General features: G+C 65.7%; 44 protein-coding genes and 1 riboswitch (2 of these 45 running past the window's edge). Of the genes, 13 read left to right on the top strand and 31 right to left on the bottom strand.

Annotated elements, in window-relative coordinates; genetic code table 11:
- The 5 genes from GMST_RS14505 to GMST_RS14485 all read right to left on the bottom strand — a co-directional run.
- Window positions 1–504, bottom strand: partial view of an acyl-CoA carboxylase subunit beta gene (locus GMST_RS14505; protein WP_183355406.1) — the beginning only. It extends 1,041 nt beyond the left edge of the window; only the first 504 of its 1,545 coding nucleotides appear in the window; its start codon is at window positions 502–504; its stop codon lies beyond the left edge, outside the window.
- A 30-nt stretch (window positions 505–534) separates the two neighbouring features.
- The gene (locus GMST_RS14500) at window positions 535–2,037 is read right to left on the bottom strand and encodes a methylmalonyl-CoA carboxytransferase subunit 5S (RefSeq protein WP_183355405.1); all 1,503 of its coding nucleotides are present in this window, start codon (window positions 2,035–2,037) and stop codon (window positions 535–537) included.
- Between the two features lie 577 nt (window positions 2,038–2,614).
- The gene (locus GMST_RS14495; protein ID WP_246399655.1) at window positions 2,615–3,448 is read right to left on the bottom strand and encodes a ChaN family lipoprotein; all 834 of its coding nucleotides are present in this window, start codon (window positions 3,446–3,448) and stop codon (window positions 2,615–2,617) included.
- Between the two features lie 93 nt (window positions 3,449–3,541).
- Window positions 3,542–4,408 carry a rod shape-determining protein gene (locus tag GMST_RS14490; protein ID WP_183355403.1) on the bottom strand — a complete coding sequence of 289 codons (867 nt, stop codon included), beginning with the start codon at window positions 4,406–4,408 and terminating at the stop codon, window positions 3,542–3,544.
- 97 nt (window positions 4,409–4,505) lie between these two features.
- Window positions 4,506–5,480: a quinone oxidoreductase family protein gene (locus tag GMST_RS14485; RefSeq protein WP_183355402.1), complete on the bottom strand. Its 975-nt coding sequence runs from the start codon at window positions 5,478–5,480 to the stop codon at window positions 4,506–4,508.
- A 456-nt stretch (window positions 5,481–5,936) separates the two neighbouring features.
- On the opposite strand from GMST_RS14485, the gene GMST_RS14480 reads away from it, so the two are divergent.
- The gene (locus GMST_RS14480; protein ID WP_183355401.1) at window positions 5,937–6,299 is read left to right on the top strand and encodes a CZB domain-containing protein; all 363 of its coding nucleotides are present in this window, start codon (window positions 5,937–5,939) and stop codon (window positions 6,297–6,299) included.
- 62 nt (window positions 6,300–6,361) lie between these two features.
- Here the strand turns inward: GMST_RS14480 and GMST_RS14475 are convergent, their stop codons facing one another.
- Genes GMST_RS14475 through GMST_RS14465 form a run of 3 tightly spaced genes read right to left on the bottom strand, consistent with a single transcriptional unit; the run spans window position 6,362 to window position 10,768 of the window.
- Window positions 6,362–7,522, bottom strand: a complete 1,161-nt coding sequence (locus GMST_RS14475) for a lipocalin-like domain-containing protein (protein ID WP_183355400.1) — start codon at window positions 7,520–7,522, stop codon at window positions 6,362–6,364.
- Window position 7,523: 1 nt separating this feature from the next.
- Window positions 7,524–10,064 (bottom strand): ABC transporter permease, encoded by a 2,541-nt coding sequence (locus GMST_RS14470; protein ID WP_183355399.1) that lies wholly within the window; start codon window positions 10,062–10,064, stop codon window positions 7,524–7,526.
- A complete protein-coding gene (locus tag GMST_RS14465; RefSeq protein ID WP_183355398.1) occupies window positions 10,061–10,768 on the bottom strand; it encodes an ABC transporter ATP-binding protein in 708 nt (235 codons plus the stop codon). The genes GMST_RS14470 and GMST_RS14465 overlap by 4 nt, the downstream gene beginning before the upstream one ends.
- A 374-nt stretch (window positions 10,769–11,142) precedes the next feature.
- Here GMST_RS14465 and GMST_RS14460 point away from each other — a divergent pair, with 374 nt between their 5' ends.
- Both GMST_RS14460 and GMST_RS14455 read left to right on the top strand, forming a co-directional pair.
- The gene (locus GMST_RS14460; protein ID WP_183355397.1) at window positions 11,143–13,434 is read left to right on the top strand and encodes an Lcl domain-containing protein; all 2,292 of its coding nucleotides are present in this window, start codon (window positions 11,143–11,145) and stop codon (window positions 13,432–13,434) included.
- Window positions 13,435–13,457: 23 nt separating this feature from the next.
- Window positions 13,458–13,946 carry a hypothetical protein gene (locus GMST_RS14455; protein ID WP_183355396.1) on the top strand — a complete coding sequence of 163 codons (489 nt, stop codon included), beginning with the start codon at window positions 13,458–13,460 and terminating at the stop codon, window positions 13,944–13,946.
- Window positions 13,947–14,030: 84 nt separating this feature from the next.
- Here the strand turns inward: GMST_RS14455 and GMST_RS14450 are convergent, their stop codons facing one another.
- Both GMST_RS14450 and GMST_RS14445 read right to left on the bottom strand, forming a co-directional pair.
- Window positions 14,031–14,810, bottom strand: a complete 780-nt coding sequence (locus tag GMST_RS14450) for a C40 family peptidase (RefSeq protein WP_183355395.1) — start codon at window positions 14,808–14,810, stop codon at window positions 14,031–14,033.
- A 314-nt stretch (window positions 14,811–15,124) separates the two neighbouring features.
- Complete coding sequence (locus GMST_RS14445) at window positions 15,125–15,331, bottom strand: hypothetical protein (RefSeq protein WP_183355394.1); 207 nt, start codon at window positions 15,329–15,331, stop codon at window positions 15,125–15,127.
- 779 nt (window positions 15,332–16,110) lie between these two features.
- Here GMST_RS14445 and GMST_RS14440 point away from each other — a divergent pair.
- The 3 genes from GMST_RS14440 (at window position 16,111) to GMST_RS14430 (ending at window position 19,482) form a co-directional block, all read left to right on the top strand.
- Window positions 16,111–16,707 carry an OmpA family protein gene (locus GMST_RS14440; RefSeq protein WP_183355393.1) on the top strand — a complete coding sequence of 199 codons (597 nt, stop codon included), beginning with the start codon at window positions 16,111–16,113 and terminating at the stop codon, window positions 16,705–16,707.
- A gap of 239 nt (window positions 16,708–16,946) precedes the next feature.
- Window positions 16,947–17,023, top strand: a riboswitch (cyclic di-GMP riboswitch).
- Window positions 17,024–17,104: 81 nt separating this feature from the next.
- On the top strand, window positions 17,105–17,893 hold the full coding sequence (locus GMST_RS14435) for a hypothetical protein (protein ID WP_183355392.1): 789 nt from the start codon (window positions 17,105–17,107) through the stop codon (window positions 17,891–17,893).
- Between the two features lie 62 nt (window positions 17,894–17,955).
- On the top strand, window positions 17,956–19,482 hold the full coding sequence (locus GMST_RS14430; protein ID WP_183355391.1) for a coiled-coil domain-containing protein: 1,527 nt from the start codon (window positions 17,956–17,958) through the stop codon (window positions 19,480–19,482).
- A 105-nt stretch (window positions 19,483–19,587) separates the two neighbouring features.
- On the opposite strand, the gene GMST_RS14425 is transcribed toward GMST_RS14430, so the two are convergent.
- The 5 genes from GMST_RS14425 to GMST_RS14405 form a co-directional block, all read right to left on the bottom strand.
- Complete coding sequence (locus GMST_RS14425; RefSeq protein ID WP_183355390.1) at window positions 19,588–19,794, bottom strand: GSU3473 family protein; 207 nt, start codon at window positions 19,792–19,794, stop codon at window positions 19,588–19,590.
- Between the two features lie 256 nt (window positions 19,795–20,050).
- A complete protein-coding gene (locus GMST_RS14420; RefSeq protein WP_183355389.1) occupies window positions 20,051–22,033 on the bottom strand; it encodes a hypothetical protein in 1,983 nt (660 codons plus the stop codon).
- A 33-nt stretch (window positions 22,034–22,066) separates the two neighbouring features.
- Complete coding sequence (locus GMST_RS14415; RefSeq protein WP_246399652.1) at window positions 22,067–22,753, bottom strand: cytochrome C; 687 nt, start codon at window positions 22,751–22,753, stop codon at window positions 22,067–22,069.
- Window positions 22,754–22,768: 15 nt separating this feature from the next.
- Entirely contained in the window at window positions 22,769–23,983 is a 1,215-nt protein-coding gene (locus GMST_RS14410; protein ID WP_183355388.1) for a hypothetical protein, read from the bottom strand.
- A gap of 548 nt (window positions 23,984–24,531) precedes the next feature.
- A complete protein-coding gene (locus GMST_RS14405; RefSeq protein ID WP_183355387.1) occupies window positions 24,532–26,145 on the bottom strand; it encodes an FAD-dependent oxidoreductase in 1,614 nt (537 codons plus the stop codon).
- 295 nt (window positions 26,146–26,440) lie between these two features.
- On the opposite strand from GMST_RS14405, the gene GMST_RS14400 reads away from it, so the two are divergent.
- The gene (locus GMST_RS14400) at window positions 26,441–28,552 is read left to right on the top strand and encodes a hybrid sensor histidine kinase/response regulator (RefSeq protein ID WP_183355386.1); all 2,112 of its coding nucleotides are present in this window, start codon (window positions 26,441–26,443) and stop codon (window positions 28,550–28,552) included.
- Window positions 28,553–28,688: 136 nt separating this feature from the next.
- On the opposite strand, the gene glpK is transcribed toward GMST_RS14400, so the two are convergent.
- The 11 genes from glpK to GMST_RS14345 form a co-directional block, all read right to left on the bottom strand.
- Complete coding sequence (gene glpK, locus GMST_RS14395) at window positions 28,689–30,182, bottom strand: glycerol kinase GlpK (protein WP_183355385.1); 1,494 nt, start codon at window positions 30,180–30,182, stop codon at window positions 28,689–28,691.
- A gap of 227 nt (window positions 30,183–30,409) precedes the next feature.
- Entirely contained in the window at window positions 30,410–30,616 is a 207-nt protein-coding gene (locus GMST_RS14390) for a GSU3473 family protein (RefSeq protein ID WP_183355384.1), read from the bottom strand.
- Window positions 30,617–30,708: 92 nt separating this feature from the next.
- A complete protein-coding gene (locus GMST_RS14385) occupies window positions 30,709–31,269 on the bottom strand; it encodes a hypothetical protein (protein WP_183355383.1) in 561 nt (186 codons plus the stop codon).
- A 170-nt stretch (window positions 31,270–31,439) separates the two neighbouring features.
- A complete protein-coding gene (locus GMST_RS14380) occupies window positions 31,440–31,916 on the bottom strand; it encodes a hypothetical protein (protein ID WP_183355382.1) in 477 nt (158 codons plus the stop codon).
- Window positions 31,917–32,138: 222 nt separating this feature from the next.
- On the bottom strand, window positions 32,139–34,802 hold the full coding sequence (locus GMST_RS14375) for a cytochrome c3 family protein (RefSeq protein ID WP_183355381.1): 2,664 nt from the start codon (window positions 34,800–34,802) through the stop codon (window positions 32,139–32,141).
- A gap of 117 nt (window positions 34,803–34,919) precedes the next feature.
- Window positions 34,920–36,482: a carboxypeptidase-like regulatory domain-containing protein gene (locus GMST_RS14370; protein ID WP_183355380.1), complete on the bottom strand. Its 1,563-nt coding sequence runs from the start codon at window positions 36,480–36,482 to the stop codon at window positions 34,920–34,922.
- Between the two features lie 104 nt (window positions 36,483–36,586).
- Window positions 36,587–38,428, bottom strand: coding sequence for a CxxxxCH/CxxCH domain c-type cytochrome (locus GMST_RS14365; RefSeq protein ID WP_183355379.1), 1,842 nt, complete (start codon window positions 38,426–38,428; stop codon window positions 36,587–36,589).
- Window positions 38,429–38,442: 14 nt separating this feature from the next.
- Entirely contained in the window at window positions 38,443–38,916 is a 474-nt protein-coding gene (locus tag GMST_RS14360; RefSeq protein ID WP_183355378.1) for a cytochrome C, read from the bottom strand.
- On the bottom strand, window positions 38,913–40,262 hold the full coding sequence (locus tag GMST_RS14355) for a hypothetical protein (protein WP_183355377.1): 1,350 nt from the start codon (window positions 40,260–40,262) through the stop codon (window positions 38,913–38,915). Before GMST_RS14355 ends, GMST_RS14360 begins: the two co-directional genes overlap by 4 nt.
- A gap of 238 nt (window positions 40,263–40,500) precedes the next feature.
- Window positions 40,501–42,621, bottom strand: coding sequence for a hypothetical protein (locus tag GMST_RS14350; protein ID WP_183355376.1), 2,121 nt, complete (start codon window positions 42,619–42,621; stop codon window positions 40,501–40,503).
- Between the two features lie 101 nt (window positions 42,622–42,722).
- Entirely contained in the window at window positions 42,723–44,675 is a 1,953-nt protein-coding gene (locus tag GMST_RS14345; RefSeq protein ID WP_183355375.1) for a fibronectin type III domain-containing protein, read from the bottom strand.
- 1,029 nt (window positions 44,676–45,704) lie between these two features.
- On the opposite strand from GMST_RS14345, the gene proC reads away from it, so the two are divergent.
- Genes proC through GMST_RS14330 form a run of 3 tightly spaced genes read left to right on the top strand, consistent with a single transcriptional unit; the run spans window position 45,705 to window position 47,279 of the window.
- Window positions 45,705–46,508 (top strand): pyrroline-5-carboxylate reductase, encoded by an 804-nt coding sequence (proC, locus tag GMST_RS14340; protein ID WP_183355374.1) that lies wholly within the window; start codon window positions 45,705–45,707, stop codon window positions 46,506–46,508.
- Complete coding sequence (locus GMST_RS14335; protein ID WP_183355373.1) at window positions 46,505–46,789, top strand: acylphosphatase; 285 nt, start codon at window positions 46,505–46,507, stop codon at window positions 46,787–46,789. Before proC ends, GMST_RS14335 begins: the two co-directional genes overlap by 4 nt.
- Window positions 46,782–47,279 (top strand): thioredoxin fold domain-containing protein, encoded by a 498-nt coding sequence (locus GMST_RS14330; protein ID WP_183355372.1) that lies wholly within the window; start codon window positions 46,782–46,784, stop codon window positions 47,277–47,279. Before GMST_RS14335 ends, GMST_RS14330 begins: the two co-directional genes overlap by 8 nt.
- Before the next feature lie 3 nt (window positions 47,280–47,282).
- Here the strand turns inward: GMST_RS14330 and GMST_RS14325 are convergent, their stop codons facing one another.
- The 4 genes from GMST_RS14325 to GMST_RS14310 form a co-directional block, all read right to left on the bottom strand.
- The gene (locus tag GMST_RS14325) at window positions 47,283–47,906 is read right to left on the bottom strand and encodes a response regulator (protein ID WP_246399650.1); all 624 of its coding nucleotides are present in this window, start codon (window positions 47,904–47,906) and stop codon (window positions 47,283–47,285) included.
- On the bottom strand, window positions 47,906–51,511 hold the full coding sequence (locus GMST_RS14320; protein ID WP_183355370.1) for an ATP-binding protein: 3,606 nt from the start codon (window positions 51,509–51,511) through the stop codon (window positions 47,906–47,908). Before GMST_RS14320 ends, GMST_RS14325 begins: the two co-directional genes overlap by 1 nt.
- Before the next feature lie 168 nt (window positions 51,512–51,679).
- On the bottom strand, window positions 51,680–53,011 hold the full coding sequence (locus tag GMST_RS14315) for a radical SAM family protein (protein ID WP_183355369.1): 1,332 nt from the start codon (window positions 53,009–53,011) through the stop codon (window positions 51,680–51,682).
- A gap of 355 nt (window positions 53,012–53,366) precedes the next feature.
- Window positions 53,367–53,909 carry a DUF2939 domain-containing protein gene (locus GMST_RS14310; RefSeq protein ID WP_183355368.1) on the bottom strand — a complete coding sequence of 181 codons (543 nt, stop codon included), beginning with the start codon at window positions 53,907–53,909 and terminating at the stop codon, window positions 53,367–53,369.
- 345 nt (window positions 53,910–54,254) lie between these two features.
- Between GMST_RS14310 and GMST_RS14305 the strand changes: the two genes are divergently transcribed.
- The 3 genes from GMST_RS14305 to GMST_RS14295 all read left to right on the top strand — a co-directional run bounded on the left by GMST_RS14305 (window position 54,255) and on the right by GMST_RS14295 (window position 56,551).
- The gene (locus GMST_RS14305; protein ID WP_183355367.1) at window positions 54,255–54,701 is read left to right on the top strand and encodes a MarR family winged helix-turn-helix transcriptional regulator; all 447 of its coding nucleotides are present in this window, start codon (window positions 54,255–54,257) and stop codon (window positions 54,699–54,701) included.
- Between the two features lie 58 nt (window positions 54,702–54,759).
- Window positions 54,760–55,986 carry a multidrug effflux MFS transporter gene (locus tag GMST_RS14300; protein ID WP_183355366.1) on the top strand — a complete coding sequence of 409 codons (1,227 nt, stop codon included), beginning with the start codon at window positions 54,760–54,762 and terminating at the stop codon, window positions 55,984–55,986.
- Window positions 55,987–56,119: 133 nt separating this feature from the next.
- A complete protein-coding gene (locus tag GMST_RS14295; protein WP_183355365.1) occupies window positions 56,120–56,551 on the top strand; it encodes a nitrate- and nitrite sensing domain-containing protein in 432 nt (143 codons plus the stop codon).
- Here the strand turns inward: GMST_RS14295 and GMST_RS14290 are convergent.
- Window positions 56,460–57,276, bottom strand: the 3' portion of a protein-coding gene (locus GMST_RS14290) for an AraC family transcriptional regulator (protein WP_183355364.1). It continues 131 nt past the right edge of the window; the window shows 817 of its 948 coding nt (coding positions 132–948); its start codon lies off the right edge, out of view; it ends in the stop codon at window positions 56,460–56,462. The genes GMST_RS14295 and GMST_RS14290 overlap by 92 nt on opposite strands.

The raw sequence follows: 57,276 nt of genomic DNA, 5'->3' as shown, positions 1-57,276 counted from the left end.
GGGACCGCAGATGAGCGAGATCTGCGGCACGCTACCCGAAAGCATGACGTTGTGGTTGAAGACCCTGCCGTAGCCCGCCAGGGAGTCGATCCCCTCCTGGATCCTGGCGCCGCCCGAGTCGTTGATGAAGATGAACGGGGTCCCGAGCTTCAAGGCCGACTCCATGGCCTGGACGATCTTGTCGCAGTGCACCTCGCCGGCGGCGCCCCCCGCCACGGTGAAGTCCTGGCTCGCCAGGTGCACCAGGCGCCCCTGGACGCTGCCGGCCCCGGTCACCACCCCTTCCGCCGGCAGGACCTTCCCCGCCATCCCGAAGTTGGTGCAGCGGTGCAGGGCGAAGATGCCGACTTCCTGGAAGCTGTCCCGGTCCAGGAAGGCGTCGATCCGCTCCCGCGCCGTCAGGGAGCCCTGGGCGTGCTGCTGGTCGATCTTGGCGCGCCCGCCGCCCAGCTTCAGTTCACTCTTTCGCTCGTTCAGTTCCTTGATCTTGTCGTCAATGGACATGGTCTGGATTCCTTTGGACGCCGGGATGTCTTACTTGCCGTAAGGCGAAACGGTGACTTTGTGCTGCTGGCCGCTCAAGGTGACCGTGTAGGTGACCGGGCCAGTGATCTTGCCGGCGTGCCCCTGCGGGACCTCGGTCTCCAAGGCGCCGGTCTCGGGGTCGCGCCCGAGGTTGCGGGGCCCTTCGTCGCGGGTGGCGAAGAAGCCCGGGGCGACCTTCGGGAACATCGCGTAGGTGAGCACGTCCTCGTCGCTACCGTTGCACCCTTTAAGCGGCAGCGCCTCGGCCCTGAGCTTGGCCCACTCGGGCTCCAAAAGGTCGGCCGGCCGGCAGTCGATCATCCCCTTGTTGGCGTGGGCGCGCGCCAGCTCGATCACCTCGGGGTTGCGTTCACCCGGTGCCGCGCCGTAGTAGCCGAGCATCAGGTCGGCGAACTCCCCGGTGAGCACCTTGTAGCGCCCCATCAGGATGTTCAGGACCGCCTGGGTCCCGACGATCTGGCTCGTGGGGGTGACCAGCGGCACGTAGCCGGTGTCCTTCCTCACCACCGGGATCTCGTCCAGCACCTCGTGCAGCCGGTCCCCCGCCCCCTGCTGCTTCAGCTGGCTCTCCATGTTGGAAAGCATCCCGCCGGGGATCTGGCTCTTGAAGATCTCGGTCTCCACCCCGGTCACCGCCGAGAGGAACTCGCGGTAGCGCGGCAGGGTGTGGGCGAAGTGTTCCTTCACCTTCAAAACGCGGTCCAGGTCGAGACGGGTCCCGAATCCGGTCCCTTCCAGCATCTCCACGAAGCTCTCGGTCGGGTTGTGGCCGGGCCCAAGGCTCATCGAGCTGACCGCGGTGTCCACGCAGTCGACCCCCGCCTCGACCGCCCTGAAGAGGCTCACCAGGGTTACGCCGGTGGTGGCGTGTACGTGGAGGTGCACCCGGGTCTGTTCCCCACAGGCGTCCTTGATTCCCTTGACCAGGTCGTAGGCGGCCTGCGGCTTGATGAGCGCCGCCATGTCCTTGATGCAGATCGAGTCGCACCCCATCTCCACCAGGCGCTTCGCCTCCTCGACGAAGACCTCCGTGGAGTGGATCGGGCTCACCGTGTAGGAGATGGCCCCCTGGGCGTGCTTGCCGACCCTCTTCACCGCGGCGACCGAGCGCTCCACGTTGCGCAGGTCGTTCAAGGCGTCGAAGATGCGGAACACGTCGATGCCGTTCTCCGCGCACTTCTCGACGAAACGGTCGACCACCTCGTCCTGGTAGTGTCGGTACCCCAAGAGGTTCTGGCCGCGCAGGAGCATCTGCAGCGGCGTCTTGGGCATGAGCTTTTTGAAGGTCCTCAGCCTCTGCCAGGGATCCTCGTTCAAAAACCTGATGCAGGCGTCGTAGGTTGCGCCGCCCCAGCACTCGATGGACCAGTACCCGGCATTGTCCAGGTCCTCGCAGGCCCCGGTCATGTCGTCGATCCCCAGCCGGGTGGCAATGAGACTCTGGTGCGCGTCCCGCAGCGCCAGTTCGGTAACGTCGATGATGCGTTTCACGTCTACCCCCTGTAACTCTGTGAAGGTGAAAGCGATCCAAGTACGAATTCTACGCCACTCGGTCTTTTTGGCAATATGGAATATTCTATTTTTGCGTATACATTGAAGGAATATCGCCAGGCAAACTCACATCATGACCGGTGCTAAGCCAGACTATCAGAGTAAACAGTATCTATATAAAAACGTTCTATACATCTACATTACAGTGCTTCGAACGGAACTACTTCTTTCATATAACTGCGAATAGCCGAAGATGGGGTTCATGCCGGCGCGGACTGTTAAAACGATTGTGGCACTGTTTTAAAATAGTGTCTGCAGTGATTATGCGTGCAGCTACTCCGGCAAAACGGCCCGTCGCGGAGGATAGTTGGGACATGGGGTGTTTGATTTGGGGGAAATGGGGCAGACCTGCCGGGCAGGAACGAGCCGTAGGGTGGGATGATTGCGGACCTGCAGCTTCACGAAAAGGAAGCCGTAAAACAACCGGAGCCGGGAAGTGAAGGTGGGCCTCGCCCGTCGCGGTGGCCATCGGCAACAGGGTCGACTGGCGACCCGCCGCGGCAGCGAGCCGGGCTGGCTACATGTCGAAGAGGTAATCCGCCTCGGCGAACCCTGCGCTGTCGGCGTTGAGTTCCGGCGTTTCCGGGAGGATCACCGTAAAGGAGAGCCGGCTGCCGTTACGGGCCAGCTGCTCGGGAATCGCATACTTGACGGCGTGCCAGACCCCGGTCAGCACGGCGACACGGTGCCCCGGGTGTTCCCTCAGGTAGCGCGCCAGGTTGATGGCCATCCCGCTGTTGCGCACCGTCTGGGCCTCGCAGAAGTAGTTGAACACCTTCTCTTGGAAGTGCTGGGCGAACGCCTTGCGCAACAGGGCTATCTGCGGGTTGCGCAGGTCGCAGCTGGTCCCGACCGGCAGGTAGCTGCGCTCCTTGGGGGTCAGCGATTTGAACCCTGACTGCGACACCTTGCGCACCACCTCGCCGGGCACGTCGAGCGCCACCATCGGGACGCGGTGGTCGCGGGCGAAGAGGAAGATCTCCCGGTAGAGCCCCCAATCGGTCCAGCTCTCCTCGAAAACGGCGCGCATGGACGGTTCGCTGAGCCTCCCCGCGCTCCACTGGTCCAGTTGGCGCTGCTTGGTGGCCGGGATCATCTCCAGCCCGATGGCCAGGCGGGGCCTCCCCTGGTTGAGCGAGCGAAGCAGGTCGAGCTGCAGGTCGTGGTGGTCCTTGTTGGTATGGACCTCGCCCACCAGCACCAGGTCGGTCTTTTCCGCTGCGGCCACCATCTCCGGCATGCTGATACTCTGCCGGTCGCTCATCCGGGTGATGATAGTGTGGGCACCGGCCGCCGAGGCCAGGGCCAGCTGCATGACGACTACGCTGAAGATCCAAACGTTCCTGAACATGGTCATCCCCCTTTCGCGGATGATACCTTGAAGACGTCTCTCACGCATTGTCTCAGGTTACCTAAAACCGCTCCGGCAGACAATCCCCTACCGTTACCACTGGTTCAGCGCGGTCACTACCGGCATCATGAGCCTCGCCCCCTCGACCACCGCCTCGCGCGGATTGGGCACCGTCATGACCCGGATCCCCGTCTCCTCCTCGAAACGCTGGCGCAGGCCCGGGATGAGCGATCCTCCCCCGGTGAGCCAGATGCCGCTTTCGATCAACTCGCACCCCAGCGCATCGGGGAGGTCCTGCAAGAACCCGGTCACCAGGTCCATGATCTGCCGGATTACCGGCTCCACGGCACGCTCGGCAAGGGAAGGACCATCGAGCGAGGAGCGCGTTCCCCGGTGCACCACCCCCCTTTCCCTCAGCAGCAGGTCTATCTCGCCGTCGGTAAGGCCTTCCTTGCCGTCCGCGCGCAGCGCCCGGGCGATCCCGGCACGCATGCCGGCACAGGCCACCCGCAGCGCGCACGACTCCAGCAGTTTTCCGGAGCGGATCACGGCGCAGTCGGTCACCCCCTCACCGACGTCGACCACCATCTGGGCGTAGGGGGAGGCGACGTCCACGCCGGCCCCCACCGCGGCGGCGAGCGGCTCGGGAACCAGCAGCACCGAGGCCGCCCCGGAGCGGAGGATGGCATCCTTCAGCAGCTCGCGCTCGTTTCTGCTCACGTCGCTGGGGGCGCACGCGAGGACCCGCGGCTTCACCATGCCGAAGACGCGCCCCTGCCGCAAGAGCGGATCCAGGATGGCGACCAGCGCCTCGCCGTCCACCACCACGCCGCCGGCGAGCGCGCGCCGCTGCCCCGAAGAGGAAGGTGCCTCGACCACCCGGCGGGCCCCGGTCCCGACTCGGACTGAGGCGGTGCCGACGTCGAGGGCGAGGTTATGTCTCAACACGCTGTCCAACATGGTTCCTCCACAACACGATGCCCCGGCCCGCGCAACGGTCGCGCGAGGCAGGGGCACCTTGACAGAAAAGATGGTCCGGGTCGCGCCGAACCGGCGCTTATTCCGGCAGCAGCACGGTGGAGCCGGTGGTCCGGCGCGCCTCCAGGTCGCGGTGCGCCTGGGCCGCGTCCTTCAGGGAGTAGCGGTTATTGATGTCGATCTTGACCACCCCGGAGCCCACCACCTGGAAGAGCTCCGCCGCCATCGCCTCCAGGTCGGTGCGCTTGGCGGTGTAGGTGTTGAGGGTCGGCCGGGTGATGTAGAGCGAGCCGAGTTGCGCCAGGATGCCGAGGTCGACCGGCGGCACCGGTCCCGAGGCGTTCCCGAAACTGACCAGCAGGCCGTAGGGGCGCAGGCAGCGCAGCGAGGCGTCGAAGGTCTCCTTGCCGACCGAGTCGTAGACCACCGGGACCCCTTCACCCCGGGTCAGCTCCTTCACCCGCTCCACGATATCCTCGGTCCGGTAGTTGATGCAGTGCTCGGCGCCGTGCCTGATGGCAAGGGCGCACTTCTCGTCGGACCCCGCCGTGCCGATCACCCGCGCCCCGAGCGATTTGAGCCATTGGCAGGCGATGAGCCCGACCCCTCCGGCCGCGGCATGGAAGACCACGGTGTCGCCGGCCTTAACCCGGTAGCTCTGCCGGATCAGGTACTGCACGGTGAGCCCCTTGAGGAGCATCGCCGCCGCCTGGTCGAAGCCGATCGCCTCGGGGAGTTGGACCAGCCGGTCCGCCGGCAGCAGGCGCTCCTCGCAGTAGGCCCCCACCTTCCCGACGTAGGCCACCCGGTCCCCCGCCTTCAGCGCGGCCACCCCGGCTCCGACGGCGCTGACCACACCCGCCCCCTCGTTGCCGGCGATGGCCGGGAGCGCCACCTTGTAGAGCCCGTTTCTCTGGTAGATATCGACGAAGTTCACCCCGATGGCGTGCTGGCGGATCTTGACCTCGCCCGGTCCCGGCTCGCCGACCTCGACCGCCTCGTAGCGCAGCACCTCGGGACCCCCAAACTCGTGAAAGCGGATTGCCATGCTCATGCTGGTCTCCTTCTCAAAAGCCCCATGGGCTCATGACGGCTGGTAGTGGTGCCTCAATAATGAGAACTAAGACATCTTACCGCAAAGGCGATGATCGGCAAACGGCTCCCGCCCCCCCCTCGCGCAGGGCCGGCAAAAAAAAACGCCCGATCAGCAAAGCTGCAGGCGGCACAGATATCACGACAAGAACTTCCCGCTCCAACCCTCCTAGTCTTCACAGGTACGGACTCATTACACCGTGCCACACCGTAAGTCAACACTTTATCCCGCACGGGACTTTGCGAGATTTCCCCACCAGCGGTTCTCCCCCGCCGAACAGGCGATTCGGCAAGGTGCTCTTCAATTAATTCTAAAGTAAGGCGTGCGGAAATCCGAAATGATCCCTGCAGCTTCAGGCCTCACAGGCAGAGGCTGCAGCTTTGCGAATTGAGTGCGTGACTACCAGGAGGGATCTCGATGGATGCCAGGGAAATCAACAAGGCGATGGCGGCACACGGCGTGTGGAAGGTGAGGCTCAGGGAGGCGATCGAGAGCGGCCAGAGCGAATACCAGCCGCAGGTGGTGGCGCGGGACCGGGAGTGCGAGTTCGGCAAGTGGCTGCACAGCATCCCGGCCGGCGAGCGTCCGCCGGAGTTCTGGAACAAGGTCCAGGAGCTGCACGTCTGTTTCCACCAGGAAGCCGGGAGGATCCTCTCCCTCGCGCTTAGCGGGGAGCAGGAGGAGGCACTCTCCCTGGTCGGCGACCTGCGCGGCCGCTTCGTCACCACCTCTATCGAACTCACCAACGTGCTGCAGGCCTGGAAACAGGTTTCCACCTGAGGCGCATACCTCTCCCGTCCGGCCCGCCGCTCCCCGCCTCGGGGGCGCCGGCCGGACCGGCTTCAGCGGCCGACACCGGCGCCGCCGGGCTGGTAGCCGGTCATCTCCAGGTACCCGCTGCCCAGCTCCGCGCCCCCTTCCCCTTTCACTGCCACCGCACCTTCCCAATAACGAAAGCTGGTCAAGAGCTCCTGGTCCGACAGCCGCGGCACCACCTCGAGGGCGATCCCCTCTCCCGGCACGCTCAGACGCCAGCCGGCCGGGTAACGCGCCCCGTCGTGCGGGCTTTTCCACCAACCGGTCGGCACGAGCCGCACCTGGTCCCGGGTAAGCGGTTTGGCGCTCCCGTCCGCGGCCACCAGCGTCCCCGCGCTGAAGGGGTCGGCGGAGCCGTCCTTCTTGCGCAGCTGGTAGTACATGAGGTCGCGTCCGTCCTTTAGCTGCAGGGCGAACCAGTCCCACCCCGCCTGGTCGCCGGAGAGCGCGCTGGTGCTCCACTCCCGGTCCAGCCAGCTGGTCCCGGTCACCTGGAAGCGCTCCCCCCCTACGCTCAGGGTCCCCCGGGTGGCCAGGCGCGGGATCGAATAGTAGTACGAGGCGTTGCCCGGCTCGGGCCCCTTGCGGCTTAAGCCCCGCTCCCCGTTCAACACCACCGGCTGCGCGCTGACCAGTTCGAGGTCGAGTGCCCCGCTCCCCTGCGCCGCGCGCAGCCGCACGCTCCAGGGCGCCCCCTTGGTCTCGCGCGCCGACCAGTCCTCCAGGAAGACCTCAAGCGGCACCCCGCCGGCCCCGGCCAACCCGAGCGCCGCGCGGCTGAAGCGCTCCGCGGAAGAGAAGCGCCTGCCGTTCACGTCGGTGAGCGCGAAGTGCGCCATGTAGGCCTGGTTGGTCGCCCAGCGCGAAGATCGCGGAGGCTCCCCCGGCGCCAGCGCCATCCGGAAGAAGGTGAGCTGGTAGCCGAAACGCCGCCCGGCACTGTCGGCCAGATTCCCCGTGAAGTACCACCACTCGGTCTTGTACTCCGGGTGCGGTCCGTGATCGGCGGGGAACCGGAACGCGCGGGGCGCTACGGCGCGCGCGAACCCCGTCTGCGGCACACCCCCAAGCGCCTGGCTCACGCTCATCCCCCCCGGTTCGACAGCGGGCTCCCGGCGCCGCCCCAGGGTCCAGAGCGCCCCGGCTGCCAGCGCGGCAACGAGCAGTATCGTCATAAGCCGCCGCATGTCACTCCTCCTCCTTGAGCGCGAGCGCCGGGCTCAACCGCGCGATCTTAAGCGACGGGTAGATCCCGGCCAGAAACGCCGCGGCGAGCGACAGGAGCACGGCCTGGATCAAAAGCTTCGGGTCGAGGTAGGGTTCCATGGTCCAGCCGAAGGAGCGCAGGTTCACCACGAAGATGAGCACCAGGGCCTGCAGGACCCCCAGGGGGAGCGACAAGAGCCCCGCCGCCAGGCCGATCAGGAGGGTCTCCCCGGTGACGACGCCCCAGACCTGCCCCGGGGTGAGCCCCAAGGCGCGCAAAACGGCGAGTTCGCGGGCCCGCTCCACCTGCATCGCCATGAGCGCCGACAGGATCCCCACGAAGGCGACGATCATGGTGAGGATGCGCAGCACGCCGGTGATGGCGAAGGTCCGGTCGAAGATGGCCACGGTGTTCTGGCGCAGCTCGGCGTTCGACACCAGGCGCACCCGCTCGTTCCCCACCCGGGCGCGGATCTCCTGCGCCAGCCGGTCGCGCGTCACCCCCGGGCCCGCGTAGAACCCCATGCCGTCGACGCCGGGATCCTCCCAGAAGCGCAGGTAGCCCGCGCGGCTCATCATCACGATCCCCTGGTCGGAGCCGTAGTCGTAGAAGACGCCGGCAACCGGGAAACTGCGCGGCCCCAGCCGGGTGGGGAGCGTGACCCGCCCCCCGCGGTGCAGCTTGTGCCGGTAGGAGTAAGGCTCGGAGACGAGGAGCGCGTCCCCCCGGCTGAAGCTCTCCCAGGCCTCCCGGGGGCTCCCCTCCTTGAACCGGTAGCTTAAAAAGGTGCTCTCGGGGACCTGGGCCGCGAAGACCTCCACCGGCCCGGCAGCGGTCGGGAGGGTGACGCGCCGGGTCACGCTGGTGAGCGCCCCGGGGAGACGGCTTAGGCGCTCCACCAGGGCAGGTGGGAGCGGCGGGCGGCGCCGGGCGTCGGCCTCGACGGCGCTGGTCAGGTAGAGGTCGGCCCTGAGCCAGCTCTCCAGCCAGCTCGTAACGGTGAGCCGGAAACTCCCCACCATGATGCCGACCCCGATGGTGGCCGAGACCGCCACCACCAGCGCCGCGGCAGCCACCCCGGTCCGGGAGAGCGAGATGAGGACCCCGCGCGCCGCCATGCGGCCGATCGTCCCGAAGAGCCCGCCCAAGACCGGGCGCAGCGCGCGCGCCAAGAGGACCACACCCGCCGGCACCAAGAGGGCGTACCCCACGATGAGGGCGAAGAGCCCGGCGAAGCTCCCGGCGATCCCCCACGCCTCCACCCGCAACACTAGGAACCCGGCCAAGAGCACCACCCCCGCCGTGACCACCGCGTAGGGCATCAGCCTGCGGCTGCGCGCCTCCAGGAAGGAGCGCCCCAAAACGGCACGCGGCGGAGCGCCGGTCGCCTCGAGCGCCGGGGGGAGCGCCGCGGCGAGCGTCGCCAGGACACCCAAAAGCCCACCCTTCACCAGGGTCTGCGGCATGAGCGGGACGCTGCGCACCTCCACCACGAAGTAGAGGTCGTTGATGGTCCGGGTCACCAGCCGGGTGAGTTCCTGCCCCATCAGGCTCCCCAGGGCGAGCCCCGCCAGGGTCCCGGCAAGCCCCACCACGAGCGCCTCGCTTAAAAGCTGCCAGAGCACCTCGCGCCGGGTCACCCCGACCGCGCGCAACAGGCCGATCAGCCGGCGCCGCCTGATCACCGAGAAAACCATGGTGTTGTAGATGAGGAACATGCCGACCACCAGGGCCAAGAGGCTCAGCGCGGTGAGGTTGAGGCGGAAGGCGCGGGTCATCTGCTCCAGCGAGCCGGCACGGGCCCCCGCCGGGAGCAGGGTGGCCTCCGGGGGGAGCAGGGGGCGCAGTTCGGCCAGTATCCGGCTCCCCGCGTCCCCCTCCGGGAGCACCAGGTCGATGCGGGAGAGGCGCCCCAGCCGGCCGGTCAACTCCTGCGCCGAGGCGATGTCGGTCACCATGAGCGACTCGAGCCCCAGCCGCGTCACCTGGTCCGGCGCCTCCAAAAGGCCCGCCAGGAGCACCTCGGGGCTCTTCCCGGCGAGCTCGATCCGGAAGCGGTCGCCGACCCTGAGGCCGAGCTGCCGCGCGGTGCCGGCGGCGAGAAGGACGCTTTCCGGCCGGGTCATCAGGGTGGCCAGGACGTCGCCGTTTGCGAAACGGGAGCTGAAGCTGCGCAAAGGGGGCTCGGCGAAGGGGTCGAGCCCGACCAGTTGCAGGGTCGTCCCCGAGCGCCCGGCGACCCGCACATCGGCGCTCACTACCGGCGCGCAGTTCCGGAAGTGGCGCCCGACGCGAATGGTCCGGTAGAGTTCCTCGGGAAGCCCCGTCGGCCCCCCCACGATATGGTGCGTCGCCCGCCCCGCCACGGTTTCCGCCGCAATCTTGAAGGCGCGTTGCGCGGTCTGGTTGGCGAGGTCCACCGCGGTCACCACGGCGACGCCGAGCGCCACCCCGAGCACCGTCAGGACGGCCTGCCAGGGGTGGCGCACCAGGTTGCGCAGGCCGGCCCGGAGGAGGATCATACCAGCGCCCCCGGGGCGAGCGCCGCCTCGCTCAGCTGCCCGTCCCTGATGCACAGGAGCCGGTCCGCCAGGCGCGCAACCTCGCTTGAGTGGGTCACCAGGACGAGCGTGCAGGCGGTGGGACGCAGGAGCCGCTCGAAGAGCTCGAGCACCTCGCGACCGGTCTCGGCATCCAGGTTCCCGGTCGGCTCGTCGGCCAGCAAGAGCAGCGGCCGGTGGATCAGGGCCCGCGCGATGGCGACCCGCTGCTGCTCCCCTCCCGAGAGCCGGTCCGGGTAGCTCTGCGCCCGGTCGGCAAGCCCCACCCCTGCCAGGAGCTCCAGCGCCTCCGCGCGCCGCTGCCGGTTCAGCGCCCCCAGAAGCTCCAGCGGCAGCATGAGGTTCTCCGCCACCGTCAAGGTGGGAATCAGGTTGTAGGACTGGAAGATGAAACCGATCTTCTCGCGGCGAAACAGGGTGCGTTCCCGCTCGGAGAGGCGGTTTATCGGCCGCCCCTCGATGATGATCTCGCCGTGCTCCGGCAGGTCGATGCCGCTTACCAGGTTGAGCAGGGTGGATTTCCCCGAGCCGCTCTTACCCAGGAGAAAGAGCCACTCCCCCCGGGAGATCTCCAGCGAGGCTTCCTTCAGTATCTGGCGTTCCCGCTCCCCTTCCCGATAGCTCTTAGAGACGCCGCGCAATTGAACCAGTGCTTCCCGCGTCATCGCTGCTCCCCTTTGTGCTTTCTTCTCAATCCCGGCCCGACGGGCCTCCGCCTGTGGCTGCTTCAGTAATCCCGCTGGCCAGTGAGCTTGGCAGTGTTTCCCGTAAAGGACCGACCAATGATACCACAGCTCTGCGCACCGGTTCAGCTCATCTGCGGGAAAGGGGACCGGTGGCCCCCTCCCGTCAGCGCGCGTACGGTACCCCAAGCGAGCCGCCTGACCACCTGCTGTCCAGAGGTTGCACAACCGCCCCCGCCGCGCACTCCACCCTAATACCAAGGCCCACGAAACTCCAGGGAAAATCCCCCGTCCGTTCTTGGCACGAAGGAAGCATTAACGTGCATTAATTATCAACGAACAGGAGGAGTTCAACCATGACTTGGAAAACGATCTGTGCCGAGGGGCTCGCCGCGGGGCTTGCCGTAGTGTGGGCCCTTGGGGCGGCGCCCGGCTCCGCCATGAACCTCCCCAAGACCGGGCAAAACCTCTGCTACAACGCCGCGGGGAGCGTCATCCCCTGTCCGGGCACCGGCCAGGACGGCGAGCTGCAGGCAGGGACTCCCTGGCCCACGCCGCGCTTTACCGACAACCTGAACGGCACGGTGACCGACAACCTGACCGGCCTCGTCTGGCTCAAGGACGCCAACTGCGTCGAGCTGCAGCCCGCAGCCGGCATCACCTGGAGCGCGGCACTGGGCGCCGCCAACACGCTGCGCAGCGGGCGCTGCGGCCTGAGCGACGCCTCGGCCGCCGGGGAGTGGCGGCTCCCGAACGTGAACGAGCTGGAGAGCCTCATCGACCTCTCCCAGTACTACCACCCGCTCCCCCCGGGCAACCCGTTTCTCAACGTGCAGTGGGGCTACTGGACCTCGACCACCCTGGCCGCCTTCCCGGGGAACGCCGAGTGGGTCGCCTTCGACAACGGCGGGGCGCGCGGCAGCGTGAAGAGCAACTTAAGCTACCTCTGGCCGGTGCGCGGCAGCGGCGTCAACATCGCCCGGACCGGAGAGACCAGCTGCTGGGACGGCAGCGGCGCCGTCATCCCCTGCGCCGGCACGGGCCAGGACGCCGACAAGCGCGCCGGGGTCGCCTGGCCGGTGCCGCGCTTCGTCGACGCGGGGATCGGCACCGTCGCCGACCGGCTCACCGGGCTCATCTGGATGAAAAACGCCGACTGCTTCGGCAGCACCGCCTCGCAGGACGCCGCCCTCAGCGAGGTGAAGACGGTGGCAAGCGGGGTCTGCGGGGTGCAGGACGGCTCCCGTCGCGGGGACTGGCGCCTCCCCAACCGCAAGGAACTGCGCAGCCTGCTCAACTACTCCCAGGCCGACGGCGGCGTCTGGCTCACCAGCCAGGGGTTTGCCAACGCCTACAACGCCTACTACTGGAGTTCCGACTCCTACCCGAACGTGGTCGACCTGAACTGGCTTCCCGCCGGGGCCGACCCGAACCTGGGGGACAAATGGCTGGTCCGCTCCCTGGGGGGGACCGTGCTCTCCAGCTGGGTCGACGCCATCACCCCACCGGAGATCAAGCACCTTATCCCGGTGCGCGACAAGCTGCAGCCCGCGCTGAGCTGGCCCGCTCCGGCCCCGATCGCGGTCGGCACCGCGCTGGGACCGGCGCAGTTAAACGCCTCGGCCAGCGTCCCGGGGAGCTTCAGCTACACGCCGGGCACCGGGAGCCTCCTTTCCGCCGGGGCGAACCAGCAGCTCAGCGTCACCTTCACCCCCAACGACCGGGACAACTACGGCACCGCCACCAGGAGCGTTTCCCTTACCGTCACCGGCGGCGCCCGCATCACCCTGAGCGGCCTCAGCGCGAATTACGACGGCACCCCCAAGGCGGCCAGTGCCAGCACGGTACCTCCCGGCAAACCGGTGCAGATCACCTACAACGGCAGCAGCAGCGCGCCCCGCAACGCCGGCAGCTATGCTGTCCTCGCCAGCATCCTCGACCCGGCGTTTCCCGGCGCCGCGAGCGGGGAGCTGGTGATCGCCCCCGCAGCGCTCAGCGTGACCGCTCTCCCCCAGAGCAAGGGGTTCGGGAGCCTCGACCCGATCCTCGCCTACCAGTACTCCGGGCTGGTCCCCGCGGACAGCGCCCAGGTCTTCAGCGGCGCACTCAGCAGGGCCCGCGGCGAGGCACCGGGCAGCTACGGCATCACCCAGGGGACCCTTTCCGCCGGCGGCAACTACTCGATCAGCTTCGTCGCCGCCCTGTTCACCATCGACCCCGTCTTCAGCGTGACCCCCTCGGCCGGCCCCGGCGGAAGCCTCGTCCCCGGCGCCCCGCAGAGCGTCAGGCTGAACGAGACGGCGAGCTTCGACGTCACCCCGGCCGCCAGCTACCGGACCCTCGCCGCCGCCGGCTGCGGCGGAACGTTCGCGGCGGAGCGCTTCACGACCGCGGCCGTGAGCGCCGACTGCAGCGTCACGGCACAGTTCGGCCTCATCGGGGACCTGAACGGCGACAGCAGGATCGACATCAGCGACGCGATGCGCGCCCTCATGATCGCGGTGCGTGCGGCAACGGCCACGGCCGAGGAGGGGATACGGGGCGACGTGGGGCCGCTTAGTAACGGGCAGCCGCACCAGGACGGCAGGATCGACATCGCCGACGCCCTGCTCATCCTCAAAAAGGCAATCGGGATGCCGGTCTGGTAACCGGGCTTACAAGGAGAACGATCATGAAAAAGACCACCCTGCTGGTTGTTTCCCTGTTCATCCTTTCCATCTGCTCCGGCTGCGGCAGCGCCGGCCCTAGTGCCAGCCAGCCCGCCGCCGGCCCCACCTCGAGGAGCTACCAGCTCTCCCTGCAGGGGAGCGTGAGCCCCGGCCAGGTCACCGGGCTCAGCTTCGACCTGGTGCTTCCCGCCGGGGTGCAGCTCCCCCTCGACAGCCAGGACCAGACGGTGCTCCCCGCGGGGCTGGCACTATCCGCCAGCGCCCCCTCCGGCGCCCTCATGGAGGGGCGGGTCGCCTCGGGGGTGCTCACCGTGGCGCTCGTGAGCGCGTCGGGGCTCGCCAAGGGGGGGTTCGCGACGCTCACCGCCGGCATTCCGGCTGGGGCGAGCGCGCCGTCCGCCTCGGCTTTCGCCGTCACAAACCTGCAGGCCCTCGACCTGAACGGCACCCCGCTCACCGGGGCGGCGGTCACCGTGGTCGATCCCCCCTGATCCTAGAGCCGCACCAGACGCAGAAAAGCCCGCGCATCGCAGAGATACGCGGGCTTTTTTTTACAGCGGTGCCGGCGGGTGCCGCTACACCAGCCGTTTCGCCCCGATGAAGCGCGAGCGGTAGTAATCGCTGTTCAGGTCGGAGACGGTCACCTCCCCTTTGCCGGAAGATGCGTGGATCATCTTCCCCTCGCCCAGGTAGATGCCGACGTGCGAGGGGTAGGAGGCGTAGGTGTGAAAGAAGACCAGGTCCCCTTTCTTAAGCTCGCCGGGGGCCACCTCGCTTCCGAGGTGGATCTGCTCCCGCGCGGTGCGGGGAAGCTCGATCCGGTGCTCGCGGAACACCTGCTGGACGAAGCTCGAGCAGTCGATCCCGGTCGCCCCTTCGCCGCCGAAGCGGTAGGGGATGCCGAGGAAGCGCTCGGCGGTACTCTCGATGGCGGCCGCTACCCCGGTGCCGGCGCCAGCGCTGGCCGGCGCGGCCGCGGCAGGTGCGCCCGTCTCTCCGGTCTGCTGCGGCGGGAGCGCCAAGGGTGGGCGCGGCGACTGCCCCGGCAGGGGGATCTCGGCGCCGGTCCAGCTGGCTGCGGAGGCAAAGAGCCCGGCCAGCGACGGAAGCCCGCTCGCCGGCGGCGCGCTTTCCGCCTCGACCGGACCGGCCAGCGCGAGCGAGCGCTGCATCATCTCGATCCGGAACAGGTCGGCTGCCGCTTGCTGGTTGGCGGGGGAAGAGTGGGGGGTACTGTCGTGCAGGGAGCCGAGCAGCGCGTCGAAGGAGACGGCAGTCTCGTGATGCTTTCTCGCCGTCCCGGGCTCCGGGAGACTGGTCGGCAGTGCGGGTAACTGCAGGGAAGAAATCGACATCGGTGGTTCCTTTGTGCGGCCTGTTGCGCGGGCGGAGCCTGCGGCAGACGGTCGGTCGTTTTTGACGCAACGTCAATTACTTGGCAGCCGCCACCCCTGCCGCGGGCCGCAAACCGTGACGTTATCCGGGCGCACGCGGTGAGGCCTGCGCGCCGTCTGGTGACACTGCAAATGGCCGGCCAACGACTGAAAAGGGAAGAGCGGGAGGGGAGACGGGGGTCGGCAACCAAGCGCAGCGGCGCCGGCAGCGGTGCCAGTGTGGCCCGGCGGCGCTCCGGCAGGAACCCGAACGATCAGGCGGACGTGGGAAGCCTCTAGTCGCCGAAGCCGTCGCTTTCGGAAGGGCCGGCGGCTTCGCGGGAGGTCATGGTGACCGTGCCACGGTACAGGACGTACTGGCGGTGGCAGGAACAGGAATATACCAGGCGCACGCTCCAGTGCTCCTGGACATAGTGCGGGTACTCGTTGCGCATGCCGCACTCGCAGGTGAAACCCTTCTCATCAACCTCGATAGTTGCCATTACGGTCCCCTTCATCGAATAGTGATAGGGCGCCAACCGGTCGCAGGATCCAGGTCGCAGGCGGTCTGCCACTGGCAGCGCCCCGAGTCGATGAGTATCGACTAAGGTTGACAAAGATACCGTATACGATTCTATGCAGGCCCCACCATAAGTCAACAGCATCTGTGACAATTCGCGAGAAAAAGAAAGAGATTTCAGCACCGGGAAGAGCCTGCGCCCCGGCTGTCTGGACCAACTGCCAGCCCCCCCACACTCTCACGGTCATCGCCCAGGATGCGCCCCCTTTACCCTGCAGCACTTTTTTTTACAGAACCGTTGCGGAACGCTCTGATTTGGTGTACATCTTGACGGTCATGCATGGATTCCGAATGATCGTCAGCACGAGAAGGCTCGCAGCCTGGAATGTCATACCGCTTTGCCTGTTCCTGATCTTCCTGGGAATCAAGGTACCTACTGTCAGCAACAAAGCTGGCTCACCCAAGCCCTCACCGCGCGCTGTCGTTGAAACCTCCAGCGAGTCCAGTAAGTTCACCTGGGCCAAGCTGGTTATGCCAGTGGAACTCTGTGAAGTCGTCACCGAGTTGCCAGCGCCGCTGTTCTACGCCCTCCTGTTCCTTTCCACGGTGTACCGGTTCAGGTGCACCGTAGCTCCCCAGGTCAGTGCACGAGCTCCTCCGGTCCGGCCCTGCTAGAGCGTCCTCCGGACTCCACCTTCCCGGCACCGGGGCGCTGGAGAGCTATGCCCGAAACACCATCACTGACCTCAAAGGAGAGCACCCATGAAATTCACCAGATCCATCCTCGTCGGCCTCGCCGCTACCGCCCTTTGCGCCGGCTGCGCCAAGCAGGAAGTTGTCAAACACGACCAGATGATCCCGGCTGCCCCTGCGGCGGCCCAGCCGGCCAGCGCCGCAAAACCGGCAGCTCCGGCTCCGGCAGCCAAAGCACCGGCCGAGGAACGCATCTCGGACACCGCCATCAAGGAAGCCCAGCCGGCCGCGGCCAAGGGAGCCGATGCGATGGGCGAGCAGAGCGCCGTGCAGCACCTCTTGGAGAAGGTCTTCTTCGACTTCGACTCCTCCGCCCTCTCTCAGGCGGCCCGCGCAAGCCTCGCCAAGAACGCCGATGTCCTCAAGAAGCACAACCTGAAGGTCCGCATCGAGGGTAACTGCGACGAGCTCGGCTCCGACGACTACAACCTTTCACTGGGTGAGAGCCGTGCTGCGTCGGCCCTCAAGTACCTGAAGGCGCTCGGGGTTCCTGCGGAGCGGATGTCGATCATCAGCTACGGCAAGGAGAAGCCGGCGGCCCCCGGCCACGACGATGCGGCCCGGGCCCAGAACCGCCGCGACGAGTTCGTGGTACTCGCCAAGTAAGCGAGGAACGAGCGCCCGGGCCAAAGCGGTCCCGGGCGCCCGTTTTTCCCGCCATTTCACACCCCTCCCGCTGCACCGCTCCAGGCAACGCCCTGGGCATCCTTCGCAAGTTCAACGGTTTCCCAATCCAGCCGGCTCGCCACTCAGGAATTTCTCCCTTGTCATTTCGCGTCGTTTTGCTATATTTCTCTCGCCCATTAAACTGGCTTGCCTGCAAGCCTCATGGGCCTACAACCGATAGACGACAATACTAAACCATCCGCGAGGGTGGGGCGGAAAGCCCACAGGGTCTCACGCAGACAGCCGGGTTGCCGAAATATCACCTATTTTCGGCAACCCGGTTTTTTTGTGACCGGGTACCGGCTCTGGCAGAGGACGCGCTCCTCGAGGAGGGGGTATGCTGGCCCTGGACAGCAGTATCGGCTGCATCGAAGCAACCGGGACCGACGTGCTGGACCTTTTCAGCGCGGCACCGGTAGTCCTGGAGCGGCGCTCGGGTTCCGGGCGGATCTCCCACGAGGCCTACGTCTGCGCGGTGCGCAGGCAGGCAGGCGTCAAGGTCTACGTGGCGCTTTTGGCAGCCGACAAAAAAATCTACGTTTATACCACCAAAGGGGACCCCGAGCCTGAGAATGAGTACCACCGGACCCTCGAGGTGGCGCTCGAGTTTGCCAAGGGGCTCGGCTTTTGCCCCGAGCGGGTCAACCTGAACTACAGCCCGGCCATGCGCGAGGTGGTGCTGCGCAACATCAAGATCCTGCGCCCGACCGGAAGCAAGGTGCAGGCCCTGCCGCGCCACGGCGCGGCCGACGCCCCGACGGCGCAGCACCACAAAAAGGGTGCCCGGGCCGGGTCGGCGGTTGCGGGCTCCGAGCTGGGGGAGCTTCCGCTCTGCCTCGACGACCCTGCGCCGGCCGCCGAGACTCCCGCCCCTGCTGCGGCTGCCCCTCCTACTCCCGTTTCCGTTCCCGTTCCCGAAACCGTCGCCGAAACCGTAACCGTTGCGCCCCCCCCCCCCCCCCCGTCCCCGACCCCGTTGTCGTTGCGGCTCCATTGCCCCCCGTCCCCGTCGCCGTTACGGCTCCACCGCCCCCGGAACCGGTTCCCCTGGCCGCCGCGGCCGCACCCCCACTCGCGCCAGCCCGAGAAGAGTCGAGTGCCCTGCACGGTGAGCTGGCCAGGCTAGCCGACCAGTACCAGGAGTTTCAACGCCAAACGGCCCAGCAGCTCGCGCACCTCCAGGAAAAGGTGCAGGGAGCCGAGCTGGAACGCGACCGGGCGAGGCAGGAAGTGGTCCAGCTGCAGCAGGAGCTGAGCGAGGCTTCCCGGGCCGAGGCCAACCGTTCAACAAGCGAACAGCTCGAGCTGCGGGCCCAGAGCGAAAAGGCAAGCGAGGTGGCTTTGCAGCTTGCCGAGCTGAACGCCGCTCATGAAGAGATCTCCGCGCGTCACACCCGGCTCGAGGGGGAGTACCGGGAGCAGTCCGCCCGGCTCGCCGCGGCGCAGCAGGAGCTCGCCGAACAAAGCGCGGCGCACGAGACGGCATCCCGACAGCTGCGCGAAAGCGAGGCGCAGTGCCAGGAACAGGCGGCCCGGCTCGCCGCCGCGGAGCAGGAGCTTTTGCGGCAGGGGAAGCTTCAGGGCAAGGCGGCCAAGGACCGGTTCAAGCTGGAGAAGAAACGGGAACAGGCGGTCTCCGAGGCCGGGGCGTTGCGTGAGGAGGTGGGGCGGTTAACTGAGGCACGGGACCAGGCGGTCGCCGCGCAGACCGAGCTCGCTGCGGAATGCGCCAGCTTGAAAGAGAGCCTGGAAACGCTGCAGCAGCTGCTGGCTGAAAAAGAGCGGGCGTCGGCAGGCGCCACAGAGCTGGAGAGACAGCTCGAGAGGCTCCTGGCGGAACGGCAGCGGCAGGGGACAGAACTTACCGCCCTGGAGGCCGCGCTCAACCTGGCGCTGCGCGAGCGTTCCCACTTTGAAGAGGAGAATGCCACCCTGATCAGGGAACTGGCGGCGCTTGGGGCGCGGCTGACCGCGCCAGGTGCTGCACCGGCCGCTCTTTCCGATTCCTCGCGTGAAGAAGCCGACGGCGCACCGGAAGCCGGCGCCAAAGGGTGCGAGACACCCAAGGTCGAGCCCCCCCTGTTCGGCATGTGGCAGGAGGGTGATGAGCCGCAGACCTGCCAGCTCCCGGAACTCCCGGAACTCCCTGAACTCCACCAGGAGTGGGAAACGCCGGTCGGCGAGGGGTCTTCCGAGGACCACGGCCCGCTCCCGCACCGGCACAGCAGTGTGGCAGCGGACTGGTACCAGTGGTCCGGCGGGAGCCAGGAGAGCGCGGCGCTCTCTTCTGCTGACGACGATTTTTTCCCGACAGACGAGGCCGCAAGCGATGGCTGCGGGATGTTCCTGCTCAAACCGGGTGCCGGCCCCCTCGCCTGCCGAAAACCCGAAGACGTCATCGAGTTCTACCGCTCGGTAAACGTCGCAAGCCTCTCGCCCGAGGGGAAGGCCCCGGTCGTCTGCCAGGGGTACATCTTCGCCGTGGTGGGAGAGCGGCAGCTTCAGGTTGCCGTAGCGCTCCATGCCGCAAAGAGCGGCAGGCATTGGATCTACCTTCCCGAGCGGCAGCCTGAGCATAAGGAGGAGCTCGCCCAGGCGATCAGCGCCGCCCTTACCTTTGCCGAGAGTGTGGGGTTATTGATGGAACAGGTCCCGGTGCCGGACCGCGTCGCGGCACTGGCCCAGTCCCCGGTGCTTCTATGTGGTCCCCGGTGAGCGGTGAGGGTCCTTTGAGGAGTACTCAGGAGCGTTTGCTGCCGAGATAACGGGGCGGAAAAAACGAAAGCGGCCCCTGTTTCTGGCCGCTTCGCCGCGCGAGGCTCAGTGTCCGTCGCGCTTGAACATGAAATCGCTCCACCTGTCGCCGGGGCGGATCAGTGGGAGTTGGGCCTTGCGGATCGGGTCCTTGCCGATCTGTACCCAGCCGTCCGCCCTCAGGAAGGCGACGATCTTTTTTTCGCGTATCAGGTATTCCAGCATGTAGGCCGGAACGTCCCGTTCTTCGCCGTTGGTAAAGATAACCGACATAGCCTGCTCCACGTTCTCATTCGATATCCCACACACCTCCCGCGGCAGTTTCCGGTAATTACTACATCTCCCTCGCCTCTCATTGTAGCCCAGCAGGTCCGGCGCGCTCAACTCCCAACTCTCCCAACTCTCCCAACTCTCCCGGGCCGCCAGCCCCGCCTCCGTCCGGCGTTCCCGCAGGATGGTAGCCGCTGCCACGAAAAAGAGCCCCGCCTGACAGCAGGCGGGGCTCCGGTTCGGCTACCGGTTTGGAGGGTTACGGACGTTCGCGCTGCGGCGGCGTCCAGGCCCCGGTGGTGCGGTCGAAGCCGATCAGGTAGGTCATGCTCGGGGTCGTGGTGCCGTAGAGCGGGCCATCGGTGTTGGTGACGAAGGCCCTGAGGTCCTTCACGAACTTGCCGAAGACCCGGTTGCTCGAGGCGTTCCCTTGCAGCGAGACCGCCTGCGCGGTGGTGCCCGCCGACTGGTTCATCAACCCGTCATCCAGGAAGTCGACGGAGTCGTAGATGAGCCGCCGGGTGAGGGTCCGGGCATGCAGGAACGCCGAGTTCTCCTTGTAGTTCAGGATGATGTTGAACATCGCCCCTTTCAGCTTGTAGACCTGCAGGTTGCTGAGCCCGTTGGCGGTGAGGTAGGCGGCCCAGTTGGTGCCGGTGATCGGGGTCCCGGCGGTTACCCCGGTGAGCCCCGCCGAGCGACCGGTCGCGGTGAAGACGTAGGAGACGTCCTGCGGGGTCTCCAGCGCCTCGTCGTCGGTCAGGTTGATGCTGATCCCGTAGTTGGTCTCCAGCAGCCGGACCGCCAAGGCCAGGGCATCGAACATCTGGTCCCGGTTCTCGCGCACGAAGAGGTCCATGAAGTTGGTCGCGTTGAGCGGCGTGCCGCGCTCGGAGGTGTGGCAGTTGATGCAGACCTGGTTGTAGGTGTTCTGGGCGAAGGTGGTGTTCTCGAAGGTCAGCGTGTGCCCCGCGGTCATGTGGCAGACCACGCAGGGACCGTTGGCATCCAGGTGTCCCGGGGTGAAGAAGGACGGGCTGTGGGAATCCCCGTTGATGGCCGGGGTGCCGAGCCTGCGGTGGGTGCTGGTGACGCCGCCGGAGATGTCCTCGTTGGTGATCAGGCTCTGGCCGTAGGTGGTCGCCGCGATGGCACCGTACCCGGTGGTTCCGGTGGTTGCGGTGACGGCCGGCAGGACCGCGGTCAGCGAGGTGAAGTTGATGAAGCCGATCTTGCCGTACATAGTGGCGGCCGCCGGGAAGTAGTGCGAGTCGAAGGGAGCAGTGGTCGGGCTCGCCAGGGAGATGGCGGCACCGACCCGGGCCCCGGTGCGGCCGGCGTGGCACGGTACGCAGAGCTGGCTGTCGCCGATAGTGGAAGCGGTGGTGGTAAAGTTGCTTCCGGGGATCCGCTTGCTGATGGCATCGGAGCGCACGTACGGGGTGGAGAAGACCTGGAAGGCGACGCGGCTGTCGCTGGAGAGCCTGCGCCAGCTGTAGTCGGTGTGGCAGGCGTTGCAGCTGATCACCTCTTTGGCCGAGCTGTAGGCACCCAGAAGCGCCGGGGTGATCACCCGCTGGACCCCGACGGTCATGTAGTAGCGGAATCCGGTGGCGGAGTGGCAGCGGTTGCAGGTGCCGCCCGAGAACTTCACGAAGGGTTCCTCGTCGAAGGCCTCGGACGTGGTGTCACCGTGGCCGGATTGCGCCCACTGGCGGTTCACCGTCAAAAGCGTGGTCGGGTCGTGCGGGTTGTGGCAGCCGTTGCAGCTGGACCAGCTGGTGGCGGTCTCGGTCCCCGGGGTGGCGATGGTGTTCACCGGGTTGACCAGGGTGAGGTTCAGCCTGGAGAGCGGGAAGCCGAGGTACGAGGCGGACTGGTTCGCGAAGTGCGCCCGCTGGGTGCTCATGGCGACCGTGTTGGTGTGGCACTGCGCGGTGCAGACCGAGTCGTTGGGGAGCGGCGGGATCGAGCCGTTTTGCGGGTGCCCCAGCTGGGTCGCATGGTGGCAGTCGTCGCAGCCGGCGCCGCCGGCGGCCGAGGCGTGGGCGGAGCGGAGCCAGTCGGTGGCGACCGAGGCGCCGGTCACCCGCGAGGCGGTGCCGCTGTGGCACCCCAGGCAGGACTGCGAGGCCTGGATCTGCGGCGGGGTCGATCCTTCGCGCTTGTCACTGCCGCAGCCCGAAAGGAAGGCGACGAGTGCTACGCACACAAGGGGTGCTATCAGTCTCAGTTGTTTCATGCGATGAGTCCTCCTTTGTTCCTAGCGATTGGTCTAGTGGCAGGCGCGACAGGTTCTGTCGGTTCTCCTACTGATATTGCCGCCTTGAAAGTTCTTCGGGTGCGGGTTGACCCGCAGCCCCACGGCCCGGTTGCCGCCGTGGCAGCGCAGGCAGACGTCCCCGTCCGGGTGGCAGGACTGGCAGGTCTGCAGGTTGCGCCGCGCCTCGCGGCTGTGCTCCGAGCTCCAGACCCCGCTGTAGAGCTGCCCCGTGCCGCTGGGGAGGTGCGAGCGGATCCTAAAGCTGCCGCGCGGGTAGCGCGAGTGGCACTCGTTGCAGAAGCGCTGGTCGTGGCAGCGGTAGCAGCTCTGCGGGTTGTCCAGCGACTTCAACGGGTGGATCTGGACGAAGTCCCTGCGGTGGCTCCTCGGGATGTAGTCCTGGCCGAAGTTCGCCCGGGTCAGGTCGGCGTTGATGCCGCCCCCCTGGTGGCAGTCCAGGCAGTAGGCCTGGGTGTGGCACTGGGCGCAGTTGCTGCCGGCCTTGCTGGCGATGGAGCGGTGCTGGCGCACCCAGTCGGCGTCGTGGTTCAGCGCGACCCCCTCCCCCTTGTGGCAGTCGTTGCACTCGGAGATCTTCATATCCTGGTACTCTTTGTGGTTCTGCTTTTGCGCCGTGGCCTGTGGTACGTACGCTGCAGACATGAGCAAAACGGTGCAGATGAACACCATGTTCTTCACAGTGGCACCCCCTTTCTAGAAGTCGTAATCGAGCACGAAGCGGCCCGAGATGTTCTTGGTGTAGCGCACGTTGACGTCGTCCTGGATCCTTCCGGAGACCGCCAGGTTCTTGGCCAGCCGGTACCTGCCGGCCAGGTAGTAGCGCCGGGCGTACTCGTCGCCGGTCATGGCGTCGCGCTTGTACACGTCGAAATCGATGCCGCCTGCCACCTGGGCGTTCTTGGTGATGTCGAAGGTGACGTCGGAGATGATCCCGTTGGTCTTGCCGTAGTAGCCGTTGCGCGCGTCGTACTCGACGGTGATCCCGAGGGGATCGATGGGGCGCAGCGCCGTCCCTGCCTGCCAGACGAAGGCGCCCCCCCCATCGCCGAATTCCTCCCGGGTGACGCCGCCGTACACCGAAACGATCTCGTTGAAGCGGTAGTTGACCTTGAGCACCCCTTCCTGGTAGCGGTTGACGGCGAAGACCGAGTAGATGGAGGTGGTGTCGAAGATGGGATAGCTCTGGTAGTACTCGCCGGTGAAGAGCAGGCTTGAGGTCGGGAAGAACTTGACGCCGGCCTGGACCTCGTTGAAGGTCTCTGTCACCAGGTCGTAGCGGGCGTTCGCGTAGACCTGCAGGGAGTTGAAGAGCTGCTGGCGGAAGTTCCCCCCCAGCTGGTCGCGGGAGTTGTCGCCGCCGTCCCACTTCCGAAACCAGCTGATCTCGGCGTCGGTCTTCTTGAAGCCGGCCAGGTAGGCGGCCAGGCCGAACGCGGTGTTGGCCGGATCCCCGGTCTCGCCGCCGAAGCCGAACAGCACGTCGCGCCCCCCAAGGAGCGTGAACCCCACCGGCCCCACGTTGCGTAGGTCGACCTGGACGCCGTCGATGATGGCGCTCCCCGCCGCGAGGTTCACGAACTGGCGCCCCAGGCGGAAGTCGATCTTGTCGTAGAGGCCACGGTACTCCCCGTAGAGGTAGTAGAGCCGGCCGTTCAGTCCGTCCCCCGCGCCGAAGTCCTGGCCGATCCTGCCGTAACCCTGCAGCGAGAACTTGCCGGCCGCGTCGATGTTGGTGATGGACAGCCGCAGATACTCGTCCAGTTCGTTCTGGCGCCGGTCGCTGGTGAACCCGCTGGTGCCGGTCAAGAACTGGGTGGAGCTTCTGCCGTGGATATCCGCCGCCCAGCTCGCGGTAGCGGTCAGCAGGGACATGCAGAGAAGCAATCGAGACACCCCTTTGATCACCATTAATGTAACCTCCTTTCCTGAAACGCTGATTGCAGCTTCACAACGCCAAACGCCCATCGTGCGGATTGGGTCACCTCCCCCGAAGCAGTTATGAACTCCGAAGCCAACAGCTCACCAGCTGGCCTTGCCTGGTCAGGTACTGTCACGAGATGGGAAGATGACAGTAGGTGACCTGCACCCGGTGCGACCTGGAGCCGAAAAGAGGGTCAATTGTCCTTGGGGATAACTGCGTGGTACCGCAGAGAGGTGTCAGTTACAGCGTCAGATGCCGACAGCATCCGAACCCTCCTCTCAATCGCGAATTACATTAGCTAATTTTTATTGGCAGATTCTTATTTACCAGCTAATTATGATTTAGCAAGAGTCGTCTGCGTTTTTTGGACAAACTATTCAACTCCGGGTGCTGCAAAACTCGTGAGGGAAAGGGGGTGAAGGGGGGAGGGAAGCCGGAAGGAAGCGCGGAAAAGAGCTGGCAGGTCAGAGGAAGAGCCGAGGTGGGAAGAGGGAGAGGACCGGCGCTAAGGGGGCGCCGGCGGCCAGGGGAAGCCTCAGGGGAGCGGGTGGAGCGACTGGGCGAGCCGGTGTTGCTCGATAGCTTTTTCCTCCTCGTTCCAGGAGAGTTCCCGGGCCAGAAGGTCGAGGACGGCCGGCGCCGCCTCGAGTGCCGCCCGCCGGTCCAAAAGCCCGAGCGGGATCCGGCGCAAAAGAAAATCGGCTCCCTGCCGGACCATCTCGTGGCGCGCCGCGTAGACCACCTCCCCCTTGAGGTAGGGGTGCCGCGCCACCAGCCGCTCGGCAAGTTCCGCCCGGCACAGTTTGCAGACCCGGCCGGCCTCCCCGCCGTAGTTGCGGGCGAGGTGCGCGGCCACCTCCGGTTCCAGGCGGAACGTTTGCGCGAGCTCGGCGGCGAGCGCCCCGTGGTAACCTGCCGCACCGAAAAGCGGGATCCGCTCGGTGTGGCACTCCCGCCGCGGGGTGAGCCCTCCCTCGCGCAGCGCGGCGTCGACGGCGTCCTGGGCCATCCTGCGGTAGGTGGTCCACTTGCCGCCGGCGATGGTAACGAGCCCGCTGCCGGAAATGTTCACCACGTGGTCGCGCGCCAGCCCGGCGGTGTCGTGGGCGGCGGGGTCCTGCACCAGGGGGCGCAAACCGCACCAGGCCGCCGTGATGTCGCAGCGGGCTGCCTCGATGCTGAAGTACCGCGCCAGGTGCCGCAACAGGTAGTCGATGTCGGCAGGAGAAGCCTGGGGATCGGGCTCGAGGGAGGCGGGGTTGTCGGTGGTCCCGACCAGGCACCCACCGAGCCAGGGGAGGATGAAGAGCACCCGGCCGTCCTCGGTGCGCGGGATGGTGATCCCCGCCTGGGCCGGGGCGAAGGAGGCCGGGAGCACGATGTGGGTCCCGGAACTCGCCCTGAGCAGGGGCTCGGTTGCCGGGTCGTCCAGGCGGCGCAGCAGGTCCCCCCAGGGGCCGGTCGCGTTCACCACGCAGCGCGCCCGGACCTCGAAGGAGTCCCCGGCCAGCCGGTCCCGGACCAGGGCTCCGGCCACCCTCCCCTTGCGGTGCACGAGTTCCTTGACCTCCAGGTAGTTGAGGACTAAGGCCCCCTGCTGCCGCGCGCTCAGGGCCAGCGCCAGGTTCATCCGGGCGTCGTTGAACTGCCCGTCGTAGTAAGAGACGCCCCCCTTGAGCCCCTCGCGGCGGATCATGGGGAAGCGCCGGACGAGCTCCTCGCGCCTCACGAACCTGCTGTGCCCCAGCCCGAGCCGGCCCGCCAAAAAGTCGTAGAGTTTGAGGCCGGCCCAGACGTAGGGGACCTCGAGGGTGCCGTAGAGCGGGGTGACCAGGGGGAGCCGGTGGCAAAGGTGCGGTGCCAGCCTAAGCAGGATGCCGCGCTCGTGCAGCCCCTCGCGCACCAGGTTGAACTGCACCCGGTCCAGGCGGGTGAGCGCAGCCTCCAGGTAGCGGACCCCGCCGTGCACCAGTTTGGTGCTGCGGCCGCTGGTCCCCGAGGCGAAATCCTCGCGCTCGACCAGCGCCACCCGCACCCCGCGGCTGGCGGCATCGAGGGCCACGCCGCAGCCGGTCGCCCCCCCGCCCACCACAAGCAGGTCGAACCCCTCGCCACGCCGCAGGTTCTCCAACTGGGCCGTACGTGTCATGAAAATCTTCCCCCTGTCTGCTCTACTCTTTGCTCCGGGTGCGCTCGCCGCGCACACCGGCAATCTGCCTTGCGCTACCTGAAGTCTCTTCGGCAATGCTTACTAAAGTTTGAAGCGTTCGGACCGATGAATACCAATGAGATGATCAGCAACCGGCAGAGTGCAACTGCCGCTGCGGCGAGCGCCGGGGCATCCGCTCCCGACGGTCGCCTCGACGCGTACAGCGCCAGAGCCGACCCGGCCGGATAACGCGGGCATTTCTGCGCCGCAAGCCCACCTTTTCCTTGGGAACTTCATGACCCCTTTGAAGATGAACAACCTGAGTTTCCCCTCGCCGGTGCAGACCATCGCGCTCCTTTTGGGGGTGCTCTTCGTCATCGAGACGACGATCATGTACCTGCTCCCCTGGCTGGTCCCCATCAAAAACCCCTACCTGGAAAACCTGCTCGACGCCACGCTGCTTACCGCCCTGTTCACCCCCATGCTCTACCGCAGGGTCTTCCAGCCCTTCCGCAGGGTCGCCGCCATGCAGAAAACGCTCACCGACCGGATCCTCGCCGGGGTGGTGGACGGGGTGATAATCTTCGACGAGGCCGGAAAGGTCCAAGCCTTCAACCGGGCCGCCGAAGAGCTCTTCGGCTACTCCGCGGAGGAGCTGCCGGGCGGAAAGCTGCGGGCCCTGCTGGACCCGGTGCAGTTCGAGGCGGTGATCAAGGCAGGTACCGCGCCCCGCCCCGGCAAGGGGGCCGCCACGCTCGAGATCAAGGGCCGGCACCGGGGCGGCGCACCCCTTTCGCTCGAGGTCTCGCTGAGCCAGGTCGACTGGGAGGAGAACCGGATGTGGCTTGCCATCATCAGGGACATCAGCGCCCGCAAAGAGGGGGAAGCGCAGATGAAGCAGGCCCTGTCCCTTTTGAATGCGACCCTCGAATCCACCGCCGACGGGATCATCGTGCGGGACCTCGCGGGGAGGTCGGTGATCGCCAACCGCAGGTTCGCCGAGATGTGGGGCATGCCTGAGGAGATCCTGGCGGACGGGGACGAACGGAGCATGCGCGACTACGTGCTGGACCAGTTAAAGGACCCGCACCACTTCCTCGAGATCACCGAGCGGCAGCGCAAGGATCCGCAGCGGGAATCCACGGACATCCTCGCCTTCAGGGACGGCAGGGTCTTCGAGCGGGTGGCCACCCCCCAAGTGGTCGAGGGGAACATCGTAGGGCGGGTCATCAACTTCCGCGACATCACCGAGCAGAAAAACCTGGAGCACCAACTGCGCCATGCCCAGAAGATGGAAGCGCTGGGGACCTTGGCAGGGGGGGTGGCGCACGACTTCAACAACATCCTCACGGTCATCATGGGGTACTGCAACCTGACCTCCCAGCAGCTGGAGAGCGACACGCCGCTGCGCCAGAACCTGAACCAGATCATGGCCGCCTCGGAGCGGGCCGCCTCCCTCACCAACAGCCTTTTGGCCTACAGCCGCAAGCAGGCCATCACCCCGAGGCCGCTCGATCTGAACCAGTGCGTGCTCAAGGTGGAGAAATTCCTGGCCCGGCTGATCGGGGAGCAGATCGAGCTGGTCGCCAGGCTCACCCCGGACAAGATCACCGTCTTTGCCGATTCCACCCAACTGGAGCAGGTCCTGATGAACCTGGCCGCCAACGCGCGCGACGCCATGGACCGCCGCGGCTGCCTGATCATCAGCACCGGGCGGATCCGGATCGACCAGGAGTTCGTCAGGCTGCACGGCTACGGCAAGCCCGGCGACTTCGCCGTCTTAAGTGTCTCCGATACCGGCGCCGGGATGAGCGAGGTGGTGCGCGAGAAGATCTTCGAGCCCTTTTTCACCACCAAGGAGATGGGGCATGGCACCGGGCTCGGGCTCTCCATCGTGTACGGCATCGTGAAGCAGCATAACGGCTACATCAACGTCTACAGCGAGTCGGGGCACGGTACCACCTTCAACATCTACCTCCCGGTGTGCGGCGAGCCCGAAGCGGCGCCGGCACCGGACAGCGAGCCGATCGCAGGCGGCAGCGAGACCATCCTGCTGGCCGAGGACGACCAGAGCGTCCGCTCCCTGGTGCGCAGCGTACTGACGGCCCAGGGTTACCGGGTACTCGAGGCGGCGGACGGAGCCGAGGCGCTTGCCCTTTTCCGGGAGCACGAGCAGGAGATCGACCTCCTGATCCTGGACGTGGTGATGCCGAAGCTGAACGGCAAGGAGACCTTCTCCGAGATCTGCGCCCGCAAGCCCGGGAGCAAGGCGATCTTCATCAGCGGCTACACCGCCGACATCATGGACAAAAACGGCCTGGCCGACCAGGGGCTGCACCTGGTGAACAAGCCCCTGCTGCCAAGCCAGCTCCTGTCAAAGGTCCGCGAGGTCCTGCAGACAGGTTGAGGTAATATTGAGAAACACCTCACGGCGCCTCGCGTCATACTATTCTTCACCTGCCGGTGTCCGGCCCAGGCGGCCAATTAAGCCTTCCCATCTTCCGTCCGCACATCGAGGTTTTTTCTCAACCTCAACCTTAGCCTTACCCTGCCTCTTCTTCCCATCCAAGTGACAGCCTGACCGCCCTCCCCCAGCCGCGGTAGAGCCGCTCGCGCTCCCGTTGCGCCAGCTGGGGTCGAAACTCCCGGTCCATCTCCCAGTCCGCCCCGGCCCGCGCAGGGTCGACCACCCCCGCGCCGATGCCGGCCAGAAGTGCCGCGCCCAGCGAGGTCCCCTCGGTGGAGCGCGGCCGCAGCACCGGCGCGTTCAAAAAGTCGGCCTGCAGCTCCAGGAGCAGGTTGTTCGCGGCGGCCCCCCCGTCGGCACGCAGCTCGCGCAGCACGAGCCCGCTCGAGCGCTCCATGGCCCGGATCGCGTCGACGGTCTGGAAGGCGATCGCCTCCAGGGCGGCGCGCGCCAGGTGGCCGGCACTGCTCCCCCGGGTAAGCCCCGCGATCACGCCGCGCGCCTGCGGGTCCCAGTAGGGGGTCCCCAGCCCCGAGAGCGCCGGCACGAAGTAGACGCCGCCGCTGTCGGGAACGCTGCGCGCCAGCGCCTCCACCTCGGACGGGCTTTTCAGGAGCCCCAGCCCCTCGACCAGCCACTGCACCGCGGCTCCGGCGATGAAGATGGATCCCTCCAGCGCGTAGCAGACCGGCTCCCCCGGGAGCTGCCAGGCGATGGTGGTCAACACCCCGTCCCCCGGCTCGCTGCAGGTGCCGCAGTTCAAGACCACGAAGGCGCCGGTGCCGTAGGTGACCTTGGCGAGCCCCGGCTGGTGGCACCCCTGGCCGAAGAGGGCCGCCTGCTGGTCGCCGGCCACCCCGGTGATCGGGACCTCGGCCCCGAAGAGAGCGGGATCGGTGCACCCGAAGCAGGCGGTACTCGGGAGCACCTCCGGGAGCAGGCTCCTCGGCACGCCGAAAAGCTCGAGGAGCTCGTCGTCCCAGGACAGCGTCTGGATGTTGAAAAGAAGGGTGCGGCTCGCGTTGGAGAGGTCGGTTACCAGGGAGCGCCCGCCGGTCAGCCGGTAGATGAGCCAGGAATCGACAGTGCCGAAGCAGATCTCGCCCCGCAGCGCCCGCTCGCGCACACCCGGGAGTTCGTCCAGAAGCCAGCCGAGCTTGCTGGCCGAGAAGTAGGGATCGAGCAGTAACCCGGTCTTTTTCCGGACCAGCGCCTCGTGTCCCGCCTCGCGCAGAGCTGCGGTGCGGCTCGCGGTGCGCCGGTCCTGCCAGACGATGGCCCGGTGCAGGGGGCGCCCGGTGGAGCGCTCCCAGAGCACCGTGGTTTCGCGCTGGTTGGTGATACCGATGCCGGCCACCTCGGCGAGGGAGAGCGAGGCGGCGCCGAGGACCTCCCTCAGGCACTCCACGACCCCGAGCCAGATTTCCTCCGGGTCGTGCTCCACCCAGCCGGGCTGCGGGAAGTGCTGGGTGAGCGGGCGCCCGGCGCTCCCCAGGGGCTCTCCCCGTTCCGTGTAGAGCGTGACTCTGCTGCTGGTGGTGCCTTGATCGATGGCAAGCAGGTAGGCCATGTCCCCCCCTTTGTTCCGCTCGAAAGCCGGCCTCATGAGCCGGTAAACGGTGACAATCGGGCCGAGCATAGCGAAAGCACGAGGAGAGTCAAGGGGATTGTGAGGCTGGGGGGGCGTTCAGGTTGTAGGCGCCGGCGTGCGGTCCGCCGGAGGCGCGCGTGCGGCGTCCGCAGGTGGGGGGACGGAAAGGTTTTCGGTGTGCGGGGAGCGGATGCGTTGGGGGGAGGTTACTTCTTCCCCTGGGAGAGGTCGGCCCAGCGCCTGCCAGGGCTGTTGTAGGGGCGCTCGAGGTGGCGGATCGGGTCGAAGCCGATGCGCACCCAGCCGTCGGCCCGGCAAAACGCCACGATCTTCTCTTCCTTGATCAGTACGTCGAGGTCGGCCGCCTTGACCAGGCCTGTCTCTCCACTGGTATAGACGACGCGCAGTATCATGACGGTTACTCCGGAGCAGTCAGTCGTGCAACTGGACTAGAGTAGCAGATTCCGTCACTGCTACAAGGGGCGCTCCGGCAAGCCCCCCAGCGCTACTCGAAGCGCCAGATGATCCGGGTGCCGATCCGCTCTTCCTGCTGGTGCAGCCCGGTCAGCGCGCCCGGCACCGGGGCCTGGTCGTAGTAGAGCGTGAGGTCGGCGCGGCTTCCCAGGTGCACCCCCATCTCCCCGGTCCAGGCCGGTGTCTCGCGCAGCGAGTGCACCAGGTCGTACTCCTGGCGGCTCCCCAGGCTCTGCCCCCAGTAGCTGCCCGAGCGCAGGTACGAGTAGACCGGAAGCTTGGCGGCGGCCGAAAGGTAGAGCGTATCGGCCAGCGAGAGGCGCCAGCCGGCCTGGGCGTGCACCTTGTGGATCTCCTCCGCGGCGCCCCCCTGCAGGTCGCGCTCCAGCGCCCGATAGCCAAGGCCCAATTCCGGCTCCAGGGTGAGCGCCCCCGCCGCCTGGTACCGGATCCCCGCGGTGGTCAACAGTCGCTCCGGATCGAAGAAGCGAGCGGTGGCCAGAGGCGGAGAGAGGACCGGCGTGTCCAGCCCGGCAGCCAATAGCGGCAGCGGGGAGGCCAGCAGGATGGCACAGACCATGATCTTTATCATGGCGGCATTCTAACTAAAAAAAGTGGGATTGTCATAGTCAACCTGCACGGGCCCTCTCTTTGCGGCAAAGGGTGGCCGCCAGCGACAAAAAAACCTCCGGGAACACTGCAGGAAAACCGGGAGGTTTTTGCAGGCACCGGAGGCATCGGAAACCGAATTGAAAAAGGACGCTACTGGAACTTCACCTTGTACTTGGTGACCAGGTCGTACTGGGCCTGCTGGATCGGCGAGTAACGCTCGATGGTGCGCCACCCGGTATTGAAGTCCGTGCCGGTCTCCTTGTCGGTGCAGACCACCTTGTTGGCCTTGTTGTAGTAGCGCTTGGCAGTCCCGCGGTACTGCTTGTTGTTCTTCACCTCGTAGTCCAGCTGGTACTCGACCACCTTCCCGTCCTTGGCGATCTTTTCCTTGCATACCGGATACTTGGAGAGCTCGGCATTGACGTACTCGATCCCTTCCGGGGTGAGGACGTAGCGTTCGGTCCAGCTCACCACGCCGGCTTTGGACTTGATGCTCGAGGCGTCGTAGTAGCCGGAGCGGATGGCCTTGTCGGTGTAGCTGTTCTTGTCCCACTTCTCGGCGGCCTGGCCGGCAACGGCACCCAGGACGAGGCACCCCAGCACTCCAAAAAACAATTCTTTTCTCATGATGTCTCCTTTTGGTGGGTCTACAAGGACCCAGCGATGAGGCGCGGCTCTCCGGGAGGGTTCCCAAGCCGCGCGAGTAAAGACCCGTCACATCCTGGCGGAGCTCCCCGAAACGGTAACACGCCCGTCGTGGAGCTGCCGTTTAAAAAAAGGCCGGCGCTTGAGGCGCCGGCCCATTGCAGGTCCAAGTGGAGAGGGGATGCCTCTCCACCCAAAGCCAGGTTAGTAGGTTACCTTACGCAGCACCTTGCGGAACTGACGGTGGTCGCCGCCGGCTTGCTGAGCGTCGTGGTCGTCGCAGCCACCCCAGTTATCGAACACGTTGGTGGTGCCATCCGGGCCTTTCTGCCCTGCCTGGATGCCGGCAGCCGCGACCGGGGTGCCCGGCACACCCACCTTTTGGTAGGCGGAGTTGTTCCTGGAGGCGCCGTTACCACTTCCCAGGGTGTAGCAGCCCATCGCCTGGGCACCGAAGTCGAACTGGCCGGAGATCGGCTGAACGGACTTCTGCTCCCAGTTCAGGTCGCTGCTGACGCCACCGGTCACGTACTGGTAGGAACCGGTCTTGATGGTGGTGGCGGTGTAGCCGTAGGCGTTGGTGACCGGTACGGTCACGCCGTCGACGGTGGTCGTGGTGCTGGTGGTGGTACCGGCAACCACGCCGCGTACCGGCAGCAGGGTAAAGGTCTGACCGGTCATGTTGCCGAACTTGACGCCGTCGCGGTTACCGGAGTAGGAGTTGAAGGTGGCGGTGGTGCCGCCAGTGAAGCCGCCCAGGGTGCCCGGGACGTACATCACGTTGCCCAGACCCGGCAGGAAGCGCTGGTGCTTCACGGTGTTGCCCATGCCGTCGGTGTAGGTGGCATCTTTGGAGCCGTGGATGCCGCCGAAGATGTTGTTGGCGGAGATGCCGGAGTTGTGGCAGTTAGCGCACTGGATGCCGAAGGCGTTGCTGAAGGTTGCGCTCTGCTTGCCGAAGCTGGTGGAGCTGGTCTGGGTCACGATGGAGCGCAGACGTGCTTCGCCGGTCATGTTGCCGAAGATGGTGTTCTGCGGACCGTTGCAGCGGTTGGTCTGCGAGTACTCACCGATGTGGTTTACGCCGCCGATGCCGGTTGCACCGGGGACGCCGTAGGTGTTGAAGGCGTGGCAGTTGTAGCAGACCAGGTACGGGTTGGTGCCGTAGCCGAGAACCGCAGCGGTTGCGCTGGTGCTGGTCTGAACGCCCATGTGGCGAGCGTCGGTACCGGCGTTGTTGCGCAGCAGGTACTCGTTGTTGGAGCCGTGGGCGCCGATGACGGCCTTGTTGTAGCGGGAGCCGACGTCAGCCTGACGGTACTGGCCGACGGTGTGGCAGTCGCCGCAGTGCAGGGTGGAGTCGTCGCCCAGGGTGGTGCCGCCGTTGCGGCCAGCCGGCTCGCCAGCTGCGTCGGCCAGGGTCACGTAGTCGGACTGGAACTTGCCTGCGTCGTAGATGGTGCTGCGTGCGCCCGGCAGGGTAGCCGAGGAGTTGGCAGCGAAGGTAGCCGGGCTCGCGATCTGACGTGCGACAGCGGCGCGGGTACGGCCGGAGTAGCGCTTGCCGAGGACGGCGTGGTGCGAGGTGTTGCCGGTAGCGAACTGGCCGGCTGCGTCGACGACGGCCGGACGCTCCATCTTGTCGTACTGGTTGGAGATGGTGTCACCAAACGGGTTGCTGGCGGAGGCGAGCTTCCCTTCGGCGTTGATCCCCTTGGCGTTGATGGCAGCCTGGATAGCCTGGCTCCCTGCGGAAGTAGCGCCGTTGGCGTCGTGGCAGGAGAGGCAGAAGTTATCCATGGTGGTGAAGCTGGGGTTTGCCGGATCCCACTGCATGTCGGCGTCGGTGTCGGCGTTACGCAGGTGGGTTTTGGCGTCAGCCATGTGCTTGGTGGTGTCGACCACCACCTCGCCGTCGGCGTTCACTTTGCCTTCCAGGTGGCAGGCGGCGCAGTGGGCGTCGTTCAGGGTTACACCGGTTACGTGGTGCGACCACTTGCTGAACTCGTTGGTGATGGAGCGCACGCCGTTGTTGTCGTTGACGTAGCTCCCCTCGGCGGTGGCGTCCTGGCCCACGGAGTGGCAGGCGACGCAACGGCCGGAGACGAAGGTCTCGACGTTGTGCGGGTAGTGGCAGTTTTTGCAGTTGTTGTCCACGATGAGGGTAGCGTTACCCTTGTGGCTCGGCGCCAGCACCGGGCCGTGGCACTCGAAGCAGCGGCCGCTGGTGGAGGGGACCGGGTCGTTGTGCGAGGTGCCGTGGCAGCCGGCGCAGCCGACATCCGTTGCCCCGTTTTTCGGGACCTGGGTGTAGCCGTGCACGGTGTAGTGAGCAGACTGTTTGAAGTTCGCACCGAGGTTCTGCCCGTCAGTGTCCAGGGTGGTCTCGTGGCACTGGATGCAGGCCACGTCCTGGGTCTTCTCCTGCGGGTAGTACATCTTGATCGGCTTGTTCAGGTGGCTGGTCGCGTTGGACGCCACGGGAACGCCGATGGCAAAACCCTCGTAGGTGAGGGCGTTACCCACGAAGGCCTTGACGGCCAGGGTAACTTTGCCCGGATAGATGCCGCTTACCGTGGCGCTCGACACGTTGCCGAACACCCCGCGCACCACCGGAATCGGCTGGCCGTCGGCACCGGTACCGGTCACGGTGACCTGTACCTGGGTGACGCCTGCCGGCAGACCGGCAACTGTCTTCGCCGCTGCCTTGGCCCCTGCCGCACCCTGGTTGAATGCCAGTTTTGCGGAGACGCCGCCGGGGTTGTTGCTGCCGCCAAGACCGAGCTTGTTGGCGCCACAGCCCGCTAGGGCGACGATGAGCAGGCCATACAGCACGAACTGCACTTTACTACCCATACTGTGTTTCATTTGTCTTCCTCCTCGTTGTAGTTCCACCCGGTTTACCCTCCTGTTTTCCTGATGGTCGATAAGCGAACCGTGCAGCTATGTTCTAAACCTCAAGGCGCCCTCCCGGCGCCAGGGTTATCACCTTCCGATCCCCCCCACTCCGCCGGTCTTCTCGTCGACCGACCACCCCCCCAAGCGCAGGGTCAGGTCGGCGCCGCCTAGCTGGAACATCCCGATGGTGGCGCCGGGGGAGGCGTTCAACAGGCTGAACTCGTAGCCGGTCAGAGCCGGCGCCATGGCGTAGTAGCCGCTGGGGAGCCCGGCCAGGGTGAAGTTGCCGTCTTTGTCGGAAACCGTCGCGAAGGTGCTGCCGCTCCCCGCGGTGACGGCTCCGCCGTTGGTCAGCGCGGTCAGGGTGAGCGCCACGTTGGCCATCGCAGAGTTGTCGGTGTGCATCCGCACGCTCCCGGAGATCGTGTAGACCGGGACGTCGGCCTGGAAATCGGTTTGGGAGAAGTTGCTGTCAGCACTAAGCTGCACGGTCTTGGAGACGACGTCGAAGACCACCGCGCTGCCGGTTGCGGCGATGCTGCGGGTCGGCGTGACGGTATAGGTGGCGTCGGTGAGCCCGGTTACTAGGTAGCGGCCGTTGCCGTCGGTCACCGCAGTCTTCCCCTGCTGGAAACCCGTGCGGATCACGGTCACGGTGACCCCGGCGAGCCCCGCCCCGTTGGAGGCGGAGACCGTGCCGTAGATGCTGTAGGGGTGCGCGGTCTTGAATACCGGCGCCGCTACGTCCGAGCCGGTTACCCCCACCTGGCTTGTGGCGGGCTGGAAGCTGTAGCCGTTTTTCACGGCCGCCACCGTGTAGTTCCCCTTCGGCACGCCGGCGATCCGGTAGCCACCTGCGGCGTCGGTCTGGACGTTGCCGTAGCACAGCTTGCTGGTGGCGTCATTGACGCTCACCTGGACGCCGGCAAAGGGGAGGTTGTCCACCGTGACGGTTCCGTAGATCGCGAAGCCGGCAACGTCGTTTTGCAGGTCGTAGGTCGTGGGAACACCTGCGTCCACGACGGTCAGCTGGCCGTTGTTCAGGGTGAGCTGCGCCTTGTCGAACATGCCGTCCAGCCCGGTGCCGTCGGCCTTGTAGCTCCCGGCGATCGGGTCGATGTCGTCGAAATTGTAGGCGCCGGTGACCGGGTCGGGCTTGGCTACGCTGTACTTCACCAAGAGCGCGGCCAAGGTGGCACGCACGTCGGTAAGTGCCTGCCCGAGGCTCCCGGAGATCCCCTGCAGGGTCTGGGCGCTCGCGTTCTGGTAGGCGGTCGCCGGGTCGGAAGCCCCGGACGCCAGGGCCGCCTTGGCGACCACCAGGTTTGCCATGGGGTTCAGGTTGGCGGTCCCCGCCGCGGAGGTGAAGGAGTAGAGTGCGCTCCCGCCGCCGTCGGGGGTCACCTTGAGGATGAACGGTGCGCTGAGCCCGCTCACGTCGAAGGAGAAGCTGCCCTTGGAGTCGGTGATTTTGCTGAGCTCCTGGTGTCCGGCCGCGTCCTTCAGGGTGACCGTCCCCTTGATGGCCGCGCCGGTTGCGGCGACGCCGGAAACCGTCGGGACCGTCAGGGCGCCGTTGCCGCCGCCACCGCCGCATCCGGAGACGAGCAGAACGGCCATAAGGAGTGTCGCAAAAAGGGTGGTTCTCATGGTTCAGTGGTTCCTCTGGGGTCTTACACCCCGGCATGCTGCTGTTCGTGCTCTCTCCCCGGTCTTCCCTGTCCGGGAAAACCGGGGAGTTCCTTTTTCGCCCGTTACCAGGCTTTGGCGTTCGGGCTGTTGTGGCAGCTTACGTTCGCGCAGGTCTTGGCGGTCTTGTCGAGGACGCCGCCAAACGCCGTAAGGTTGACGGTGTCGATCGGGCGGTAGCCGTTGGTGGTCGGGAAGGTCGGGACCGCCAGGAACCTGAAGTGCTGCTCCGCCGTGAGGGTGTGGCAGCTCTGGCAGGTGACCAAGGCAAGCCCCGGGAAGAAGGCCTGGTTCGCCGGGTTCAGGTGGAAGTCATGCTGACCCGAGTAGTAGCTGTTGAACTGCGGGGTGTAGGGAACGCCAACCGGGCCGGCCTGGTGGCAGGCGTCGCAGTTAACGGCCACGTCGATCGAGGTGGAGCCGTCCCACTTGGGCGTTGCGCCGCCGTGGCAGCGCACGTTGGAGCAGGTCTTGGTGCTCCGGTCGTAGCTGAAGGAGGCACCTTTGGCCCAGTAGCTCGCCGAGGAGATGTCGAAGAAGCCGTCGGCGTGGCGCGCGTTGCCCAGCAGGGTGACCGGATCGGCACCGCCGCCGGAATGGCAGGCCCCGCAGCCAAGGCCGGGGATCTTGGCACCGTCCGTGTGCACGGCGTGGATCCCGCTGGTCGGCTTGTTGTTGGTGAAGGCGGACAGGGTCACGGTGTAGGCGTGCGCGCTGTCGGTCACCTGGGTCACGCCGTCGTGGCAGGAGACGCACCCGGAGCGCTTGTTGGCGTTGGCGAGGCTCTGGAAGTGGCACTTCACGCCGTCCAGCGAGCTGGACATGCAGTTCGGTGCGTTGTACTTGGCGCCCGCGCCACCGTCGAGTGCGGTGCCGTGGCAGCCGGTGCAGTCGTTCCCGACGTTACCGCCCGCCGTCCTGGAGTGCGAGGTCTGGTTCGGGACGCCGCCCGGAATCATCTCGCTGGCCGTGCGGTTCGACAGCCAGGGAAGCGGGTGCGGTACGTGCTGCTTGGTGTGGCAGGTCTCGCAGCCGTTGGCAAAGCCGGTCGCCCCGGTGAGTTGCACGTTGAAAAGGCCGGTGGTCCGGTCGGCGTGGCACTTGGCGCACTCGGCGAGCCCCTGTCCTACGTGGCCAGTGGAGTAGCCGGCCGCGTCGGGACCGTGCTGGCCGGATGCCAGGTAGGCGCTGCCGGTCTGGTGCCCGTCCGGCGGAGTCACCTGCCCGCCGTGGCACATGGTGTTGTTGTAGCAGTCCGGAGTCGGGGCATCGGGGCTCCCCGACGCCTTGGTGGAGGTCATGATCCCCCAGCGGAAGTTGCTGCCGTTTGCGTGGCACTGGGCGCAGACCGCGGCGTTGGTCGAGCTCGCCAGGCCGTGGTCGATGTTGCCGGTGATCCAGGGCTTCGCAGGATGCGGCGCGCCGGAGTTGTGGCAGCTCGGGTTGTTGGTGGAGCAGGAGGTCTGGGTTTTACCCGCAGCGGCCTGGGTCCCCAGGCTGTGGCACCTCTCGCAGAAGGCAAAGCCCCCCGGTGCCATGGCGCCCAATTTGCCGTGGAACATCGCGTTGGAGCCCCAGCCGTCCGGGTGCCCTATCTTGGTGGAGTGGCACTGCATGCCGTTGGGAAGCTGAGCCGAGAAGCAGCTCACCTTGGAGATGCCGCCCAGGAGGTCCTTGCCGTGGCACTGGGCACACGGGGTGCCGGTCGCAGCGACCTTGGCGGCCGCGTCGCCGGGGAGCGTCCCCTTAAGGTTGGCAGCCACGCTCCAGTGCTGTTCCAGCCAGTTGGCGGCGTGCTTTCCCGAGTTGTCGACCAGGCCGGTGGCCGAGTTGCCGTTGCCGTTACTGCAGGCGCACAGCGCGCCGGCCAGACACAGCAGGGTGATGTTCTTGATCCATGATCTCATATCGGGCACCTCTCCTATCGGTGGCAGACTACGCAACGTTCGTTGTTGGCCCGGCCATGGCAGCGGTGGCAGCTCGCCGGGTCCAGCTTCCCTTCGATCTTGTGCAGGGTGAGGTAATCGCCCCGATGCGGCATGGTGCGGTCCGGACGGTTGCCGAGTTTGACGCTCGGCTTCATCTCGGTCTGGTTGGTGTGGCAGTCCGCACAGAAGGAGACCTTGTGGCAGCTGGCGCACAGGATGTCGTCCGAGCCCGCGTAGAAGCGGTGGTTCGCGATGAAGGAGCGGCTGTGGTTGAAGGCCGCGTACTGTTTCAGGGTCCCCTTCTGCTGGTCCTCGTGGCACTCGGTGCAGCTCACCGGGCCGCTCGCCAGCTCCTCGGGGTGCGTCGCGGGAAGGTTGGGAAGCGCCTTGATCTGGGCGCAGGCCGCGAGGGCGAAAAGAAGCGCCACGAGCGCCAAGAGGGTTAAGGACTGGGACGACGGTCTCATTTAGTGTCTCCTTTTCCAGCGAGTTTCATGGAATAGTTCAGGCGGATCAGCCCCTTGAGCTCGTCGGTGTTCTGCGGGTTACTGCCGTAGCTCAGGTCGCCCGAGAGGGCGAGGTTGGGGGTCAGGTGGTAACCCAGCGAGCCGTAGAGCTCGAGGGCGCTCTTCTTGCCGTCGATGTCGCGCTTGAACAGGTAGTCGATCACGTCCAGCGAGGCGAAGTAGCTCTTGGTGTCGCGCATGGCGTAGGCCCTGAGTTCGTGGAAGGAACCCGAGGCGTCCGAGGTCGGCACCACGGCGAAATCGGCGCTGGAGCGCAGGTAGTGGTAGCTCCCCCCGGTCCTTAAAGCGGCGTCGGGAAGCGTGCAGCGCAGTTCGCCGCCGAAGCGGTCCGCCTTGCCGATGTCGCGGGTGTAGTGCTTGTAGTCGCCGGTAAGCTCGAACTTGGAATCGATCTGGTAGCTCGCGCTGGCACCCAGGGTGCGCGACTCCTGGTTCAGGTTGTTGCCGGAGAGCATGCTCGGCATCGCGGCGAAGAGCGCGGAGGAGTAGAAGAGGTCGCGGTCCTGGTAGTCGTTGAACTCGCCGGTCACCGTGAGGTCCTTCAGAGGCTTCACGGTCAGCAGGTACCCCTGTTCGGCCACCCCGCCGGTCTCGGTGTTCACGCTGGTGCGCGCCATGAAGGCGACCTTGGAGATCGGGGAGTACCAGAGGTCGGCGCCGATCACCCGGTGGGAGCCGAAGCGCCCGGCCAAGTTCGGGTCCGCCATGGTCGGGGCGTCGGTCTCGAAGACGCCGGCCAGGCCGATCTCGAACATCCCGCCGTAGCGGTAGTTGACCCGCCCGCCGAAGATGCCGTCGCCCTTGCCGTCGCTCCCCGTGCCGGGGATGCGGGCGTTGTGTACCGTGGCGCCGCCGAAGGCGGAGACCCCGAAGCCGTAGGGGAGATCGGTGCGGGCGCTCACGCCGTCCACCTGCTCGTTGATGATCCCTTCGTGCACAAAGAAGCGGCCGGCGCGGGCCTGGGCGTTGGCGGCACCGAAGCGGTACTGCAGGTAGCCGTAGGTGAGGCTGCCGTCGGCCTGATTCTCGTTGAAGCTCTTGTCGGCCAGGTCGGCGCGTCCCCAGCCCAAGAAGTGGGCCGAGAGCTTGCCGTCGGCCAGCTTGTCGGCGTCGAGCCCCAGAAACGAGGTGGCCGGCAAGAGGGTGCGGCTGGAGACGCCGGGGCGCGAGTCCTGCGAGAAGCGCAAGAGCGTGGTCGAGTCGACCGAGCCGTCGGCCGCGCAAGCTGCGGCGGGGAGGGCGGCGAGTGAGAGGGATGCCAAGAAACGGGACAGTACTTTTTTCATTTAAGCTCTCCTGGTAAGAAGTGAGCAGATCGACGTGCTGGTCGTATTAAAAATTCCGGGTCCTTGGGGACCGGGCAATGGCGTTGTCAAAGTCGGGTACGGCTCGTTTTTTTGGCTGCCGGGTTCTTAGCCGGCTCGAACTTGGGGGTTGCGTGGTGCGACGGGTTATGCGGGCGCTTCCGAAAGGGCCCCGCCTCTTGCGAGGCGGGGCTTTTTTCATCGGTACTAAAGGCTCAGACTACGGACGCTCGGGAGAGTTCCAGGCGCCGGTGGAGCGGCTCCAGCCCAGGAGGTAGAGCATCGCCTCGGAGGTGCCGGTGTAGACGGTGGTGATGGTCCCGTTAGCTGCGTTGTAGCCAGCGGTCCCCTTGGTGAACTTGCCGTAGAGCGGGTTGGTCTGCGCTGTACCCTGTGCGCTCACGGCGAGTGCGGTGGTGCCGACCGAGAGGTTGATCGCGCCGTCGTCCAGGAAGTCGAGGGTGTCGTAGAGCAGACGACGGGAGTAGCTGCGGGCGTGGGCGTAAGCAGCCGGGTCCTTGGTAAGGAGCTGGATGTTGTATGCCGCGCCGAGGAGTTTCTTCCCGTTGACGGTGCCGCCCTTGGTCCAGTCGGTCTGGGCGGTCAAGGTGCCGCCCTGGTAGAAGTAGGGGTAGGCGTTCGGGTTGAAGTCGATGTTGTAGTTGGTCTTCAGCAGCTGGACGGCCAGGGCCAGGGTGGTCTGGAATGCCTCGGACTGCGGCTCGAGGAACACGGCCTTGAAGTTCTGCGCGGTCAAGGGGACGGTGTTCTCGGAGGTGTGGCAGTTCACGCAGACCTGGTTGTAGGCGTTCTCGTCGATCTCCAGGTTGTGGCCGTGGCCGGCGCGGTCGCCTGCCGGAGCGCCGTTGGCGTTCAGGTGGCAGGTCACGCAGGGACCGTTGGCGTCGAAGTTACCCGGCACGAAGACCGACGGGTTGTGGGTGTCGCCATTGATGGCGGTGGTCCCCAGCTTGCGGTGGGTCGAGGTGACGCCGCCGGTGATGCCGTAGCCCGGAGCGGAGGTGTTGTCGATGGTCAGGGTCTTCGCGTAGGTGGTGGTGCCGATCGCCGCGCTGGCCGAGGTGAAGTCGGTGAAGCCGACGGACATGTACATGGTGCCGGCAGCTGCCAGGTAGTGCGGGTTGACCGCGGAGAAACCGGTGGAGGCGAAGTTCGTGACGCTGCCGACGCCGCTTACCAGACCGGCGTGGCAGGGGATGCACAGGTTGGTCTCGCCTACGCTCGGGAAGGTGACGGTGGCGCCTTTCTTGCCGGCCAGGTCGTTACCGATGGTGTACGGAGCGGTGAAGGCAGGTACGCTGCGCATGTCGAACTTGTTGTTGGTGTGGCAGGCGTCGCAGGCCAGCACTTCGTTGGCGCTGTCGGTGGCGCCGGCAACCGAGGCGGTCGGGGTGAAAGCGGTCAGGCCGCTTGCCGCGAAGGCCTTGAAGCCGCTCGCGGTGTGGCAGCGCTGGCAGGTCAGGTAAGAGCCGCCCTTCTGGAACTCGTAGTGGGTCCAGGCAGCGCCGTCAACCGCACCGTGAGCCGACTGGGCCCAGGCGTGACGCTCTGCATTGCCGGAGTTGGCGTTGTGCGGCTGGTGGCAGGCGTTGCAGTTTTCCGCGTAGTTGGTCGGAGCGTACATGGCGTTCGCGCCGGCGGTCGCATCGGAGTTCGCGTGCAGGGTCACCTTGTCGCTGTGGCAGTCGAAGCAGCGGCCGTTGGCGTAGGGGTTCGGAACGTTGTGGGACGGCCCGTGGCAGCCGACGCAGCCGGCGCCCACGCCGTTACTGTCGGTGAAGGCCATGTTGGTGTAGTGGCCGGAGAGCTTGTAGCTCGCCACCAGGTTCTGGCCGGTCTGGTCCAGGGTGGTCTCGTGGCACTGCAGGCAGGCAACCTCGTTCGCCTTCACGGTCGGTGCGGACATGTAGACGCGCACCTGGCTGGTGGCGTTGCTGGCCACGGACTGGTCAGTCGCATAGCCCTCGTAGACCACGGCGCCACCGTTGTCGAGGGCCTGAACCGCGAGGCTCACGCTCCCCGGGTAGATCCCGGTGATGGTGGAGGACGAGACGTTCCCGAAGGTGCCGCGCACCACCGGAATCGGGTTCCCGTCGGCGCCGGTTCCCGTCACGGTCATGCGCAGGGAGGCGACGTTGGAGGGGAGGTTCGCCGGCAGAGCGGCAGACTTGGCAACCGACCCGGAGCCGAAGACCACTTTCGCCGACAGCGAGGCTTTGCCTGCGTTGCTGGAGATGTTGCTGTTGCTTGCGCCACACCCGGTCAATGCAATCATGAGCATTATTGCCGAAGCGCCATGCAGCTTACTGTGATGTTTCATTGCGGCTTCTCCTTCTTTTGTTGGGTTTGACAAACGTTTTGTCGCTTAACTGATCGTTACCTGCAGAGTTACGCCGACACCTCCTTGTTTCCATCCCTTGATCAGGGAACGTAGGTTGTGTAGTTGTTCGTCGAGTTGTTGTAATTGAGCCCGTAGCCCACCGAGCCGTCCGGGTAGTTTATGGTGGTGAGCACCGTGCCGGCGGGATAGGTCACGTTGCCGACCACGCCGCCGGTCGGGTAGCTCACCTGGATGACCACCATCCCGGTCGGGTAGGAGGTGCTGGTCAGCACGTTGCCCGAGGCGAAGACGATCTTGGTGGTGATGGTGCCGTTGGGGTAGCTCACCACGACCGCCGTCGAGCCGCCCGGGTAGGTCACCCCACCCACCACCACACCGCCGGGGTAGGAGATGGTGCTGATCACGGTACCTGCCGGGTAGAACACCCCAGAGATGAGCGTGCCGTTGGGGAAGTGCCGGCTCACCACCACGGTGCCGGCCGGGTAGGTCACGCCGCCGATCACCACGCCGGTCGGGTAGACGATGCCGGTGGTGAAGGAACCGTCGGGATAGGTCACCGAGCCGTTGGCGGAACCGGTCGGATAGGTGACGCTGCCGCCGGCGGAACCGGTCTGCGCTGCGTTGAAGTCCTGGCCGCTCACGTTGGCGCCGGCGACCGTCACGGTCTTGCTGGCCGGGGAGAACAGGTAGTTGGTCTGCTGCGGGTCGGGCTTTACGCTGTAGGCGCCGCTTAACACGTAGAAGGTGTAGAAACCGTTGTTGTCAGTGGTGGCGGAACCGGAACCGGAGCCGGTCAGGTCGATCTTCACGTTGGCCACCCCTACCCCGTTCATGAGGACCTGGCCGGTCAGGGTGTAGATATGGGTGTCCGGTGTGCCGGCGTCGGCCGGGGTGGTTACCGAGACGATGGCGCTGTCCGCCGAGGGGAGGCCGCTGCCGTTCACCGCGACGACCTTGTACTCGTAGGTCGTCTGCGCCGCGGTGCTGGGGTCGTTGTAGCTGGTCACGTTGCCGGCGACGACGGCGATCTGCTCGAAGGCGGCCGGGCTGACGCGGCGATAGATCACGTAGTTCGCGATGCCGCTCTCGGCGTCGCTGGAAGCGGTCCAGGTAAGCCCCACGACGCTTGCGCTGCTGGCAGTGGCCGCGAGGTTCCCCGGTGCGCTGGCCGGGGTCTGGTCGGTGACCACCGGTACGGTGACCGGAGTGCTGCCCGCGTCGGTGATGGTGCTGATGATGGCCGGGCTGGGCTGGAAGTTCGGCGGGAGGACGCTGCTCAAGGTGATGCTCACCACGTCCTGGATGGCGTTCACCAGGGCGTCGGAGACGGCCGAGCCGAGGCCGGTGGTCACCAGGTTGCTGACGATAGTGGTGGTCGTGACAGCTTGGCTGGTCTCCACCATGTTGAAGGCCTGGATGGCGACCACCAGGTTCTGCGCATCGGCGGTGCTGTTCACCAGGGTAGAGGGGTCGCTGGGGGGCTGGATGATGTTGAAACCGCTGCCGAATACCCCTTCCAGCACCTTGGTCGCCTTCAGGACGTTGTCCTGGCTAAAGCCCGTGGGCGCGAAGCCGGTGACCGCGTTATTTGCGGTGGCGTTGTTCTCGATGAGCAGCACCGCCGCGTTGGTGGCGTAACTGATCATGACACTCGGGACGTCGCTCGTCCCGGTGATGGTGACGGCGGCGCGCAGGGGAATCGACGTGATCGTCGCGGCAGCGCGCTTGCCCGCGGAGGTCGGCAGGGTCGCCTTCACGACCAGCGTCCCGGTGTACCCCTGGGGGATCTTCAGCGAGTACGCGCCGTTTTGGTCGCTGATCCCGTAGCTCGAGCCGGCCAGGGGGGCCGAGGCAGGCAGGCCGTTGGCGCCGACGCCGTAGGCGGTGACCATGGCACCCGGCAGCGCGAGCCCCGTGACCGAGTTTGAGACATAACCGGAAACGGTCTTCAGCTGCTGCGGCTGAGTCGGATTCGGCGAGCTGGACTTGTAATCACCGCAACCTGCAAAGAGCAGCGACAAAAATGCGAGCAACAACGCTCCAACAGAATACCTTTTCCAGATGATCCGCATACAAACCCTCCGCGCTTCAGTCTTGTTTTGAGGCGATAAGTGAACTTGCTTAAAAAAGCAATGCATGCCGCAGGGCCCCCGGGCCCCCGGCCAACCGTTACCGGACCGCCTGCCGGTGAGCCCCAGACATTCCCCGGGCAATCGGGGAGAGGCCGCACTCAAACGGACGCACCACAGGGTGCGCCGACAGTTCCGGTACAACAACCGATACGTCTATACTGTCAAAGCCGAATAATATAGGAGATGAGGTCCTGGCAGAGATGGAATGCGCCGGAGAGCTCGAAGTACTGCGAAATTTCGATGGGGTGTCTGAGGACAATGCTGATTCCTTTGTGGTCAAAATCCGTAACTGACAGGCAGCACCCTTTTGTGCAAAAATAAAACCAATTACACAACTAATTGTTTCATATAAATTCCACTCCCTCAGAAGCCGGACTGGGAGTGACAAAGGCACGATAATTTTGACAGTACCCTTCATGTTTTTGACAGTAGTGCCTGCAAACGGCCTTCATGTCACTCTATCGGCAAGTTTGTGGCAGACTATAGACAAATTTGACTTAGGTCAAAAAAAAAAATTTCTCGAGTATCTGATGGTAGTCCAATAACTTACAGCGTTTACGTGTGCCATCGCTAATACACAAAAATGCCATCCCGTAACTGTGCGGATTTTGAACACAAAGCAAATGCGCAACACGAAGTTGAGAAAACGTTAACACAATACTCCTACAAAGACCGAAAACGGGGCGGGGAATCGAGGAAGGGGGAACTGGGGGGGCTCAGCTCGCGGTGCGACGCGGCGGATGGCGTTTCAGGAAATCTGACACGGCAGGTCGGGACCTCGGGAGCAGGGGTGCGGGAGCGGCAATCTCCCGGCGCCCCTCTCTCAGGATTAGATTTGACTTTTGCTTAGTAATTTATTACCTATCGTTGGCGCCACTCAGTAAGGTGCTACTATTATCCAGTTCCAGTGAACCCGGAGGACGGCGAACCATGCCAACAGAGATCAAGATAGGATTCGTGGGCGGCGGCAATATGGCCGAAGCCATCATCAAGGGACTTCTGGCAGGGGGGGTGCCGGCCGGCAACCTCGCGGTGGCCGAGCCGCTTCCGGCGCGCGCCGCCACCCTTAAGGAGCGCTATGGCGTCCGGATCGCGGCGGACAACCGCACCCTGTGCGCCGGCTGCGACGCCGTGGTGCTCGCGGTGAAGCCCCAGGTCTACGGCACCGCCCTCCAGGGGATCGAGGCCAGCGGCAAACTCTTCATCTCCATCATGGCCGGCGTGCAAAGCTCCGCCCTCGAGGCGCTTTTGGGGGGAGAGTCCCGGGTGGTGCGCGTCATGCCGAACACCCCGGCCCTGGTGCTCGCGGGGGCCTCGGCGATCTCGCGCGGCACCCTGGCGAGCGAGGCGGACCTGGCGCTCACCCGGCGCATCTTCGACCTGGTCGGCACCACCTGCGTGGTCGACGAGAAGCTCCTCGACGCGGTCACCGGGGTCTCCGGCAGCGGCCCGGCCTACGTCCTCACCTTCATCGAATCGCTGGCCGACGCCGGCGTGAAGCACGGGCTGACCCGCGAGGTGGCCACGGCACTCGCCGCGCAGACCGTCCTTGGGAGCGCGAAGCTCCTCCTGGAGACCCGCGAGCACCCGGCGGCCCTGAAGGGGAACGTCGCCTCGCCCGGCGGCACCACCATAGCGGCCATGCACTCCCTGGACCGGGACGGCTTCCGCGCCGCGGTGATGAACGCGGTCGACGTCTGCGTCGCCAAATCGATCGAGCTCGGCAAGCGATGAAGATCCGGGTCACGGCGGTGATACGCGGCCTGGTCCAAGGGGTCGCCTTTCGGCATCACACGGCCCAGCAGGCGGCTCTAAACGGGGTCGCCGGCTGGGTGCGCAACCGCCCGGACGGCTCGGTCGAGGCGTGTTTCGAAGGAGAGGAGGGGGATGTCCATGCTCAACTTGAATGGTGCCGCAGGGGGCCCGCAGCGGCCCGGGTCGAGGCGGTCGACTGGCGGGAAGAACCGTACACCGGCGAGTGCACCGGTTTCCGGATCAGGTACGACCATGACTAGGGCGCTTGGTCGGCTTGCCCTTCTCGTGTCGCTTCTCTGCACCCTGGCCTGGGCGCTCCCCGTCCTGGCCCAGGACACCCTCGACCTGGACAAGGCGGTCAAGATCGGGTCGGGGAAGACCATGGTCATCGAGTTCACCGACCCGGACTGCCCCTTCTGCCGCAAGGCCGAGGCGTATTTCCGCAACCGCGCCGACGTGACCCGCTACGTCTTTTTCATCCCGCTCTCGAGCCACCCCGCCTCCAAACCCAAGGTGCAGTACATCCTGTCGGCCCGTGACAAGGCGCGCGCCTACCAGGAGGTGCTCGCCGGCAGCGGCCCCCTGGACCCGGCGCGGCTCGCGGCCATCACCCCCGAAGGGGTCCGGCTGCAAAAGGAGCACCACGAGATCGCCCGGGCCAACAAGATGAACTCCACCCCCACCTTCATGATCTACGGCAGGATCATCGAGGGGTTCGACCTGCGCCGGCTGGAGCCGCTTCTTAAGTAGGGGTCACTCGTAGTTCGGGTAGTGGCGCGACAGGCAACTGGGGCAGATCCCGTGGCTGAAAAGGGCGTCGGTGTGTTCGAGGAGGTACTCCTCGATCTTCTGCCAGCTCTCCTGGTCGCTGCGGATGCTCTTGCAGTGCATGCAGATGGCGAAGGTCCCCTCCAGCCGCTTGATGCGCGCGAAGGCCGCTTCCAGCGCCTGGTTCGCCCGTTGCAACTCGTCGCGCTGCTCGCGGATCAGGTCGGTTCTCCGCTTGAGCTCCAGGTGGTTGTGCACCCTGAGCTTCAAGAGGTTCAGGTTGACCGGCTTGTTCAGGTAGTCGATCGCCCCCGCCTCCAGCCCCTCGGCCATCGCCTCGCAGGAATCGAGGGCGGTGAGAAAGATGATCGGGATCGCCGCGAGCAACTCGTCGGCCTTTATGAGCCGCGCCACCTCGAAGCCGCTTACGTCCGGCATCATCACGTCGAGCAGGATCAGGTCCGGGACCTCCTCCTTGACAAGCGTGATCGCCTCGTAGCCGTTGCCGGCGCACAACACCCGGTAGCGTTTCTTGAGCGCCCCCGCCAAAAGCTGCACGTTGATCGGCTCGTCATCCACCACCAGCACCTTAAATGCGTCCTCGCGCATCATCCCCCCTCCCCTTCCGGCGCTCCGGAGGGATCACCCCTCCCGGTCACCCGCTTCATCTCCCGCACCAGTTCGGCCAGGTCGAGCGGCTTCGAGACGTAGCCGTCGAACCCCTCCTCGAGAAAGCGCTCCCGGTCCCCGCGCAGCGCGTAGGCCGTCACCGCGAGCACCGGCTGGTGCCCCCCGGTTACCCGCTCGCGCTCCCTGATCGCCTTTAGCACCTCCTCGCCGTTTAATACCGGGATCTGGATGTCCATGAGCACCAGGTCGAAACCGGCCTGCGCCAGGGCGTCCAGGCAGTCCCTGCCGGTCGCCACCGCCACCACGTCGTGCCCCAGTTTCCCCAGGACCGAGGCGGCGAACGTGATGTTCACCGGGTTGTCCTCGACCAGCAGGATGCGCAAGGGGGCGCCGCTCCAGGAAAGCCACCCGGGCCGCTCCCTCCGGGGCTCTTGGTAGGAGGTCGCGCCGAGGCGCAGCGGGAGCGTCAGGGTGAACGAGCTCCCCTCCCCCGGCACGCTCTCCACCGCGATCCCCCCTTCCATGAGCTGGGCCAGGCGCTGGCTGATGGTAAGCCCCAGGCCGGTCCCGCCGTAGCGGCGCGAGGTGGAGTCGTCCTCCTGGACGAAGGGGTGGAAGATCGACCCGAGCGCCTTGGGGCTTATGCCGATCCCGCTGTCCCTGACCGACAGGGCCAGTTCCACGAACTCCTCCCCCCGTTCGCGCACCCGGCTCGTCACCGTGATCCCGCCGCGGGAGGTGAACTTGACCGCGTTCCCCAGAAGGTTCATGAGGATCTGCTTCATCCTGAGCTCGTCCCCCAGCACCGAGGGGAGCGGGTCGCCCTGCACCTCGAGGGAGAGCCCCTTCTCGGCGAGTGCGGCACGCTGGGTCTGCAGCACCTCCTCGAGACAGCGCCTCAGGCTGAACTCGGCCAGCTCCAGGTCGATCTTACCCGCCTCGATCTTGGAGAGGTCCAGGATGTCGTTTATGAGCAGCAGGAGGTTCTTGCTCGCCCCCCGCAGCGACTCCACGTACTCGCGCTGCTCGGCGGAGAGCTCGGTCAGCTCCAGAAGCTGCGCCATGCCGATCACCCCGTTCATGGGGGTGCGGATCTCGTGGCTCATGTTGGACAAAAAGGCGCTTTTCGCCCGGTTGGCGGCCTCGGCCTGCTCCTTGGCCCGGCTCAGCTCGTCCTCGAACGCCTTTCTCTCGGTGATGTCCACGAAGGTCACCACGATCCCGCCCTTTTGCAGCGGCACCTTGCTGAGCACCACGGTGCGCCACGAGCCGTCCCGGCAGCAGACCGTGTACTCTCGGGAGCCGGGGGTAAGTCCGGGGGTGCGGGGCTCGGCCAGGTCCTTTTGCCAGTTTGCCTGCGCCTGGGCGCGGTAGGCGGGGTCCGGGTAGGCCCGCTCGAACCAGGAGGCGGCATCCGGGAGATCGCTTTGGGTGTAGCCGAACGCGGTGACGAAGCTCTGGTTCAGGTAGCTCAGGGCGCCGTCCGGCTCCACGAGCACCAGCGGGATCGGCATCTGGTCGAAGAGGAGCCGGAACCGCGCCTCGCTCTCCTTCACGGCCGCCTCGGCGCGCTGTCTCTCGGTGTAGTCCTCGAGGATCCAGAGCACCCCCTTCTCCAGGTTGCCCGGTTCGAGCGCCCGGCCGATGTAGCGCACCAGGATGTGCACCCCGTCCTTGCGCACCAGGTCCTGCACCGTCTCGAACACCTCTCCGGCGGCAAGCGCCGGGTAGGCCTCCTCCCCCAGCTTCCGGTAGGCCTCCTCGCTCGGGTAGAACTTCCGTATGTCGTGCTGCTCCTGCTCCTCCTTGGAGTACTTAAGGAGGTCGACGGTGCGCCGGTTCACCCAGACCTGGGTGCGCCCCACCATCTTGGAGATCCCCACCGGGGCGTAGTCCAGGATGATGTTGAGCTCCTCCATGAGGGTCCCAAGCTCCTCGGTGCGCCGGGCCACCCGCTGTTCCAGGGTCTGGTTCAGCAGCTCCAACTGCCGTACGTAGCGCTGCACGTGGTCGCTCATCTGGTGGAAGTTGACGATCAGGTCGTGGGTCTCCCGGATCCCGCTTTCCGGCCACCCCTGCTGCTCTCCCACCCCCAGGCGGGCCGGGAGTTCGCCGGTCAGCTGGCGCAGCCTCTCCAGGGGGAAGACCACCCGCCGGCTGAGCGGCGCGACCAGGGCGAGCGAAACGAGCAGGATCGCCAGCAGGATGCCGAGGTCCCCGGTGTAGTTCTGGTAGAGCACCTTCTGGTAGGGGGCCACCGGCTGCTCCAGCACGAGGGTCCACTCCGCGAGTTCGCCGCAGGAGGAGCGGACCTGGTAGGAGGAGCTCTTCCAGCGTTCGGAGATGGGGGTATTTGGGGGGACCTCGGGGATCCACTGGTCGATCCCGTCCCCCAGGTGCACCAGGCTCCCCCGGCCGCGGCTGAAGGGGGTCATCGGCCGCTGGTCGGTCCGGCTGCTGAGGATCACCCTGCCGTTTTTGTCCAACAGGGTGAAGAGCGAGCCGTTACGCTCCCCGTTCACCTCGAGGAGCTCCTTGAGGCGCGTCAGGCTCAGGATCCCGGTGATGTAGCCTGCGTAGCCGCCGTCTCGCACCACCGGGGCGAGCATGCTGACGATCGGCTCCGGCTTGTCGATGCGCCCCGGCACCACCTCGGAGAGCATCGGCTGCAGCGTGCTCTTAAGGCGCGGAATGAAGGGGCGGTCGGCGAAGTTCTTGCCGATGTTGGGGGCGCCGGCATCGTCCAGGACCGGGGTGTAGGCGACGATGGTGGCTGCGGCATCGAGAAGCCCTATGCGCTTGAAGTTGTTGTCGGAGCGCGCCGCCTGCTCCAGGTGGGACTGCATCTCGGTCGGGGGGAGCCGGGCGGCCAGTTCGGCCAGGGTGACCACCGCCGCCTTGCGGCTCAGTACCCAGTCCTTGATCTCGAGGTCGGCACGGTGATGCTGCAGGGCAAGCGTGCTGCGGATACTCTGTTCGGTCTGGCTAAAGTCGCTGCGGCTCCCCATCGCCAAGAGCAAGAGTGCGGGGAACAGCACGCAAAAGGCCATGATGCTGTAGATAAGCTCGCCGAAGCCGACCTTCTCGTGCCGGGACCAAAGCGCGTACCCCGTGGACAAGAGCCGCGCCAGGAGCGCGTTCACGATCCCGTTTACCCCCTGCTTGGTGAGCGTCATGAGCGTCCCGTCGATCGTGGTTCCCATGACCACGTGGTACAAGAGGTAGACCAGGGGCATGCCGGCCACCACCCAGAACAGGGCGTCTGCCTGGATGAGCCCCATGCGGTGCCGCCGGACCAGCCAGGCGACCGCGGCGAGCTCGAGGGTCAGGATCAGCCAGGCGTAGGGGTGGTTCCACAACAGGTAGGTGTAGCCGGACCCCACGGCGGCGCAGGCAAGACCCGGCCCCGGCCCCAAAAGCTGCAGGGCGAGCATGCTGAAGATGCTACCGAAGAGGAAGTCGATGTTGAGGAAGACGGGGTAATGGAAGTAGTTGCCGGCGATTGCCGCGAGCAAAAGGACGGGAAAAAGCGGGGACCGGAAGCTGCAGGGCGCGGGGGCCGCAGTGTGCGGAAGATTCGACAACGGTAGCCTCCGGTAGCCGGACGTGCGGGAGCAGACGCGCGCTGCCGGCGGTGCAGTCGGTAAAGAGCTTGCACTTTCTGACAGCGGCGCCACTATAGCACCAAAGCACTACGGGCGCACCGTTTTATGATTTTGTCAGGAAATTTCCTAGAGGGAAGGAAACTAATCCTACACGACGATCGGCCACCCCTTCTCGAACCCTGCCGGGTAGAAGTTCTCGCGGGTGCGGTTGAAGTAGCCATACTGGATCCTCGGAAAGGCCTCCTTGACGCGTTCGAGCAGCCGGTACATGCCGATCCCCTTACCGGTCACCCCCATCCGTTCGTTGTAGAAGGCCGGATCGATGGAGAGGTTACGCATCTGCAGCATGTCGACCCCGGTCTTCTCGATGAAGGCAAGCAGCGCCTCGACCTCCGCGGGGCTGTCGGTCACCCCGGGCGAGACCAGGTAGTTGATCATGGTGAAGAGCCCTTTTCCCTTGGCGGTGCGCACCGACTCCACCACGTCGGCGAACCGGTACCCCTTCGGGCGGTAGTAGCGGTTGTAGAGCTCCTCCTGGACCGAGTTCATGGAGAAGCGCATCGAGTCCATCCCCGCGTCGCAGAGCAGGCGGATCCGGTCCGGGATCGAGCCGTTGGAGTTGAAGTTCACCGTGCCGCGGCTGGCCCGTTCCTTGAGCATCCTGGTGGCAGTGGCCACGGTGTCCGCCTGCATGATCGGGTCGCCTTCGCACCCCTGGCCGTAGGAGACAATCGGCTCCGGGGCCTCCTCGAGGTGCGGCAGCATCAGTTCGACGATCTCCTCGGGCGTGGGGACGAAGGGGATCCGCTCGTGGTTCGAGGGGCAGCAGTCCGAGGGCTGCAGGCTGATGCAGCCGAGGCAGCGCGAGTTGCAGACCGGCGAGGTCGGGATCGGGGCCTCCCAGCGTCTGAAGAAGAGGTTTTTGGCGGCGAAGCAGTGGTAGTCGACGGCGCAGCGGGAGAGCTGCTCCACGAGCCGGTTCTTGGGGAACTCGGCGAGCCTGCGCCTGACCAGGGGATCGAGCTTGCGGTCGTCGTAGTTTTTGGGGAGCCAGTTCTCGTTGGCGTCCACCCGGGTAGCCGCCACCACGAAGCGTTCCTCTTCCGCGTCCCAGCCGACCGCGGTATAGGACCAAAGCGGCAGGTGCACCTTTTTCTTGCTGTAGTCGCAGGCCGGCAAAAGCGTCCGCATGTAGCCCGGAGCCATGAAGGCCGAGACCGCCTGGACCGGCATGCTGCGCTTACCTTCCTTCACCTGGCTCACCGTCACGAAGCGGCGTTCGCGGCTGTCCCAGGCGACGGGGGGGGTATCGGGGATCGTGAAGAGGCGGCTGTCTTCGGGGAGCGGGATCAGTTCGACCGCTTCGGGGAGTTGCGCCTCGTTGCCGCTCATGCCGGCCATGGTGAGGTAGGGGTGATCGTAGATGTTGCCGCGGCTGTCGGCGTAGAGCAATTTGGGGAGAGGCTTTCTGCGAGACATAAGTGAGCGATCCTGAAGGCGGCGCGGCCGCGGGTTAGTGGGACTAAGCGGCTACAGTAGCAAAAAAGCCAGGTCGCGGCAAGGCAAAGGGGAGGGCGCGTGCCGGCTCACTCCCCCCGATAGCCCCCGCCGGTCGGTACGCTTCAGGTTCCGGCTAACAGACAAAGCTCAGAGTTCTTCCCCCGAAGCACCGCAGCCGCCCTCACGTCCCCCTCCCCTCTTTGCGAAGGTTCATCGGGAAATTCCGGCTTGGAAAGAGTTGCTCTACAGCACTGCTGGCGGCCTGACGTCCTCCCCTTTGCGAAGGGGAGACAGAGGGGATTTGCCTTGTGTACCGCAAAGATACTCTACCCATTCACTTGCCAAATCCCGGCCTGAACTCCTTCGAGGTCAGTTGGACGATCTTCCAGTGGCCGTCCATTTCCTGGGCGAGCTTCGCCGAGAAATCCTTGTCCGACTTCTTGGTCACCAGGGCTATCTTCCCTTGGCGCTCGACGCTGAAGTCATGCCAGGCAGTGGCTCCCGCGAAGACTTTGAAGACCCCGCGGTTTCCGGCTTTTCCCGTTTTTGCCGGCTCCTGGATGGCGGCGCGGATCTCGCTGCGGGCCGCCTCCTTGAACGAGGGGAGCACCAGGGAGATCAGGCTTTTCGCTATTTCATTTCCGATCTGGTCGGTCAACGACGGCGACTTTTCCGCTTCCATCTGGTGCACCGTGTTTTGTACCAGATTGTCCACCACCTGGTCGACGTCGAGGTACCGGAATGCGGTATCGGCGTCGTGCTGCTTGAGCGCCTGGCTGAACTTGTAGAGCGAGTATTGCGGCGTGTGGCGCACGTAGCTGGCAATTCCCAGGAACACCAAGGCAGCGATGAGGACAACAGTGGCAATCCTTTTCATCCGGCACCTCCTCGAATAGCATAGAGCAGCTCGCAAAACAGTATACACCTGGCCAGAAATAGTGCCACAAGCCACCAGATTCACAGGCCATTCTAGCTGATCCAGAAATGCGGACCGCTGCTGCCTTTACTACCGTATCCACCTTCCCCTCTCGCCCCTCAAGCCTCCCTCGCCTCTATCACCCCCATTGCTACCTTTGGCGTCCCCAGTCCCCAGTCCCCAGTCCCCAGTCCCCAGTCCCCAGTCCCCAGTCCCCAGTCCCCAGTCCCCAGTCCCCAGTCCCCAGTCCCCAGCACCTGCTTTTCCCCCTTGACCACCGCCTCAAATAGTTGTACCGTGCAACTAATGAGAACCACCGACACCTACACTTTAAACGTATCCCTTGGCCACCTGGCCTCGCGTTTTTCGCGGGTGGTGCTGCGCCGTTTCAACCTGGTGCTGGCTGAACAAGGCCTCCCGATCACGGCTGAGCAGTACTCCCTTTTGGTGCAGCTTTGGGAATGCAACGGCCTTCCCCAGGGTGCGCTTGCCGAGAAGACCGCCAAGGACAAGACCACCATGGCGCGGCTTGCCGCAGGGCTCGAGTCGCGCGAGTTGATCGCTCGCCTCCCCAGTCCCGAAGACGCCCGGGAGCGCCTGCTCTACCTGACCGATAAGGGCAAACAGCTGATGGACAAGGCCACGCAGCTCGCCAGGGGGATCCTCGACGAGGCCCAGCAGGGGATCACCGCCGCCGACCTGGAGATCTGCCGCGAGGTGCTCAGACGCGCCTACGCCAACCTGTGCAAGTGAACGACCTCTTTTTGCGACGCAATGGTTGCTATAAGCAACTAACTGGAGAGTTGAACCGATGAGAGCAGCAACGACCGTCCACCCGACGGAGATGAATCGCTGGCAGCTGGGCTTTTTCGTACTGATCCTGGGGGCGCTTACCGCCTTCAGCGCCATGTCCATCGACATGTACCTCCCCGCCTTTCCGCAGATGTCGCGCGACCTTCACGTGCCGCTTAGTACCGTGCAGCTCTCGGTATCGGCGTTTTTGTTCGGTTCCGCCCTGGGTCAGCTCTTCTACGGCCCGCTCGCCGACCGTTGGGGGAGGCGCCTGCCGCTGCTCATGGGGCTCTCCCTCTACGTCGCGGCCACCATCGGCTGCGCCCTGGTCAAAAGCGGCGAGGCCCTGCTCTTCTGGCGCATCGCGATGGCGGTTGGCGGGGGCGCGGGGATGGTCATCTCGCGCGCCGTGGTGCGCGACCTCTACGACACCACCGAGGCCGCCCGGATGTTCTCGCTGCTCATGCTGATCATGGGGATCGCACCGATCCTCGCCCCCATCGGCGGCGGGCAGTTGTTGTTGGTGACCGGCTGGCGCGGGATCTTCGGCTTTCTGGCCATCTTCGGGCTCATCTCCCTCTTTGCAGCAGCCGTGGGGCTTCCCGAGTCGCTCCCCAGCGAGCGCCGCCACCGCCGCAGCATGGGCGAGATGCTCAAGGTGTACTGGCACCTGGTAAAAAACCGCCACTACCTGCGTTACGCAGTGGCGCTTGGCTGCGTCGCGGGGGTCAACTTCGCCTACATCTCGGGAGCCCCCTTCGTCTTCATCGAACTGCACGGGGTATCGCCGCAGCAGTTCGGCTACTTCTTCGCCGTCAACGCCTTCGGGCTCATCGGTGCCTCCCAGGTAAACCGCGCGCTGCTGCGCCGCTTTTCCCCGCAACAGATCGCCCGCGCCGCCTTCATGGTGAACGCCCTCTCCGGCATCCTGCTCACGGCGTGCGGCTACACCGGCTTTGGCGGGTTCCAGCTCCAGGGCCTCTTCATCTTCACCTGCCTCTGCATGACCGGGCTTCTCTACCCCAACATCACCGCGCTGGCCATGGCCCCCTTCGACAAGGCCGCCGGCAGCGCCTCTGCACTTCTGGGTACCATCCAGTACACCCTGGGGGCCTCCGGCGGTGCCCTGGTCGGGCTTTTCCACAACGGCACCGCCCTGCCCATGACCGCTACCATGGCTGTTTGCGGCGCTGCCGGCCTCGCCGCACTCAGCGCCGCCGGGCGGGTCGGATCCCAGCACTGCTAATTTTCTCAGGTCAACGGTTCCGCTACGTTACCGCCAAATTCTTACTTTGCATTCCATTAAAGCCCCTACAAATTGGATACCGCTAGCTGTAGGATTGACTGCTGTCGCAGTATTGTTCCAATGGAATGGGGAGATGTTCAAATATCTGAAGATAAAAACAAAGCTGCTGCTCATGCTGTTAGTCCCCATCGCCGGGCTCTTTCTGCTTTCCATCCGGGAGGTACGGGAGAGCCACACGGTACTGGGCAACGTAACCGCGGTAAAGGAGCTGACCGGCCTCGCGGTGCGTACCGGCTCCCTGGTACACGAGATCCAGAAAGAGCGGGGCTTCTCCGCCGGATTTCTCAACGCCAAAGGGGAGAAGTTCCGCGACGAGCCGCTGAAACAGCGCGGTGCGGTGGATGCGGAAATCGGCAAAGTAAAGGAGTACCTGGCGGCCCACCGCGAGGCGCTGAAAACCGTGCACAAGCCTCCTACTGCGGCTGGCCGACAACCACGCTGCGGCGCAGGTTCGAGATGTCACGCAGCGGCGGGGCTCCGAACAGGCGGTTATACTCGCGGCTGAACTGCGAGGGGCTCTCGTACCCGACATTGAAGGCCGCACTGGCAGCATCGAGGTGCTCGGCCAGCATGAGGCGGCGGGCCTCCTGGAGCCTCAGGTTTTTCTGGTACTGCAAGGGGCTGAAGGCGGTCATCGAGCGGAAGTGATGGTGGAAGGTTGAGGTGCTCATCCGGGCCTGTGCGGCGAGATCGTCGATACGAAACGACTTGGTGAAATTCCCCTTGAGCCACTCGATGGCCCGGGCGATCTGCTGGCTCTGGCTGCCGGCCACCGCAATCTGGCGCAGTCGGGCCCCCTGTTCTCCCACCAGCAGCCGGTAGATGATCTCGCGCTGGATGATCGGCGCCAGCACCGGGATGTCCTTCTCGTCATCGAGCAGGTCCACCAGGCGTTGCACCGCGCCGACCAGGGCGGGCGTGTTGCGGCCGGTCGCCATGCCGCGGCTCGAGGACTGCGGGTGGGGTGGCGGAACCTTGCTGTCCGCCATGAGCTGGGAGATCTCCCGCAGGTCGAAGGTAAGGCGCAGGCCCAGGTAGGGTTTTTCGGCGCTCGCCTCGTGGATCTGGACCAAGGTGGGGAGATGCACCGAGGTGATCAGGTAGTTGTGGGGGTCGTAGACGTAGCAGTCGTCGCCCAGGAAGACCCGTTTGGCCCCCTGGGTGACCATGCAGAGGCTCGGTTCGTAGATGCCACAGGCAGGCTCCGTGGGCGCCTCGCGTCGAAAGAGA

The organism is Geomonas silvestris (genome assembly GCF_014193515.1).
GTDB lineage: Bacteria > Desulfobacterota > Desulfuromonadia > Geobacterales > Geobacteraceae > Geomonas > Geomonas silvestris.
This window is presented reverse-complemented; position numbering and strand designations above follow the sequence as displayed.

What these genes read in the sequence shown, in the direction of transcription:
- GMST_RS14470 (WP_183355399.1), bottom strand. Translation starts at nt 10,064, where the DNA reads ATGATCCTCCTCCGGGCCGGCCTGCGCAACCTGGTGCGCCACCCCTGG.
- GMST_RS14335 (WP_183355373.1), top strand. Translation starts at nt 46,505, where the DNA reads ATGAAGATCCGGGTCACGGCGGTGATACGCGGCCTGGTCCAAGGGGTC.
- GMST_RS14445 (WP_183355394.1), bottom strand. Translation starts at nt 15,331, where the DNA reads ATGGCAACTATCGAGGTTGATGAGAAGGGTTTCACCTGCGAGTGCGGC.
- GMST_RS14485 (WP_183355402.1), bottom strand. Translation starts at nt 5,480, where the DNA reads ATGAGCATGGCAATCCGCTTTCACGAGTTTGGGGGTCCCGAGGTGCTG.
- GMST_RS14435 (WP_183355392.1), top strand. Translation starts at nt 17,105, where the DNA reads ATGCTGGCCCTGGACAGCAGTATCGGCTGCATCGAAGCAACCGGGACC.
- GMST_RS14455 (WP_183355396.1), top strand. Translation starts at nt 13,458, where the DNA reads ATGAAAAAGACCACCCTGCTGGTTGTTTCCCTGTTCATCCTTTCCATC.
- GMST_RS14325 (WP_246399650.1), bottom strand. Translation starts at nt 47,906, where the DNA reads ATGCGCGAGGACGCATTTAAGGTGCTGGTGGTGGATGACGAGCCGATC.
- GMST_RS14295 (WP_183355365.1), top strand. Translation starts at nt 56,120, where the DNA reads ATGTTCAAATATCTGAAGATAAAAACAAAGCTGCTGCTCATGCTGTTA.
- GMST_RS14360 (WP_183355378.1), bottom strand. Translation starts at nt 38,916, where the DNA reads ATGAGACCGTCGTCCCAGTCCTTAACCCTCTTGGCGCTCGTGGCGCTT.
- GMST_RS14315 (WP_183355369.1), bottom strand. Translation starts at nt 53,011, where the DNA reads ATGTCTCGCAGAAAGCCTCTCCCCAAATTGCTCTACGCCGACAGCCGC.
- GMST_RS14355 (WP_183355377.1), bottom strand. Translation starts at nt 40,262, where the DNA reads ATGAAAAAAGTACTGTCCCGTTTCTTGGCATCCCTCTCACTCGCCGCC.
- GMST_RS14465 (WP_183355398.1), bottom strand. Translation starts at nt 10,768, where the DNA reads ATGACGCGGGAAGCACTGGTTCAATTGCGCGGCGTCTCTAAGAGCTAT.
- GMST_RS14400 (WP_183355386.1), top strand. Translation starts at nt 26,441, where the DNA reads ATGACCCCTTTGAAGATGAACAACCTGAGTTTCCCCTCGCCGGTGCAG.
- GMST_RS14310 (WP_183355368.1), bottom strand. Translation starts at nt 53,909, where the DNA reads ATGAAAAGGATTGCCACTGTTGTCCTCATCGCTGCCTTGGTGTTCCTG.
- GMST_RS14380 (WP_183355382.1), bottom strand. Translation starts at nt 31,916, where the DNA reads ATGAGAAAAGAATTGTTTTTTGGAGTGCTGGGGTGCCTCGTCCTGGGT.
- GMST_RS14365 (WP_183355379.1), bottom strand. Translation starts at nt 38,428, where the DNA reads ATGAGATCATGGATCAAGAACATCACCCTGCTGTGTCTGGCCGGCGCG.
- GMST_RS14450 (WP_183355395.1), bottom strand. Translation starts at nt 14,810, where the DNA reads ATGTCGATTTCTTCCCTGCAGTTACCCGCACTGCCGACCAGTCTCCCG.
- GMST_RS14405 (WP_183355387.1), bottom strand. Translation starts at nt 26,145, where the DNA reads ATGACACGTACGGCCCAGTTGGAGAACCTGCGGCGTGGCGAGGGGTTC.
- glpK (WP_183355385.1), bottom strand. Translation starts at nt 30,182, where the DNA reads ATGGCCTACCTGCTTGCCATCGATCAAGGCACCACCAGCAGCAGAGTC.
- GMST_RS14330 (WP_183355372.1), top strand. Translation starts at nt 46,782, where the DNA reads ATGACTAGGGCGCTTGGTCGGCTTGCCCTTCTCGTGTCGCTTCTCTGC.
- GMST_RS14350 (WP_183355376.1), bottom strand. Translation starts at nt 42,621, where the DNA reads ATGAAACATCACAGTAAGCTGCATGGCGCTTCGGCAATAATGCTCATG.
- GMST_RS14390 (WP_183355384.1), bottom strand. Translation starts at nt 30,616, where the DNA reads ATGATACTGCGCGTCGTCTATACCAGTGGAGAGACAGGCCTGGTCAAG.
- GMST_RS14440 (WP_183355393.1), top strand. Translation starts at nt 16,111, where the DNA reads ATGAAATTCACCAGATCCATCCTCGTCGGCCTCGCCGCTACCGCCCTT.
- GMST_RS14480 (WP_183355401.1), top strand. Translation starts at nt 5,937, where the DNA reads ATGGATGCCAGGGAAATCAACAAGGCGATGGCGGCACACGGCGTGTGG.
- GMST_RS14370 (WP_183355380.1), bottom strand. Translation starts at nt 36,482, where the DNA reads ATGAGAACCACCCTTTTTGCGACACTCCTTATGGCCGTTCTGCTCGTC.
- GMST_RS14425 (WP_183355390.1), bottom strand. Translation starts at nt 19,794, where the DNA reads ATGTCGGTTATCTTTACCAACGGCGAAGAACGGGACGTTCCGGCCTAC.
- GMST_RS14375 (WP_183355381.1), bottom strand. Translation starts at nt 34,802, where the DNA reads ATGAAACACAGTATGGGTAGTAAAGTGCAGTTCGTGCTGTATGGCCTG.
- GMST_RS14410 (WP_183355388.1), bottom strand. Translation starts at nt 23,983, where the DNA reads ATGGTGATCAAAGGGGTGTCTCGATTGCTTCTCTGCATGTCCCTGCTG.
- GMST_RS14495 (WP_246399655.1), bottom strand. Translation starts at nt 3,448, where the DNA reads ATGTTCAGGAACGTTTGGATCTTCAGCGTAGTCGTCATGCAGCTGGCC.
- GMST_RS14385 (WP_183355383.1), bottom strand. Translation starts at nt 31,269, where the DNA reads ATGATAAAGATCATGGTCTGTGCCATCCTGCTGGCCTCCCCGCTGCCG.
- GMST_RS14490 (WP_183355403.1), bottom strand. Translation starts at nt 4,408, where the DNA reads ATGTTGGACAGCGTGTTGAGACATAACCTCGCCCTCGACGTCGGCACC.
- GMST_RS14300 (WP_183355366.1), top strand. Translation starts at nt 54,760, where the DNA reads ATGAGAGCAGCAACGACCGTCCACCCGACGGAGATGAATCGCTGGCAG.
- GMST_RS14420 (WP_183355389.1), bottom strand. Translation starts at nt 22,033, where the DNA reads ATGAAACAACTGAGACTGATAGCACCCCTTGTGTGCGTAGCACTCGTC.
- proC (WP_183355374.1), top strand. Translation starts at nt 45,705, where the DNA reads ATGCCAACAGAGATCAAGATAGGATTCGTGGGCGGCGGCAATATGGCC.
- GMST_RS14475 (WP_183355400.1), bottom strand. Translation starts at nt 7,522, where the DNA reads ATGCGGCGGCTTATGACGATACTGCTCGTTGCCGCGCTGGCAGCCGGG.
- GMST_RS14305 (WP_183355367.1), top strand. Translation starts at nt 54,255, where the DNA reads ATGAGAACCACCGACACCTACACTTTAAACGTATCCCTTGGCCACCTG.
- GMST_RS14460 (WP_183355397.1), top strand. Translation starts at nt 11,143, where the DNA reads ATGACTTGGAAAACGATCTGTGCCGAGGGGCTCGCCGCGGGGCTTGCC.